We start from the raw sequence: 55,318 nt of genomic DNA, 5'->3' as shown, positions 1-55,318 counted from the left end.
GTGGTCGAGGACAAGCTCCCTGCCGCCGCCGCCAAGTGGGCGGCGCGGCTGGGCATCGGCGAAGACGACTTCGTGACCTCCGTCTACGCGGGCAACGACACGGAGGTGCTCGTCGGCCGGATGGACGGGCCCCAGTGGTGGTCCGTGGTGCGCGACCGTCTGGGCCTGGACGCGCAGGCGGTCACCGAGTTGCGAGCCGACCTGGCGGCCGACCCGGTGTACGACCGTGCGCTGCTCGACGCGGTGGCGGCGCTGCGCGCCAGGGCGGCCACCGCGTTCGTCAGCAACGCCTGGCCCGACGCCCGCCCCAACCTCGGCGCGGTGCTGCCGGCCGCGGAAGTGGCCGTGCTCTCCTGCGAGGTGGGGTACGCCAAACCGGATCCGCGCATCTACACGCACACTCTGCGCCTGCTGGGCGCCGAGGCGTCCGAGGCGCTGTTCGTCGACGACGTGGCCCAGAACGTCGAGGCGGCACGGGCCCTGGGCATGGCCGTGCACCTGCACACCGACTCCGCCGGCACGCTCGCCGCGCTCGACGCGTTCGCCTCCCGCCTGCCCCGGGCCACCGGCCCGGGGACCGACGGCACCGAGTAACGTGCGCGCATGGCCATACCGGGGGCGCAGCCGCAGCAGCCGTACTCACAGCAACCCACCTCAACCGCGATGCCCGCGTACCAGTTCAACCCGTACGCGCAGCCGCACACTCCACCCACGGGACCACCCGGGCCACCGCCGGGGACACCGCCGCACCGCTCCACACCACGCTGGCTGTGGGCGCTGGGCGGCGTCGTGATCGCGTCCGCCACCTGGGCCGCGACGCTCATGGCCACCGGCGCGCTCGACAAGGGCGACGAGGCGACGCCGGACTACCGGGGCCACCTCTTCCATCACGACATGTGCCAGGCGGCCGAACTGAAGTCGTTCATCGCACAGTACGAGCTCAGCGAGTCCGCGGCGGACGACCCCGACGGGTACTCCTCGCAGCAGAAGGGGCTCGACGTCAGCAGTTGCAGCCGCACCATGACCGAACGTGGCGAGACCTCGCGGACACCGCCGACCACGTACGTGACCACGCACGTCGAATGGCACAAGAAGGCGGACCCCGCGGGGGAGTTCGCCTCCGAGCAGCGCACCTGGCTGGACCAGAAGTCGGAGAGCTACCAGTACAAGGTGACCCCCGTGAAGGGGTTCGGCGACGAGGCGTACCTGGTCAAGGAGGAGCGCGCCAACAGCCTGGGCAGCCTGAAACTCCAGGTACGCGCCGGCTGGATGACGTACGAGATGAGCTGGAGCTGGTTCGGCGGCGGCCCTGACGACGACTTCGAGCCGCCGCCGGCGCAGACCGTGCTCGGCTGGATGAAGACGGACACGCGTGCCACCCTCGCGGCCCTGAAGAAGCCGGACTCCAAGGAGGCACCAGGCCGCGACCCGGGCGCCTGAACACACCAGAGGCCCGCCGCCGCGCCCGTGGACGCGGCGGCGGGTCCCATGGCCTCAGCGTGACGCGCCGTCCGTGAAGCCCTCGGGAGCCCGCTTGGGCCACACCGTGTAGCTCGCACCGATGACCAGGCTGATCCCCGCCACCAGCCCCATGCGGGCCTGCCACGCGTGCAGCGGCCCGGCCTGCTCCCCCTCACCGACGTACCAGACGGCCAGCTGGAGAAGGGCCGCGGCGAGGGCCGCAGCACCGACACCGCGCGCGGCCATCTTCCACTCGTGCACGGCCCGCGGCATCCCGTACCGGGGCGGCCCCACCGGGCGCGGACCCCGGCCGAGCCGGTACGCGGCATGGCCGTCGGCCCACTTCACCACGTAGTGACCGTGGGTCGCGGTGAAGCCGATGTAGACCGCGGCCAGCCCGTGCTTCCAGTCGGGCTCTGCGCCGTTCTTCAGGTCGATCGCGGTGACGACCAGCAGCACGACCTCCAGCAGCGGCTCGCACAGCAGCACCGCGGCGCTCGTCTTCTCCATCCTGGCCAGGTAGCGCAGCGCGAGGCCGGCTGCCAGCAGCACCCAGAAGCCGACTTCGCTGACGACGATCAGCGTCACGATCATGGCGGGGTCCTCCAGGCGGCTGTCACGGCGCGGACGTGCCACACCACGGTGGCCCACGCGGCGACGGCGCGGCGTCGTCGGGCGTGACGATTCCGGCTGGTGCGCGACTGCATCGAAAGATGCAGTCGCACCCGGCCGGCGCTCGGCCCGGCGGAGGAGGCCCTGGCACGGGGCGGTCACGGGACAATGGGGCCATGACCACCGCCGCTGCCACCGCGCCGACCCGCGCGCCGCGCTCCTGGCGTCCCCACCGCGACGACGTGCTCATCACGCTCTCCGGTGCCGTCGGCGGCCTGTTGCTGTGGGCGTTCGATCTGGCCAGTGACCCGATCGTGGCGCGCGGCCCCCGCTGGCTGGTGCTGGTGCCGCTCGCCGTGATGTGCCTGGCCGCGCTGGTGCGCCGTACCGCGCAGCCCTACGCGCTGCTCATCGGGCTCCTGGCGCAGGTGGCCGACCTGCTGACGGGCTCGCTGCTGGCCACCCTCGTGCTGTTCACGGACCTGCTCTACGCCGGGGTCCTCTACGGATCGGCGCGCTTCTCGCGCGCGGTGCTGCGCGGCTCGGTGGCCGTCACCGTGCTCTTCTCCGGCTCGCTGCTGCTCGCCTTCCACCGCGCGGAGATGCTGCTGCTCGTCGCCGCCTGCGCGGGTGTCCTGCTGGTGCCCACCACCTCGGGCGAGATGATCCGCAACCACCGGGACAAGGCGGCAGCCGAGCGGCAGCGGGCCGAGCAGACCGCGCTGCTCGCCGAACTGGACCGCAAGCAGGCCATCGACGCCGAACGCACGCGCATGGCACGCGAACTCCACGACGTCGTCGCCAACCACCTGTCGGCCATCGCCATCCACTCCACGGCCGCGCTCTCCCTCGCCGCCGGCGAGAGCGGCTCCGGCAGCCAGGACGCCAACCGCGAGGCGCTGGGCGTCATCCGCGAGAACAGTGTGCAGGGCCTGGCGGAGATGCGCCGCCTCATCGGGCTGCTGCGCAGCGCGACCGGGGCCGACGAGCCCACCGCGACGCCCTCGCTCGACGGTCTCGACGCCCTGCTGGAGCGGGCCCGCGCGATGGCGGGCGACGGCCGCACCTTCGTCCTCACCGACCGGCGCGCACCGGGTGATCCACCGCTGCCGACACCGGTCGAGCTGGCCGCCTACCGGGTCGTCCAGGAGGCGGTCACCAACGCGCTCAAGCACGCCGCCCCCGGCGAGGTCACCGTCGCCGTCGCACCGCACCACGGTGACGGCCCCGGCGCCGGCGCCGGCGCCGGGCTGTGTCTGCGCGTCACCAGCCCGCTGGCGGACCGGGAGGAGCCCGGCGGCCCCCCGCGTGCCCCGGGCGCCGGGGCCGGCCTGACCGGTATGCGGGAGCGCGTCGAGCTATTGAACGGCACCCTGACCGCGGGCCCTTCCACAGCGCCCGGGGGCCGGCACGTCTGGAACGTCCACGCCGTGCTGCCCGCACAGGAGGAGACGGACCGCGCACCGGGAAGCGCCCGCGGGAACCGCCGCAACGAGCGCAGGGAGACGGAAGAATGACAGAGCCCGGCACCGGGAGCGGGGCGGACAGGTCCGCACCGGCGGAGCACGACGGTAACCGGCCGCGGCAGGCGGCGGGCGACGGCGCTCCCATCCGTGTCCTCGTCGCCGAGGACCAGCAGGCCGTACGTGCCGGGATCGTCCTCATCCTCCGGCACGCCCCCGGCATCGACGTCGTCGGTGAGGCGGGCGACGGCGAGGAGGCGGTGAGGATCGCGCAGACGCTGGAGCCCGACGTCGTGCTGATGGACATCCAGATGCCCCGGCTCGACGGCGTGAGCGCCACCCGCCGCATCGTCGAGGCCGGGGCCGGGGACGTGCTGGTGCTGACCACCTTCGACCACGACAGCTACGTCTTCGGGGCGCTGCGCGCGGGCGCCGCCGGATTCCTGCTCAAGGACAGCGAGGCCGCCGCGCTCGTCGAGGCCGTCCGCACCGTCGCCCGCGGCGACGGCATGATCGCCCCCGCCGTGACCCGCAGGCTGATCGCGGAGTTCGCCGGCGGCGGTCCAGCGCGGGGAGCACGCAGCACTCCGGAGCCTCCGCCCGGTCTGAGCGGACTGACCCGCCGCGAGCGCGAGGTCCTCGGCTGCCTCGGCGAGGGCCTCTCCAACGTCGAGATCGCCGACCGCCTGACCATGGCGGAGGCCACCGTCAAGACCCACGTCAGCAGGCTGCTGGCCAAGCTGGAGCTGCGCAGCAGGACCCAGGCAGCGGTCCTCGCCCAGGAGGTGGGGATCACCGCCCCGTGAGCGTCCTGCCGACGGCGGGGCCCCGCCGTCGGCCCCTAAGAGGACATCCGGACAATTGAGCGAGTCCGATCCGCGCACAGGGGGAGGTCCGCCGTGTCGGGCGTGCTCACCGGCTTCGCCGTCATCGCCGCCGTCATCGGCACCGGCTACGTCCTGGGCCGCTTCTCCCTCCTCGGGGACGGCGGCCGCGAGGTCCTCACCAAGCTCGCCTTCCACGTCGCCAGCCCGGCGCTGATGTTCGAGACCCTCTCGCAGGCCGACCTGACGGTCCTCGCCTCCGCACCCCTCGCCATCACCGCGCTCTCCGCCATGGCCATGGCCGGCGGCTACGCCCTCGTCGGCGCGGCGCGCCGCTGGCCCGCCGCGCCGACGACGGTCGGAGCGCTGTGCTCCGGATACGTCAACGCGGGCAACCTCGGCATCCCCGTCGCCGCCTACGTGCTGGGAGACGCCTCACTGGTCGCCCCCGTGCTGCTCTTCCAACTGCTGGTGATGACACCCGTCGGACTCACCGTCCTCGACGTCACCACCTCGGGCGGCGGCGACAGCCTGCCGCGGCGCCTCACCAGCCCCCTGCGCAACCCCATCGTCATCGGCTCGCTCGCCGGGGTCACCGTCGCCGCCACCGGGTGGCGGGTACCGGAGCCGGTCATGGAGCCCTTCCACCTCATCGGCGCGATGTCCGTGCCCGCCGTGCTGCTGGCCTTCGGCATCTCGCTGTACGGCAGCGCCCTGCCGGGGCGGGACGGCGACCGCGGGCCGCTGGTGCTGTCGGTGCTGCTCAAGTCGCTCGGCCAGCCGCTCGTCGCGTGGGCCCTGGGCGCCTTCGTCTTCGGCCTGGCGGGGCGGGCGCTGTTCACCGTCGTCGTGACGGCCGCGCTGCCCTCCGCGCAGAACCTGTTCGCCTACGCGAGCCGCTACGGGGTCGCCACACGGCTGGCCCGCGAGTCCATCCTGATCTCGACCGTGCTGGCGGTACCCGTGCTCTTCACGATCGCGGCGCTGCTCGGCTGAGCGCCCCGCCCGGGCGAGACGTTTACCCCCTGCCCGCCCCGCCTGAGGACCTCGGCTCAGGCCACGTTGACGCGCTGCCCCGGAGGGGCGGCCTCCAGCCAGGCGAGGAAACCCGTCAGCGCGTCCTCGCTGAGCGCCAGCTCGACCCGCACCCGGTCCGGCCCCACCGCGCACGCCAGCACGACGGAGTCGGACAGCAGCGCCTGCTCCTCGTCGCCCAGCGGCGAACGGCGCTCCAGAACGTCGATGGCCCCGCGCACCAGATGGTGGCGGGGCCTGAGGGCGTAGGAGAAGACGCGGAACCACTCGATGCGGTCGCCGTTGTAGCGGGCGATGCCGTACGCCCAGCCTTTTCCCTTCGGCTCGGCGGCCTCCTCCTCGGATACCGCCCACCGCAGGTTGCAGTCGAACGTTCCGCCGGACCGCTGGATCAGCCGCCTGCGTACCCCGAAGGCGAAAAGCCCCGCGATCACCAGCAGAACGACCACGCCGCACAGCAGCAGAGCGAGGACCATCTTCATCGACCTCCTCGCTGTCTCCGGGACCTGCCGCGGGCAAGTCTCTCAAACGCTTCTGTATGGCTTCAGCCGCGGACGGCCCCGGGAGAGATTCCGGGACCACCCGCGGCTGAGTGTCGTCCTGCACGCGCCGCTGCGGGGCGGCGTACGTCAGCGAGCGGCGGTCACCGCTCGCAGCCGAACGTCGGCACGCCGCTCGGCGCCCTCGTCGGCCTCGGACTTGGCCTCCTCCAACGCGCGCTCCGCCCGCTCGACATCGATCTCGTCGGTCAGCTCCGCGACCTCTGCGAGCAGGGAGAGCTGATCGTCGGCGAAGGAGATGAATCCGCCGTGCACGGCGGCGACGACGGTGCCGCTGCCGCTCTCACCACTCGTGCGGATGGTGACAGGGCCGGACTCCAGCACGCCGAGCAGCGGCTGGTGGCCGGGCATGACACCGATATCACCCGAGGAGGTGCGCGCGACGACCAGGCTGGCCTCGCCGGACCAGACCTTGCGGTCGGCGGCGACCAACTCGACGTGCAGCTCAGCCACTGTGGCTCCTCAGCTTGGGATGGGGAAAGGATAAGGGGTGCGGTGCGGGGACGGGTACGCGCACCCGCCCCGCCGCGGAGCACGACCGGCGCACATGTGCGTACGACCGCGCGCGGAAGCACGCAGGAGCGCCGAAACCTCTCCCGCCCGGAGCGTGGAGGCCACCGGACGGGAGAGAGGAGCGTCAGGAGACGCCGAGCTCCTTCGCCTTGGCCTTGAGGTCGTCAAGGCCACCGCACATGAAGAACGCCTGCTCGGGGAAGTGGTCGTACTCGCCGTCGGCGATCGCGTTGAACGCCGCGATCGACTCGTCCAGCGGCACGTCCGAACCGTCCAGGCCGGTGAACTGCTTCGCCGCGTGGGTGTTCTGCGACAGGAAGCGCTCGATACGGCGGGCGCGGGACACCGTGAGCTTGTCCTCCTCGGACAGCTCGTCGATGCCGAGGATGGAGATGATGTCCTGCAGGTCCTTGTACTTCTGCAGGATCCCCTTGACGCGCTCGGCGCAGTTGTAGTGCTCCTGGGAGACGAAGCGCGGGTCCAGAATCCGGGAGGTGGAGTCCAGCGGGTCCACCGCCGGGTAGATGCCCTTCTCCGAGATCGGACGCGACAGCACGGTGGTGGCGTCCAGGTGCGCGAACGTCGTCGCCGGGGCCGGGTCCGTCAGGTCGTCAGCGGGCACGTAGATCGCCTGCATCGAGGTGATGGAGTGGCCGCGGGTCGAGGTGATGCGCTCTTGGAGCACACCCATCTCGTCCGCCAGGTTCGGCTGGTAGCCCACCGCGGAGGGCATGCGGCCCAGCAGCGTGGAGACCTCGGAACCGGCCTGGGTGAAGCGGAAGATGTTGTCGATGAAGAACAGCACGTCCTGCTTCTGCACATCGCGGAAGTACTCCGCCATGGTCAGACCGGCCAGCGCGACGCGGAGACGGGTGCCCGGCGGCTCGTCCATCTGGCCGAAGACCAGCGCGGTCTGCGGGAGAACGCCGGACTCGTCCATCTCCTCGATCAGGTCGTTGCCCTCACGGGTGCGCTCGCCGACGCCGGCGAACACGGAAACGCCCTCGTGCAGCTTGGCCACACGCATGATCATTTCCTGGATGAGGACCGTCTTGCCGACGCCCGCACCGCCGAAGAGGCCGATCTTGCCGCCCTTGACGTACGGGGTCAGCAGGTCGACAACCTTCAGGCCGGTCTCGAACATCTCGGTCTTCGACTCGAGCTGGTCGAACGCGGGCGCCTTGCGGTGGATGGACCACCGCTCGGTGACCTCGGACTCGGCCTCCGGCTCGTTCAGGATCCTGCCGAGGGTGTTGAAGACCCGGCCCTTGGTGACGTCACCGACGGGCACCGTGATGCCCGCGCCGGTGTCGGTCACCGGGGCCTGGCGGACCAGGCCGTCGGTCGGCTCCATGGAGATGGCGCGGACCATGCCCTCACCGAGGTGCTGTGCGACCTCCAGGGTCAGGGTCTTGCGCTTGCCGTCCTCGGCCGGGTCGAGAACCTCGACCGTCAGCGCCTGGTAGATGTCCGGCATGGCGTCGACGGGGAACTCCACGTCGACGACCGGGCCGATGACCCGGGCAACACGGCCCGTGGCGGCGGCCGTCTCAACAGTGGTGGTCATGGTTAGCGGTCACTCCCCGCGTTAGCGTCAGCCAGCGCGCTCGCCCCACCGACGATCTCGCTGATTTCCTGGGTGATGTCGGCCTGGCGGGCCGCGTTGGCAAGCCGCGTCAGCGACTTGATGAGTTCCTCGGCGTTGTCGGTCGCGGACTTCATCGCCCTGCGGGTGGCGGCGTGCTTGGAGGCAGCCGCCTGGAGCAGGGCGTTGTAGACCCGGGATTCGACGTACCGCGGCAGCAGCGCGTCCAGCACGTCCTCGGCCGAGGGCTCGAAGTCGTACAGCGGAAGGACACCCTTGCCGCCGGCCGCCTCCGTCGCCTGGTCGCCGTCGAGGGTGAGCGGCAGCATCCGGTCGCGCACCGGCGTCTGCGTCATCATCGAGACGAACTCGGTGTAGACGATGTGCAGCTCGTCCACGCCGCCCTCGGCGGTCTCCTGCTGCACCGCCTCGATCAGCGACGCAGCCACCGTCTTGGCGTCGGCGTAGGTCGGGTTGTCCGTGAAGCCGGTGAACGACTCCTTGACCGGACGGTCACGGAAACCGTAGTAGGCCACACCCTTGGAGCCGACGATGAAGCTGACGATCTCCTTGCCCTCGGCGGTCAGCCGCTCGTTGAGCTGCTCGGCCGCCTTGATGGCGTTGGAGTTGTAGCCGCCCGCGAGCCCGCGGTCGCTCGTGATGAGCAGGACCGCGGCCCGCTTGGGCTGCTCGGCCTCGGTCAGCAGCGGGTGCGAGGTGGCGGAGCCGCCCGCCACGGCGGTGACCGCGCGGGTGAGCTCCGTGGCGTACGGCTCGGACGCGGCCACCCTGCGCTGCGCCTTGATGATGCGCGAGGCGGCGATCATCTCCATCGCCCGGGTGATCTTCTTGGTCGCAGTGACGGACTTGATCCGCCGCTTGTAGACCCTGAGCTGGGCACCCATGCTCAGCCCTCGCCCAGCAGCTTGCCGTCCGAGGTCTCGAACTGGGTCTTGAACTTGTCGACCGCGTCGCCGAGCGTCTGGATGGTGTCGTCCGACATCTTGGCACCCTCGCGGATGCTGGTCAGCAGGCCCGACTCCTCGCGGTGCATGTAGTCCAGCAGCTCGCGCTCGAACCGGCGGATGTCCTCGACCGGCACGTCGTCCATCTTGCCGTTGGTGCCGGACCAGATGGAGACGACCTGGTCCTCGGTGGAGAACGGCGCGTACTGCGGCTGCTTGAGCAGCTCGGTCATGCGCTTACCGCGCTCCAGCGCGGACTTCGAGGCGTCGTCCAGGTCGGAACCGAAGGCGGCGAACGCCTCCAGTTCGCGGTACTGCGCCAGGTTCACCCGGAGCGACCCGGTGATCTGCCGGACCGCCTTGTGCTGCGCGGAGCCACCGACGCGGGAGACGGAGATACCGACGTTCAGTGCAGGGCGCTGGCCCGCGTTGAACAGGTCGGACTCCAAGAAGCACTGTCCGTCGGTGATGGAGATGACGTTGGTCGGAATGAACGCCGAGACGTCGTTCGCCTTGGTCTCGACGATCGGGAGACCCGTCATCGAGCCCTTGCCCATGTCGTCGGAGAGCTTCGCGCAGCGCTCCAGCAGCCGGGAGTGCAGGTAGAACACGTCACCCGGGTAGGCCTCACGGCCCGGCGGGCGGCGCAGCAGCAGGGAGACGGCGCGGTAGGCGTCGGCCTGCTTGGACAGGTCGTCGAAGACGACCAGCACGTGCTTGCCCTGGTACATCCAGTGCTGGCCGATGGCCGAGCCGGTGTAGGGGGCGATGTACTTGAAGCCGGCCGGGTCCGACGCGGGGGCCGCGACGATCGTCGTGTACTCCAGCGCACCGGCCTCCTCCAGCGCGCCGCGCACGGACGCGATGGTGGAGCCCTTCTGGCCGACGGCGACGTAGATGCAGCGGACCTGCTTGTCCGGGTCGCCGGAGCGCCAGTTGTCGCGCTGGTTGATGATCGTGTCGACGCACAGCGCGGTCTTGCCGGTCTGGCGGTCGCCGATGACCAGCTGGCGCTGGCCGCGGCCGATCGGGGTCATGGTGTCGACGGCCTTGTAGCCGGTCGCCATCGGCTCGTGCACGGACTTGCGGTCCATGACCGTGGGCGCCTGGAGCTCCAGGGCACGGCGGGCCTCGGGCTCGATCTCACCGAGACCGTCGATCGGGGCACCCAGCGGGTCGACGACACGGCCGAGGTAGCCGTCGCCGACCGGGACCGACAGGACCTCGCCGGTGCGCTGCACCGACTGGCCCTCCTCGATGCCGCTGAACTCACCGAGGACGACCGCACCGATCTCCCGCTCCTCGAGGTTGAGGGCGAGGCCGAGGGTGCCGTCCTCGAACTTCAGCAGCTCGTTCGCCATGGCCGAGGGCAGCCCCTCGACCTTCGCGATGCCATCGCTGGCAGCGCTGACCGTACCGACCTCTTCCCGCGAGGCCGCGTCCGGCGTGTACGACTGGACAAAGTTCTCCAGCGCGTCCCGGATCTCATCCGGCCGGATCGTGAGCTCCGCCATCTGGGTTCCCTGCTCTCCTTGTTGGGCCCGTAAGTTGCTGCGGGCACCGGGGGGCGTCTCCCCCGGCTCCCATGTACGGCCCAACTCGGGCCGCGTTCATGCTTGTTGAGTTGGTTGGCGCGCACGCGCCGGGTCCTGCCGCGACCTCGGGGCTCGGGTGTGCCCTTCAGCCCGCCATCCGCCGCTGCGCCCGCTCCAGCCGGTCGGCGACCGAGCCGTTGATCACCTCGTCGCCCACCTGGACCCTGATCCCGCCGAGGATCTCGGGGTCCACGTCCAGGTTGAGGTGGACCTGGCGGCCGTACAGCTTGGCCAGCGACGCGCCCAGACGCCGCTTCTGCTCGTCGCTGAGCGGCACCGCGGACGTCACCACGGCGACCGAACGGTTGCGACGCTCGGCTGCCAGCTTGGACAGGGCTTCCAGCCCCGCCTCCAGGCTACGTCCCCGCGGCTGGATCACCAGGCGGGTCACCAGCCGCTCGGTGGCCGGGCGCACCCGGCCGGCGAGCAGCGTGTTGACCAGGGCACTCTTGGCCGCCGGAGCCGCTGTCCGGCTGGTCAGGGCCGAGCGCAGGTCGGGCGAGGAGGCCGCCGTCCTGGCGAAGCGGAACAGCTCGTCCTCGACGTCGTCAAGCGAGCCGTCGCGCTCCGCCGCCACCAGATCGGCCAGGTCGGCCAGCTCCTCGACCGCGTCGACCAGGTCGCGCGGGGTGGACCACCGGGAGCGGACCATGCCGGAGATCACGTCGAGCGCCGGGCCGCTGACCTGGCCGCCCAGCACGCGGTGGGCCAGCGACGCCTTGGCCTCCCCGTCCTGCGCCGGGTCGGTGAGGACCCGGCGCAGCGAGACCTCGCGCTCCAGCAGCGCGGTGACGGCGGCGAGCTCGTCGGCGAGGGCCGCGGCGTCGGCCGATGTGGAGTCGGTCAGCGCGGTCAGGCTCTCGCGTGCGGCGGCAAGCGCCTCACGGCTCGCTCCGTTCATCGGTCACGCTCCTCGACTCGCTCGCCGGCGCTCGCTCGACTCGTCGCCGTTCCGGCGTTCATCGGGCGGCTCCGTTGGCATTCGCCTCCGTCTCGGCGGTCTCTTCGAGGCCGTCGAGGAAGCGGTCGATCACGCGGCTCTGCCGGGCGTGGTCCTCCAGGGACTCGCCGACGAGCTTGCCTGCCAGGTCGGTGGCGAGCTTGCCCACGTCCTGGCGGAGCGTGGCCGCGGCCTGCTTGCGATCGGCGTCGATCTGGGAGTGACCGGCTGCGATGATCTCCTCACGCTGCCGCTGGCCCTCGGCGCGCATCTCGGCGATGAGCGCCGCGCCCTGCTCCTGTGCCTCGGCACGCAGTCGGGCGGCCTCGTGGCGGGCCTCGGAGAGCTGGTCCTTGTACTGCTGGAGTACGTCGGCAGCCTCCTGCTGAGCCGCCTCGGCCTTCTCGATGCCGCCCTCAATGGCTTCACGACGCTCTTCCAGCACCTTGTTGATGCTCGGAAGGAGCTTCTTCCACAGGAAGAAGAAGACGATGGCGAATGCGATCAGGCCGATGACGAACTCTGGAATCGGCGGGATGAGCGGGTTCTGCGGAACCTCGGTCTCCGCCATGGGTACCAGGGCGTTCACGTCAGTGCCTTCCGTCGGAAAAAGGGTTCGTTCGCTCGGCCGTCAGGAACGGAAGATGAAGCCCATGACGATGCCGATGAGGGCCAGCGCCTCACAGAAGGCGAAGCCGAGGATCTGGTTCTGACGGATCAGACCGGCGGCCTCGGGCTGGCGGGCCAGCGCCTGGGTGCCGTTACCGAAGACGATGCCGACGCCGATGCCGGGGCCGATGGCGGCGAGACCGTAGCCGATGGAGCCGAGGTTACCGGTGACGCCTTCGGAGGCGGCGATGTTGACCATGTCGAGAGCAGCGGACATGCCGTTACTTCCTTCTCTGTACGGACCGGCGGGGGTTGGCCGCCGGACAGCTGGGGGTTGTGCGGGGAGCGGGCCGGCTCAGTGTTCCTTGACGAGCGCGCCCTGGATGTAGGAGCAGGTCAGCAGAACGAACACGTACGCCTGGATGACCTGGATGAACAGCTCGAACGCGATCATGACGATGGTCATGATGAAGGAGACGGCCGAGTAGGCGATCCCGATACCGTTGAGCATGTACCAGGTCGCGATCGTGAACAGCGCCACCAGCATGTGGCCCGAGAACATGTTCGCGAAGAGCCGGACGGAGTGCGTGAAGGGGCGCACCAGCAGGTTCGAGAAGAACTCGATGACCATGACCATCGGCAGCACCGGGCCGAGGGACTTGTCGTAGCCGGTGAAGTTCTTCCAGGCGCCGGTCCAGCCCTGCCGCTTGAAGGTGAGCCCGACCCAGACGATGTAGACGATCAGCGCGAGACCGAGCGGAATCGAGAAGATCGACGTGACGGGGAACTGGGCGAGCGGGATGACCGCCCACAGGTTCATCACCCACACGAAGAAGAAGAGCGCCACCACGAAGGGGACGTACTTCTCGCCTTCCTTCTTGCCGATCGTCTCGTAGACGACGCCTCGGCGGATGAAGTCGTATCCGGCCTCCGCGATCATCTGGAGCTTTCCGGGGACGATCTTCGGCTTGGCGAAGGCCGCCCAGAAGAACCACACGATGGCGAGCGTGCCGACGAGGGCGAGCAGGATCGGCTTGTTGAAGTCGAATCCGCCGATGCTGAACATCGGCTCGAAGACGAACGAGTGGAGCCCGGGAGCCTCGAAGCCGCAACCACTGAAAAGGTGGCAGTCGGTCTCAAAGGCGAGCATCTGGTCAGCACTCACCGCGGGCTCCTTCTGCATGGCGCATGAAAACGGCTACCTCGTTGTGTCGGCGCGGCCTGCTGCCACGGAACGGCACTGGTCTGGGTCGTACGAATCGGGGGCGGCGGCTGATCAGGGCGTCAGAGCGTCCGTTTCGTGGCGTGAGGGCCGGAACGGAGCGGAGCTCTGCCGCCGCCGTCTGCTGCGCCGCAGTTGGCAACGGACGATAGCAGTTGCTCGAACGAGCGCTTATCCCGCCCCTACGTGGCACTGGCCTTCTCGCTGCCACCTGAGGAGGGCTCGACATACAGGATCTTCGCCTTCATGTGCGCCCTGCCCTGGGCGGCCACCCACACGATGGTGGAGCCGAGCAGAGTGAACGCGAAGGTCTCGGTGTCGAAAAGAGTCGTATCCCGGAAGACCACCAGCACCACGAACAGCAGGAGAATCTGGGTCGTATAGAGCAGGAGGCCCATCGCCTGAAAGAGGTGCGGGAGAGAGCGCGCCGTCCGCTGGAGGACGTAAAGGCCGAGCCCCATGAAGAGGATCACGACGAGTGCTCCGGCTGCGCCGCCGATCGCTCCCTTGCCTCCTGCGAACACGCCGCTGATCGCTGCGGCCACGACACCGGCTACGGCGGTCGGGACGGCGCAGTGCAGCAGCATGCGTGCGTCGTTCGACTGCATGTGGTGTGCTCCGGGGGAACTCGGGGAAATGTGAGTCGTCGGGTGACGAGAGTAGCCCGGCCCGGAGGGCGGACCGACCTCCCGCAGAAGCGCCCGCACCAGCGCGGCACTTCGGTTGTCACCGGGTTTCGTGAACGGTATCACAAACTATTTGATGAGGTCTTTACCTACTTCGTGTGCTGCCGGTCACACAGAGGCATGAGTCTGTGCGCACCGGGCTGACGCCGAACGCTATGTCTGGTATTGACGCATTCCGCCGCGGCGCGGCAGCCAACAGGGCGGGTCAGTCCCGGGTGTTGATCTTCTTCGGGCGGGTGAACTGCCGACGCTCCCCCAGCGCCGTCGCCCCCTCAAGCCCCGCCAACGCGGGCGCCCGCTCCCCCTCCTCGGCGTCCTCGCCGGCCGGCTCGGGGTCCTCTCCGGGACCAGGCGGCGTCGGGTCCACCCCGGCGGCGCCCTGCGCCTGGGTCGAGCGCCGGTAGCGGGGCGGCAGCATGCGCTGTGACCAGGCCGGCACGCGCGGGGTGTAGCGCGGCAACAGCAGCACGATCAGCCCCACGGCGCTGAGCAGCACGATGGCCAGCACGATGGCCAGGCTGGAGGAGCGCACGGAGAAGGCCACGGCGCCGAAGGCGATCAACGCGGCCCAGAAGTACATGATCAGCACCGCGCGGCTGTGCGAGTGCCCGATCTCCAGCAGCCGGTGGTGCAGGTGGCCACGGTCCGCCGCGAACGGGGAGCGCCCGTTCCAGGTGCGCCGCACGATGGCCAGCACCAGGTCGGCCACGGGGATGGCGATGATGCTGAGCGGCAGCAGCAGCGGCATGTAGAGGGGCACCATCGTGTGCACCGCGCTCTTGACCGAACCGGTGTGCTCGACCATCAGGTCAGGATCCACCTGGCCGGTGATCGAGACGGCGCCCGCGGCCAGCACGAGGCCGATCAGCATGGAGCCCGAGTCGCCCATGAAGATCCGCGACGGGTGCATGTTGTGCGGCAGGAAGCCCAGGCACATGCCCATCAGGACCGCGGCGAACAGCGTCGCCGGAGCCGCCGCCTCGATGCCGTAGCCGTACCAGATGCGGTACGCGTACATGAAGAACGCCAGCGCGGCGATGCAGACCATGCCGGAGGCCAGGCCGTCGAGGCCGTCGACGAAGTTGACCGCGTTGATGGTGATCACGACCAGGGCCACCGTCAGCAGCGTGCCCTGGAGCGGTGTGAGGGCCACGTTGCCGACGCCCGGGACCGGGAGCCACAGGATCGTCAGCCCCTGGAGCACCATCACGCCGGCGGCGATCATCTGCCCGCCGAGCTTCACCAGCGCGTCGACGCCCCACTTGTCGTCCAGGACGCCGATCAGCCAGATCAGCCCGGCCCCTGACAACAGGGCCCTGGGCTCGTCGGACAGGGTGAACAGCTCACCGATGTTGGTGAGTTGCGAGGCCACCAGCAATCCCGCGCACAAGCCGCCGAACATGGCGATGCCGCCGAGCCGCGGTGTGGGCTCGCGGTGCACGTCCCGCGCCCGCACAGGGGGCATCGCGCCCGCCGCGATGGCGAACTTGCGCACCGGGCCGGTCAGCAGGTAGGTGACCGCGGCTGTGACGCACAGCGTCAGCAGATACTCACGCACGGACTCCCCAGAGGTCTCGCGGGTTGCTCGGGCCCACACCATAGGCCAACGTCAACGAGCCGAACTGCTCGGACCACAGCCTATGACACATGGTGACGGCCTCGTACCCTCCGCGGCCGCCACCGGTACCACGGCAGGTTCAAGGCCGTCACCGGTACAGCGGGCCGCCGGGGCCGCGGCCGGCCGCGCCCGCCGCCGCCGGCACCCCCGTCAACGCGGTGACCACCGGGTCCAGCGCCTGGCTGATCTCCTCGCCGACGCTGCGGAAGTACGGGATCGGCGCCCCGTACGGATCGTGGATCTCGTCCGCCTCCGGGCTGGGCGCCAGCAGCCAGCCGCGCAGCGCCGCGGCCGCCTGGACCAGCGCGTGCGCCCGCTCGACCACTTCCTCACGGCTGCGCGCGGCGGGCAGCGTCGCGGGGTCTATGGCCCGCACCAGGCGGGTGAACTCCTTGAGCGTGAAGGTGCGCAGTCCCGCCGAGTGGCCCATGGAGACGACCTGGGCCCGGTGGTCGCGGGTGGCGGTCAGTACCAGGTCGGCGCGGACCACGTGTTCGTCCAGCAGCTCGCGTCCCGTGAAGCCCTCGGCGTCCGCCCCGTACTCCAGCAGGACCGCGAGGGCGTTCTCCTCCATGGGCGCGCCCTCGTGCCCCCAGGTGCCCGCGCTCTCGACCACGAGGCCGCCGGTGCGGCTGGCGCCGAGCCGTTCGGCCAGGGCATGCCGGGTGAGCCGCTCGGTGATCGGCGAGCGGCACACGTTGCCAGTGGAGACGTGGAGGATGCGGAACGCGCCGGCGGCGCCGTTTATGCCGCCGGACTCGGCCGCACCACGCCCGGGTGGGGCGGTCACTACCCGGCCACCTCCAGGTCGGGAACCACCTTGCGCAGCTCGTCGGCGTCGAGGGCACCGGCGCGCAGCAGGAGCGGCACAGGACCTGAGACGTCGACGATGGAGGAGGGCACGTTGTCCTGGGTGGGCCCGCCGTCGAGGTAGACGGCGACCGACTCACCGAGCATCTCCTGTGCCTCGTCACAGGTGGCGGGCGCCGCGCGCCCCGTCAGGTTCGCCGAGGAGACGGCCATCGGGCCGAACTCGGTCAGCAGCTCGATGGCGACAGGGTGCAGCGGCATCCGCACCGCGACGGTGCCGTGGGTCTCCCCCAGGTCCCAGGTCAGCGACGGCTGGTGCTTGGCCACCAGGGTCAGCGCGCCGGGCCAGTAGGCGTCCACCAGTTCCCACGCCTGCTCGGAGAAGTCCGTGACCAGGCCGTGCAGCGTGTTCGGGGAGCCCACCAGCACCGGCGAGGGCATGCCCCGGCCGCGGCCCTTGGCCTCCAGCAGATCGCCGACGGCGTCGGCGCTGAAGGCGTCGGCGCCGATCCCGTAGACGGTGTCCGTCGGCAGCACGACGAGTTCCCCGCGCTTGACGGCCGAGGCCGCCTCGCGCAGTCCAGTCGCGCGATCGGTCGCGTCGGAGCAGTCGTAACGCCGTGCCATCACGGCACCTCCCTGCGTGCTGTGGCAAAACGGGGCCGGTTGTTGAGGTCGGGGTGGTCCGCGGCGTCCGCCCAGCCGCGGTCCTCGGTGAAGATCCAGGGCACCTGGCCGCCCTGGGTGTCGGCGTGCTCGATGACCACCACGCCGCCGGGGCGCAGCAGCCGGTGCGCGGCGCGCTCCAGCCCGCGGATGACGTCCAGGCCGTCCTCACCCGAGAACAACGCCAGCTGCGGGTCGTGGTCGCGGGCCTCGGGCGCCACGTACTCCCACTCGGTGAGCGGGATGTAGGGCGGATTGGAGATGACCAGGTCGACCTGGCCGTCCAGCTCGCGCAGCGCGGCGCGCGCGTCGCCGTGGTGGAGCGACACCCGGGAGCCCTCGACGTTCCTGCGGGCCCACTCCAGGGCTGACTCGTCGAGCTCGACGGCGTGCACCCGCGAGCGGGGCACCTCCTGGGCGAGCGCCAGCGCGATCGCCCCTGACCCGGTGCACAGGTCCACGATCAGCGGCTCGGCGACGTCCATGGCGCGCACGGCGTCTATCGCCCAGCCGACCACGGACTCCGTCTCGGGGCGCGGCACGAAGACGCCGGCGCCCACGTGCAGCTCCAGGTAGCGGAAGAACGCACGCCCCGTGATGTGCTGGAGCGGTTCGCGGGCCTCCCTGCGGGCGACGGCCTCCCAGTAGCGCGCGTCGAAGTCGGCGTCGGCGACGCGGTGCAGCTCACCGCGTCCCACGCCGTGCACGAACGCCGCGAGCTCCTCGGCGTCGAAACGGGGCGAGTCCACGCCCGCGTCGGCCAGCCGCTGGGTGGCCTGCGCCACCTCGGCGAGCAGCACGTTCACTCCGTTCCCCTCCCCGGGGCCAGCACGGTTGTCGGCGTCTTCCGCGTCACGGCGTACCCCTGCGCGTCACTGTGCCGCGGCCAGTTTGGCCGCGGAGTCGGCGTCCACACAGGCCTGCACGACCGCGTCGAGCTCACCGTCCAGCACCTGGTCGAGGTTGTAGGCCTTGAAGCCGACGCGGTGGTCGGAGATGCGGTTCTCCGGGAAGTTGTAGGTGCGCACCCGCTCGGAGCGGTCCACGGTACGGACCTGGCTGCGGCGGGCGTCGGACGCCTCCTTCTCGGCCTCCTCCTGCGCCGCGGCCAGCAGCCTGGCGCGCAGGATGCGCAGGGCCTGCTCCTTGTTCTGGAGCTGGCTCTTCTCGTTCTGGCAGGAGACGACGATGCCGGTGGGCTCGTGCGTGATGCGGACGGCCGAGTCGGTGGTGTTGACCGACTGCCCGCCGGGCCCGGACGAGCGGTAGACGTCGATCCGCAGGTCGTTCGGGTTGATCTCCACGTCGACCTCCTCGGCCTCCGGCAGGACGAGGACGCCGGCGGCGGAGGTGTGGATACGGCCCTGCGACTCGGTGGCGGGCACCCGCTGCACGCGGTGCACCCCGCCCTCGTACTTCAGCCGCGCCCAGACGCCCTGGCCCGGCTCGGAGGCGCCCTTGGTCTTCACGGCGACCCGCACGTCCTTGTAGCCGCCCAGGTCGGACTCGGTGGAGTCGATCAGCTCGGCCTTCCAGCCGTGCCGCTCGGCGTAGCGCAGATACATCCGCAGCAGGTCGCCGGCGAACAGCGCGGACTCGTCGCCGCCCTCACCGGCCTTGATCTCCAGGATGACGTCCTTGTCGTCGCTGGGGTCGCGCGGAACGAGCAGCAGCCGCAGCCGCTCGGCGAGCTCCTCGCGGCGGCGCTCCAACTCCTTGACCTCGGCGGCGAACTCCGCGTCCTCAAAAGCCAGTTCCCGCGCCGTGCCGATGTCGTCCCCGGTCCGCTTCCACTCGCCGTAGGCGGTGACGATCGGGGTGAGCTCGGCGTAGCGCTTGTTCAGCCGGCGGGCACCCGCCTGGTCGGCGTGGATCGCCGGGTCGGCGAGCCGCCGTTCCAGATCGGCGTGCTCGCCGACGAGTTCCTCGACCGCCTCGAACATCGTGGTCATCCCTTTACTGACGGCTTACTGGCGGACCGCTTACGCAAGGACGCTTACGGAAGACGTGAGGCGCCCGGGCGGGCCGCGCGCCTCAGCCGGGCAGGCGGCGTGCTCCGGGCGCCGAGCACCAAAAGAGCGCCGGGCCGGGCTGCCCGGCACGGGGCAGCCGCGGACCGGCGCTGCGGTGTCGCTACTTCTTGGCGGTGCCGGCGTTCTTGCCGAAGCGCGCCTCGAAACGGGCCACGCGGCCACCGGTGTCGAGGATCTTCTGCTTGCCGGTGTAGAACGGGTGGCAGGCCGAGCAGATGTCGGCGCGGACGACGCCTTCCGACATGGTGCTGCGCGTGGTGAACGAGTTGCCGCAGGTGCAGCTCACCTGGGTCTCGCGGTACTCGGGGTGGATGTCGCGCTTCAAGGTCACTCCTAGGTTCGGGAGGGCGCCGGGTCGGGAGACGGGTTGTTTCCCGTGAACCGGGGCCGACGATCCAGTTTGCCACTGGTTGCCGCACCCCCCAAAACCGGGGGGCCGAGCCCGATATTCCCCGGGTCCCCGGGCCTTGTCGGCAGCGCCCGGGGGCCCGGGTGGTTCCGTCGCGAGACGGGCCCCCTCAGCGCCCGGTCTGCTCCTCGGCCGCCGCCCTGGTGGCCTTCTTGCCGCCGACCACACCGCCTATGTCGGTCCTGTCGCCCGCCGAGCCCTTGGTCGCCGACTTCGGCACCGGGGTGTCGTGCCGGAGCGCCCGCCACACCTTGTCGGTCTTGGAGTCGATCTGGACCACCCGGTTGGGGTCGGCCGGGTCGTACCGGACCGGCAGCGTCGTCATCTGGATGTCGTCGGACTTGATGCCCTTGAGCATCTTGGCCATGCCGGTCAGATCGCCGACCGAGTCCAGCTCCGAGTCCGTGGTGATCGCCGAGGTCGCGGTGTCGGCCAGGTCGTAGAGCTTCTTCGGGCTGCTGAAGACCCCGATGCTGTTGACCTGGTCGATGAGGGCCTTCACGAACGCCTGCTGGAGCTGGATGCGCCCCAGGTCGCTGCCGTCGCCGACACCGTGCCGGGTACGCACCAGGCCGAGCGACTGCTCGCCGGTGAGCTGGTGGGTGCCGGCTTGCAGGTTGAGGCGGCTGTTCTTGTCGTGGATCGGCTTGGAGGTGGTCATCTCCACCCCGCCGAGGGTGTTGATGAGCTTCTTGAAGCCCGCGAAGTCCACCTCGAGGTAGTGGTCCATCCGTACACCGGAGAGGGACTCGACCGTCTTGACGGCGCACGCGGGGCCGCCGACCTCGTAGGCGCTGTTGAACATGGCCCGCTGGGCCGGAACGTTCTTGTGGCCCTCCGACGCGTCGCCCTTGCACGCCGGGCGCTGCACCAGCGTGTCCCGGGGTATCGAGACGACCGACGCCTTGTCGTGCTTCTCGTTGATGTGCAGCACCATCGCCGTGTCCGAGCGGGCGCCGCCCTGGTCCTGGCCGTACTTCGCGTTGTCACCCGCGCGCGTGTCCGAGCCGAGGACCAGTATGTCCATCGAGCCGTTGGGCACGTCCTCGGGCCGGTCCGTCCCCAGGGCCGCGTTGATGTCGACGCCTGAGATGTTGCCGTCCAGCTTGAAATAGACGAACCCGAGACTGGTACCGCCGAGCACGACCGCACCCGCCACGGTCCAGGCGGCGGCTCGCATGGCGCGCCGACGCCCGCTGCGCGGCCTGCGGCGACGGCCCGTGGCACGTATGCCCCGGGAGCGGCCTCCTGCCGCCGTGTCGCCCTCGTAGCTGTCGCCCGCCATTGTCACTTCCCTCAGTCCTGCTCGTGGCGTGTCCTGTGTGGACGCTTTGTCCTGTGTGGACGCTGGGTCTCGCCGGAAGGGTTGCACAACGCGTCACCACACGCGTCGGCCGCGCGCGGCGGGACAGCGGCGCGCGAACGGGCCCACATCTCGCCCTTGGTCCCGTTTTACCTGCGACGACGTACCCACGCCCGGCGAGCCGACACGGCCGCGCCGCGGAGCGGGCCTGTGGGCAAGCTCTCAGCGCCGCTGGGGCCCCGCTCCGAGCAGCCAAAACAGACGGCGAGGGCCGCTCCACCGTACGTGGTGGAACGGCCCTCGCCGTGATCCGTCCGGGCGACGCCTCCGCACGGGCACCCGCGCGCGAGCGGCCTGTCGGCCTCAGTCCTGGCCGTTGGGCGTCGGGGTCGTCTTCTGGATCTGGAGCAGGAACTCCGCGTTGGACTTCGTCTGCTTCATCTTGTCCAGCAGCAGCTCGATGGCCTGCTGCTGGTCCAGCGCGTGCAGCACGCGACGCAGCTTCCAGACGATCTGGAGCTCGTCGTTCGCCATGAGGATCTCCTCCTTGCGGGTGCTGGACTGGTCCACGTCCACCGCGGGGAAGATCCGCTTCTCGGCGAGCTTCCGGTCGAGCTTGAGCTCCAGGTTGCCGGTGCCCTTGAACTCCTCGAAGATGACCTCCTCCATGCGGGAGCCGGTCTCCACCAGCGCCGCCGCGAGGATCGTCAGGGAGCCGCCGTCCTCGATGTTGCGCGCCGCGCCGAAGAACTTCTTCGGCGGGTACAGCGCCGTGGAGTCCACACCGCCGGACAGGATGCGGCCCGAGGCCGGCGCCGCCAGGTTGTAGGCGCGGGCGAGGCGGGTGATGTTGTCCAGCAGGATCACCACGTCGTGGCCCAGCTCCACCAGCCGCTTGGCCCGCTCGATGGCGAGCTCGGCGATGGTGGTGTGGTCCTCGGCCGGGCGGTCGAAGGTCGAGGAGATGACCTCGCCCTTGACCGACCGCTGCATGTCGGTGACCTCTTCGGGACGCTCGTCCACCAGGACGACCATCAGGTGGCACTCGGGGTTGTTCCGCGTGATCGAGTTCGCGATCGACTGGAGCACCGTGGTCTTGCCCGCCTTCGGCGGGGCCACGATCAAACCGCGCTGGCCCTTGCCGACGGGCGAGACCAGGTCGATGATCCGCGGGGTGAGCTGGTTCGGCTCCGTCTCCAGACGCAGCCGCTCCTGCGGGTAGAGCGGGGTCAGCTTGTTGAACTCCGAGCGGCCCTTGCCGTCCTCCGGCGACATCCCGTTGACCGAGTCGAGACGGACCAGCGCGTTGAACTTCTCGCGCCGCTCCCCCTCGCGCGGCTGCCGCACCGCACCGGTGACGTGGTCGCCCTTGCGCAGGCCGTTCTTGCGGACCTGGGCGAGCGAGACGTACACGTCGTTCGGGCCCGGCAGGTAGCCGGAGGTGCGCACGAACGCGTAGTTGTCGAGGATGTCGAGGATGCCGGCGACCGGGATCAGGACGTCGTCCTCGGCGATCTGCGGCTCGAATTCCTCACGGCCGCCGCGGCGGCCCCTGCGGTCCCGGTAACGGCCCCGGCGCCCGCGGCGGCCACCGCCGCCGTCGTCGTCGAAGGCCTCGTCCCGGCGGCCGCCGCCGCCACCCGACTGGTTCTGCTGGCTGCCGCCGTCGTTCTTCCCGCGGTTGCGGTCGCGGTCGCGGTCACGCTGGCGGTCCCGCTTGGAGGGACGGTCCTGCTGCTGCTTGCCGTCGCCGGAGGGGCCGCCCTTGCCGCCGTCCTTGTCGGACCGCTCGGCCCTGGTGTCCTTGCCGTCCTGCTTGCCGCTGTCACCGCCGGACTTGGCGTCGCCGCGGCCCTCGGCGGCGTCGGCGGAGTCGGCCTTGCCGCGGCGCGCCCGGCCGCCCTCCTGGGCCGCCTTGGCGTCGCCCTCGGTCTGCCCGGGGATGTCGATCTGCTGCTGCTCGGTCTCGGCATCGCCCGTACGGGTCCGCGAGGTTGCGCGGCGCTTCGGCTTCTGCTCGGCGGCGGGCTCGCCGCCCTCGGGGGACTTGGCGTCCTTGGCCGCCTGGTCCCCGGCGTCCTGGTCCCCGGCGGGCTTGGCGCCCTTGCCGTCCTTGCTGTCGGCGGGCTTGGCGCCCTTGCCGTCCTTGTCGGAGGCGCCTTGCGAACTGCCGCCCGCCTGGCGCTCCTTGATGACCTCGATCAGCTGGCTCTTGCGCATCCGGGCGGTGCCCCTGATGCCGAGGCTGGAGGCGACCTGCTGGAGCTCCGCCAGCACCATGCCCTCGAGCCCCGTGCCGGAGCGCCGACGCCTGGGTGCGGCACCGGAGGCCGCAGGCGCGGCGGAAGCGTCCGTAGCGGCGGGCGCCGCGGCACCGTCGGCTGCGGTATCGGCGTTCACGCCCATCAGATCGGTGGTGTCGCTCACGAAGGGTCCTTCCCTGGAGCGGACGTCGGCCAGTCTGGCTCGGCGACCGGTTGTGCTGTCCGGCTGTGGTCCTGTGCTGGGGGACTTCGCCGGGGCGGTGGTCCCGCCTCGATGTACGGCGGGGAGATCAGTACGTGGGTTCGGCGTGAAGCCTCGACACGGATGTCCTTCACGTCGGCTCCGGAGCGTGTTCGCCCCTGCCCGACAGTGGTCCGAGCAATACGGGGGGCTCCTGGAAGAAGAGGTGGCCCCTGCTGGGGCTGCCAGGGGAACACGCAAGCACCGCACTCCTCGAACCATCGCACTTTTCTGTGCGAGGTCCACGAGACTGCGAGTGCAGACTTGAGGTTAACACTACCGGATCCAACAAACATTCCCCCTCTCGAAGATCCGCAACCCGGTGTCACCGGGGCCGGTCGCCCGATCCCCCCGGCGCCTGTCCCGCACCCGGGGTGACGGAGCCGCCACCCACGGCGCCGCCGCTCGCGCTGCCGCCGTCGGAGCCGCCAGGACCGCCCGCGGGGCCCGCCGAGAGGGGCAGCACGCTGGCCCCCGCGGCGTCGAGGGCCAGCCGGTTGGCCGTCCAGCCCTCGCCCGCCAGCCGGGAGACCTTGTCGGCCTCGCCCTCGTCGGCGGCCAGCGCGAGCACCGTGGGACCCGCGCCCGAGATGACGGCGGGGACGCCCTCGGTCCGCAGCCGGCCCACCAGGTCGGCGCTCTCAGTCATGGCCGGGGCGCGGTACTCCTGGTGCAGCCGGTCCTCGGTGGCGGCCAGCAGCAGCTCGGGGCGGCGCGTCATCGCCTCGACGAGCAGCGCGGCACGCCCCGCGTTGAAGGCCGCGTCCACGTGCGGCACGGTGCGTGGGAGCAGCCCGCGCGCGGTCTGCGTGAGCAGGGGTTTCGCGGGGACGAAGACCACCGGGACGAGGGATGCCGCGGGCTCCATCCTCACCGCCCGCGCCGCACCGCCGTCGGTCCACGCCAGCGTGAAACCGCCGAGCAGACAGGCGGCCACGTTGTCGGGGTGGCCCTCGATCTCGGTGGCCAGCTCCAGCAGCGCGGTGTCGTCCAGACGGGCCTCACCGCCGGTGGTCACGGCGCGGGCCGCCATCACGCCCGCGCAGATCGCCGCGGAGGAGGAGCCGAGGCCGCGGCCGTGCGGAATGCGGTTGGCACACACGATCTCCAGGCCGCGCGGCTGCCCGCCCAGCAGGTCGAAGGCGGTGCGCAGCGAGCGGACGAGCAGGTGGTTCTCGTCGCGGGGCAGCGTCTCGGCGCCCTCTCCGGCGATATCGATGTGCACGCCGGAGTCGGCGACACGGACGACCACGTCGTCGTAGAGCCCCAGGGCGAGGCCCAGGGTGTCGAAGCCGGGGCCGAGGTTGGCACTGGTGGCGGGGACGCGCACCCGGACGGCGGCGGCGCGGAACGCGGGACCGGCCATCTTCCGATGACACTCCTTGGTTCGGTTGTGCGGAGCACCCCGGACCGTGGCTGTGCCGGATGACCGTGGCTGTGCCGGAGTGGCCACCGCACCGCACAGGTCCCGCTGCGGGGACGTTACGGGGGTCGGGGTGAAACTCAGCCTATCGAAGGTGGGTTCACTGACGACATAGGGCGCACGGGAGGCGCACGATGCGTGTCGCGAGCCTCTCCGTGCTTCCGCACGGTACGTCCGTGCGGAGCGTGCCGGACGGGGCCACGCCCCGTCCGGCGGAGTCCACCACGGGAGCCCGCGTCCGTTCGGGCGGGCCCGTGTCCCTTCGGAGCGGGCCCGCGTCGCTTCGGAGCGGGCCCGCGTCGCTTCGGAGCGGGCCCGTGTCGCTTCGGGGTCGGACCGGCCTCCCGGCGCGGGCGGGGCAGCGGGCTGCGGCCGAGCCCGCCGGCGGCTTGAGGGGGTACGTCTCTGCCGCCTCTCAGGCGGCAGCGCTTCCCCGGGCCCTGCCGCCCGCGTATGTCCCCAGACCCCCCGTCGGCCGCCCCGGCCGGGGCCGGGCTTGCGGACGGGCCCCGGCGCGGCTCAGGCCAGGCCGAGGCGCTCGGCCGCCGCGTCGGCGTCGACGGGGACGACGATGGGCTGCGGCGCACCGGCCACCGCCCAGTCCGGATCCTTGAGGCCGTTGCCGGTGACGGTGCAGACGATGCGCTGCCCCGACTCGACCTTGCCCTCCTCGGTCGCCTGGATCAGCCCGGCGACCGACGCGGCCGAGGCAGGCTCCACGAACACGCCCTCCTGCGCGGCCAACAGACGGTAGGCGCGCAGGATCTGACGGTCGGTCACCATGTCGATGAAGCCGGCCGACTCGTCGCGCGCCTGCTCGGCCAGCGTCCAGGAGGCCGGATTGCCGATCCGGATGGCGGTCGCGATGGTGCTCGGCTCCGTGACAGCCTCGCCGCGCACGATCGGCGCCGCGCCGGACGCCTGGTAGCCCCACATGCGCGGCGCACGGGTGGCGGGCCCGCTCTCGTGGTACTCGCGGTACCCCTTCCAGTAGGCCGTGATGTTGCCCGCGTTGCCCACCGGCAGTACGTGGATGTCGGGCGCGTCGCCGAGCATGTCGACGATCTCGAACGCCGCGGTCTTCTGCCCCTCGATCCGGACCGGGTTGACCGAATTGACCAGCGAGACCGGGTACTTGTCCGACAGGCCGCGTGCCAGCTCCAGGCAGTCGTCGAAGTTGCCGTCCACCTGGAGGATCTTCGCGCCGTGCACCAGCGCCTGCCCCATCTTGCCCAGCGCGATCTTGCCCTGCGGCACCAGGACGGCGCAGACCATGCCGGCCCGTACCGCGTACGCGGCGGCCGACGCGGAGGTGTTGCCCGTGGAGGCGCAGATGACGGCCTGGGAGCCCTCCTCCTTGGCGCGGGTGATCGCCATCGTCATCCCGCGGTCCTTGAAGGAGCCGGTGGGGTTGGCGCCCTCCACCTTCAGGTGCACGTCGCAGCCGGTCAGATCGGACAGCACCCGGGCGGGCACCAATGGCGTGCCTCCCTCGCGGAGCGTGACGGGAGTGGTGTCGGGAGCGACCGGGAGACGGTCCCGGTACTCCTCGATGATGCCGCGCCACTGCGGACGCCCCGCGCCACGGGCGGCGGCCGCGGACGCCTCTTCGGGGATCTGAGACATCTCAGGCTCCATGACGGTCACTGTTCCTTGGCTCCCTTACTGACCCTTGTCCGGCGCTGCCCACCGCGCCGGGCTGTTCGCGCTGCCCACCCGACCCGGCGCGCGGGAGCGTCGCCCCCACGCGCGGATACGGCCGTGCCGCGCATGCTCACTCACCCTCGACCCGCATGATGCTGGCCACCCCGCGCACCGTGTCGAGACCCCGCAGCGCCTCGACGGTGGCGCTGAGCGCCGCGTCCGGGGCCCGGTGGGTGACGACGACGAGCCAGGCCCCGTCGTGCGGCCCTTCCTTCCCCTTCTGGCGCACGGTGTCGATGGAGACCCCGTGCTCGGCGAAGACGGTTGCGACCTGCGCGAGGACGCCGGGTTTGTCGGCGACGTCCAGGCTGATGTGGTAACGGGTGACCACCTCGCCCATGGGGGAAACCGGCAGCTGCGCGTACGCCGACTCGCCGGGCCCCCTGCCGCCGCTGAGCTTGTTGCGGCAGGCGGCCACCAGGTCGCCGAGCACGGCCGACGCGGTGGGCGAGCCGCCCGCGCCGGGGCCGTAGAACATCAGCTGCCCGGCCGCCTCCGACTCGACGAAGACCGCGTTGTACGCCTCACGCACCGAGGCCAGCGGATGGCTGAGCGGGATCATCGCGGGGTGCACCCGCGCCGTCACCGAGCGGCCGTCCGCCGCGCGCTCGCAGATGGCCAGCAGCTTGACGGTGCAGCCCATGCGCTTCGCGGAGGCGATGTCGGCGGCCGTCACATCGGCCAGGCCCTCGCGGTGCACGTCGTCCAGGCGCACCCGGGTGTGGAAGGCGATGCCGGCGAGGATGGCGGCCTTCGCGGCGGCGTCGAAGCCCTCCACGTCGGCGGTGGGGTCGGCCTCCGCGTAGCCGAGCGCGGTCGCCTCGTCCAGCGCCTCGCTGTAGCCGGCGCCGGTGGACTCCATCCGGTCGAGGATGAAGTTGGTGGTGCCGTTGACGATGCCCAGGACGCGGCCCACCTCGTCACCGGCCAGCGACTCGCGCAGCGGCCGCACCAGCGGGATGGCGGCGGCCACGGCCGCCTCGTAGTAGAGGTCGACGCCGTGCTTCTCGGCCGACTCGTGGAGCGTCGCACCGTCCTCGGCCAGCAGCGCCTTGTTCGCCGTCACGACGCTGGCGCCGTGCTCGAACGCCGAGGTGATCAAGGAGCGCGCCGGCTCGATGCCGCCGATGACCTCGACCGCGACGTCGACGTCCTCGCGGGCCGCCAGCGCCGCCGCGTCGGTGGTGACCAGGTCGGGGTCGATGCCCGCACGGACGCGGTCGGGGCGGCGGACGGCGACCCCCGCCAGTTCGAGGGGGGCGCCGATCCGCTGGGCGAGGTCGTCCGCGTGCGTCGTCATGATGCGTGCCACCTCTGAGCCGACGACCCCACAGCCCAGCAGCGCCACCTTCAGCGGACGCGTACGCATCATTCGACCTCTTTTTCCGTCTGTCTTCCGTCTGGTTTCCGTCTGACGTCCGTCTGTCCCGAGCACAGCTGTCGGTGCTCAAGTCTCACTTACCGGACCGGAGATTCCACGCCGGGTCCAGTATGTGGGACGTATATCTCGCTAGCCGACATCGAGCCGCAGGAGATCCTCCTCCGTCTCGCGCCGCACGATCTCCCGCGCCTGCCCGTCCCGCACGGCGACCACCGGCGGACGCAGCGCGTGGTTGTAGTTGCTGGCCATCGACCTGCAGTACGCACCCGTGGCCGGCACGGCCAGCAGGTCACCCGGCGCCAGGTCGGCCGGCAAGAACGCGTCCCGCACCACGATGTCACCGCTCTCGCAGTGCTTGCCGACCACCCGGCTGAGCATCGGCTCCGCCTCGGACGAACGGGAGACCAGCGCCACCGTGTACTCGGCGTCGTAGAGCGCCGTGCGGATGTTGTCCGACATGCCGCCGTCCACGCTCACATACGTGCGCAGCCCCTCCAGCTCCTTGAGCGTGCCGACCTCGTACAGCGTGAACGCCGTCGGCCCCACGATCGCCCGCCCGGGCTCCACCGACAGCCGCGGCACCGCCAGCCCCGCCGCCTCGCACTCGCGGGTCACGATGTCCCCGAGCGCCTTGGCGATCTCGTGCGGCTCACGCGGATCGTCCTCGGGCGTGTACGCGATCCCCAGACCGCCGCCCAGGTCGATCTCCGGCAGCTCCACCCCGTGCTCGTCCCGCACCTCGGTCAACAGGCCCACCACGCGACGGGCCGACACCTCGAAGCCCGCCATGTCGAAGATCTGCGAGCCGATGTGCGAGTGGATACCGGTCAGCTCCAGGCTCTCCAGCCCCAGCACCCGGCGCACGGCCTCCGCCGCCTGCCCCCCGGCAAGCGCCAGACCGAACTTCTGGTCCTCGTGCGCGGTCGCGATGAACTCGTGCGTGTGCGCCTCGACACCCACCGTGACCCGGATCTGCACCGGCTGGCGCCGCCCCAGCCCCCTGGCGACGTGCGCGACCCGGGCGATCTCCTGGAAGGAGTCCAGCACGATCCGGCCCACCCCCGCCTCGACGGCCCGGGCGATCTCCTCGGTCGACTTGTTGTTGCCGTGCAGCGCGATGCGCTCGGGCGGCATCCCGGCAGCCAGCGCGGTCGCCAGCTCGCCCCCCGAACACACGTCGAGGTTCAGCCCCTCCTCGTGCAGCCAGCGCACGACCGCGCGCGAGAGAAAGGCCTTGCCCGCGTAGAAGACGTCGGCGTCCCGCCCGAAGGCGTCCCGCCACGCACGGCAGCGGGCCCGGAAGTCCGCCTCGTCCAGCACGTACGCGGGCGTGCCGAACTCCTCAGCGAGCGCGCGGACGTCCAGCCCGCCCACCGCGACGGCGCCCCCGCCGGCACGTTCGACGGTCTGCGCCCACACGCGCGGGTCCAGCGCGTTGAGGTCGGCGGGCGGCGCGGTGAAATGCCCCTCGGGGAGGACGTCGCCGTGGCGGGGTCCTGCGGGGTGTGCGGAACGGCTCATGATCTGGAGTCCCTGTGTCCCTTGTACGTCTCAGATGTGTGCGGGTGCGGTGACGCCGAGCTGGGACAGGCCGCCGGCCAGCACCGCTCCGGTGGCCTCGGCGAGGGCCAGCCGGCCGCGGTGGGCGGCCCCGGGTTTCTCCTCACCGCGCGGCAGCGGCTCCGCCGTCTCCTGGAACACCGCGAAGGCACCCGCCACCGCGTCGAGGTGGCGCGCGAGCCGGCCCGGCGCCGTGACCCGCGCCCGATCCGCCAGCAGCGCCAGCAACCCGGCGCCCGCGGGCGCCAGCGGTTCCGCGTCCTCGGCGACCGGCTCCACACCGAGCCGCCTCCCGTTCCGCAGCAGCGAGCAGCTGCGCGCGTGGGCGTACTGCACCCGGAACAGCGAACTCGCACGCTCCGTACGGACAGCGAGCGCCGCCGGACTCTCCCCGGTGCACTCCGCCCACCGGGAGATGTCCCGCGCGGGCACGTCCGTCGGCACGACACCGGGCTCCGCCACGGGATCCGGCGCCCCGACCGGCCGCCCCGCGACCAGGCCGCGGACCAGCGCGGCGCGGGCCCGCGGGGTCAGGGTGACGTTGACGAACCCGTCACCGACGACGCGGGCGTCGGCGACGTCATGCCCGTGGGCCGCCCCTTCCCGAGACATCTCTCCGCACGTTTCACCCCGACTCGTCGCGGGCTCGACCAGACGCGCACACACCAGTTCCGCGATCTCGCGCGGAGAGCGCCCTGTGAGCGCGGCGGCCCGGAAGGCGACCCCGGTCGCGTAGTCCCCGCCTCCCCGCCGCGGCGGCGACTCGACGACGACGGGCACATCCCGCACGTCACCGAGATCGTCGAAGAGCGCACGGCACAGCACGTGCCGGATGATGCGCGAGAGCTGGGCGGGTGTCACAGAGCAAGCGTATGGGAGGCGGGGCGGGTACGCGCGAGCCGGTTTCGCCTGCTGGAACGCCACCGGAGCCGCGCGTGGCACCGCCGGCCACACACAGCTGCCCACCGCTCACCATGCGCGCAGCCCACAGAGCGGACGCCCTTCGGCGTCACGCCGCCTCGGGGCCAGGGCCACGGTTCAGGACCGGACTAGGGCTCAACGGCCTCGGTCACGGCCCCCCGACCGCCACCCTCGCCCTCCGCGGCGGGATCCGGCCTCCCGTGCATCAGCCGACGCACCATCCGCACCAGCTCGGCAGGCTCGAACGGCTTCGACAGAAAGACGTCCACGCCTCTCTCCCCACCCACCACGCCCTCACCCTCCAACTCGGTGCACGCACTCACGAGCGCGAGCGGCAGGTGCCGCGTCCGCGGATCGGCCCGCAGTCGCTCCGCCGTCCGCACACCGTCCAGACGCGGCATCACCGCATCGAGCGTCACCACGTCGGGCTGGACCCGGTGCACCACATCCAGGCACTCGGCGCCGTCGGCGGCGGTCACCACCTCGAAGCCCTCCAGCTCGAGATTGACCCTGATCAACTGCCGGATGACGCTGCTGTCGTCGACAACCAGCACCCGGCCGGACATACCTGGCACACCCAGAAGCCTAGGCGGACCCCACCCTTCGCGTCCGGCTTTTGCCCATTTCCACCGCCCCTCCCGCACCCCTCTCCCACCGATTTCCACCCCACCACCGGTGACCTGGTACTGTTCTACCTGTCGCCGCCCAAACGGCACGCCCCCGTAGCTCAGGGGATAGAGCAACGGCCTCCGGAGCCGTGTGCGCAGGTTCGAATCCTGCCGGGGGTACTTTGATTCAAGTACCGAAACGCCCCGCCACCAGCCAAGATGCTGAGTGCGGGGCGTTTGTCGTTTGGTGATCAGATGCGGCTGAGCGTTGCCGAAAGCAGCTCCATGACGGTGATCACGTTGTAATGGCGTCATGATCTTGGTCGCTGTCGCGGCAGGTCAGGGCCGCTTTTCGAGGACCCCGGCGCAGCGGTTTCGAGCACGACGAAAGCCCCGGATCTCTCCGGGGCTTCAGTCAGACACTCACTCGCTGCTCACTCGTAGTCCGTCGCTTCCTCCTCTCCCAGACCCTTCATGATCCGTTCGTTCATCTCGGCCTCCTGGCCGTCGATGCACTTGGCGTAGATCTTGAGCAGTACCTCCACCGAGTGGCCGGCCCGCCTGGCGACTTCCGGTGCCGGTACCCCGGAGTTGAGCCACTGGGACACGCAGGCATGCCGCAGGTCGTACGGCTTGGCCGCCAGCACCGAGGAGACCTGTTCCGCCAGCAGGCCGAACTCCCGGGCCCGGGTCCACACCCGGTAATAGGACGACGAGGCCACCACGTTGCCCCGTTCGCTGTGGAAGATCCGGCCGTCGTCAGCAGCGCCGAACTCGTCCAGGTGCTCCCGCAGCATCCGCACCAGCGGAGGCGGGATCGGGACGATACGCACCTCACCCGCGCTCCGCTGCTTAAGGCCGCGCCGGTCGTGCGCCTCGCCGCTATCGGTCCAGGACTTCCCGGCCGACGGTCGCGTCTCCTCCACCGTGATGCGGCCCCATCCCTTGGCAGGAAGGTGGCAGTCAGAGCGGCGGAGACCGAGCGCTTCTCCAGGCCGGGTCGCCGCGTAGTACATGCAGCCGAAGAAGGCCCGCAGTCGACGCCCGGACGCCCGCTTCCACCCGCCGACGTAAGTAGCAGCCGTGAGCAGCTCCCGCGCCTGCCGCGGGTTGACCACGACACGGCTGTCGACCTCCTGCACAGGTTGCTGCCCACGCTTCCGCCGTACCTTGTCGAGCGGATTGGCGCTCAGCAGCTCCAGCTCCACGGCGTACTCCAGCGCGTTGTACGTGACCGCCCTACGACGCCGATACGTCTGGTTGGCCGCAGGGTTGCCGTCGAGCTTCCGGCCGAGCGCATCCACCAAGGTGTGCACTTGCTCGATGTCCGCCAGTTCCGCGACGGGCAGCGAGGCCCGCTCCAGCCAGCGAACAGCCGCCGTGATCTCGTTCGGTTGCTCACACTCGCGCCGATGGGTCGGCAGTACGTACGAGCGCAACGCCCGGCGGAGGCAGCGCACTTCGGGCTGTCCGCGCATCGCTTTCGTCAGGGCCGGAACGGCGACCGCCAGGGCGTCCGTCATGCTTTCCCGCTGCTTCGCTGAAGCAGTCGACCAGCGGCGGTCGACATACTTGATCGCCAACTCCAACAGGCTCAGTGCGGCCCTGCCTCCCCGCAGGGCGTCCGGCAACCCGGTCACCGTGTCGAAGGGCTCGCCCTTGTCGACCGCCCGGAGCAGCTTGGCCCGGAAGCGGTCGGCGAGTGCCTTCGTCTTGTGCGACTCACTGAATGCCTGCCCGTCGACAGACCAGCGGACGAGATAGGTCGGCTTCTTGGTCATCCGGTTCGTGGTGAGTTTCCAGACGGATACCTTGTACGACTTCATGTCGCCCCCTCCGCCCGGTCGTCCAGCCATTCCTCCAGCGCGTCCCTGCGTACCCGTAGCTCGCCGTTGGGGAGGCGGATACACCGTGGAGCGGTACGCAGCTCCCGCCAGCGGTAGAAGGTGCGCGGAGAGACGCCGCCCAACTCGTCCAGGACGTCCCGAACGGTGAGTAGCTCTGTGCGGTTAAGCACCATGCCGGTCACCGCCTTCCCGGACCGAGGTCGCGAGGAGAGCCGCCTCCGGGCTGTAGCCGCGCCCCGCGTACCGCCACTGGCCGACGAGGACCACGTCCCGCTCGTCCAGGTCCAGTGCTGACCGCTGTTCGCGCGCACGATGCTCCGCTCGGGCCGAGCGCAGCGCGCCGAGAGTGGTCGAGTATTGGCGGGACTTGGTCGAGAAGTGTCCCCGGTAACCGAGCATGTGTGCCCAGCGCCGCAGCCTCAGCTCTTCGAAGGAGGGCAGCGCGCCGAGCCACCAGCAAGTACCGATCATGCGGAGGACGTGATCCCGCACGGGCAGCGTGGCCAGGTCCTTGCCGTGGTGAATACGCCCGTCGACAGCCCCGGCCGACTCGGCGCCCTTGGTGGCGTACTTGGCGATGTAGCCAGCGACTGCCGACGAGGTCAGCGAGTCCGCCGACTCGGCCGCCGGAACGGCACGAACGTCCAGCTGCCGACCGAACCGCAGCACGCGCGAACCGACCACGTCAGCGCCGTGCGCGACCACCCGTACTCGGCCGACGGCCTCCCGCACCGCGTCCGACAGGAGGGCCACCGTCGCCCAGTGGGGAGGCGCCTCCCCTGGTCCGTCGGGACCGTCGAGTCGGACGACGGCATGGAAGTGGACGAGGCCCCGCCGCTGGTACTCCGCCACCTTGGCGTATGAGAGACGCACAGAGTCCGCCAGCGCCGTACGAGACAGCCCGGCACGCCGAGCCACCACACGGCGAAGCTCCAGCGTGAAGCGGTGCCACAGCTCACCGGATTGCGCCTGCCAGAGCACGGCGCCGGCATAGTCGTAGCAGCGCGGACACAGCGGCTCACCGAGCTGCGGATCGTCCGCCGAGTGCCGAATGTGACACCCGATCGGAGCGCCATGCGGACACCGCTCCCCCGCCTTCCGCGGACGGCAGGCCAGCACCCGGCCGCCCCGCTCCCGTCGTGAGTGCACCGGGCCGAAGCTCGGAGCGGTGAGGGTGGCGAACAGCCGGGGGTGCCCGCTCACCGTCTCCGCAACGGCCTTGCCGCCGACGAGTCCGGCCCGGATGAGCTGGTAAGTGTCCGCGCGGTAGAGCTGAGCGCAGGTCGGGCAGACCGTTGCCCGGCGGTTGCCGCACGCGACCAGAAGCCGACCACCGAGGGCTTCCGAGGTGTACGCGTGCAGCGCCACCCCGGTGGTTGTGTCCACGTACCCGGCGGAGCCGACGAGGTGGACAGGGTTGGTGCAGCCGCCAAGGCGGAGAATGTTGCGCCGCCAGCCGTCGAAGTCCGACCGCCCAGCGCGCTCGACAAGCGCCGAGACTGCTTCACGGACCTCAGTCATCGGCCACCTCCGAACGCCTGCCGCATCACTGCGGCGATGGCTTCCGGCGGAGTCTTCGCGGAGAAGCGCAGACTCGGGTTCGTCAGCCAGAGCGAGGCAGCGTGGCCCGGGCAGACGCGCCGTTCAGCGCCCTCACGGTCGGCCAACATCACCTGTTCGCGTCCCTGGCACGAGCGGTAGTCGTCCTCTTTCAGGTCGCACCAGGGACGGCGCGACGGTTTGCGCGATCGATGCGCAGTGGACAAAGTGAGACTGCTCCTTTCACTGCTGACGTGGCGGATGGAGTGGGTTCCTGGCGGGGTCGGGTTTGGCGACTTCGCGCCCCGTCGGGAACCGTTATTCGTGGAGATCATTCGGGCGACGCCTCCTTTCAGCTCAGTTGGCTGAGGAGTCCGCCGAGGCCGTCCAGGACCTCCTGGACGACAGGTCCGGCGCCGGTCTCTGCCAGGAGAAAACCGAAGGTCGAACAGATCAGCACCTCGGCCCACCGGAAGTACCGGATGCGCAGCAGGAACCAGATCAGGAGGCCGAGCAGCACCACGACGGATACGGAAACGATCACGGTGATCCACCCCCTCTCTCACTCGGTCTCTTCGCCGTCGAGTCGTTCGAGCCGCACGCTGGGAACGTCGTCCGCCGAGGTCCCGCCCCCCGCTGTGACCAGTTCCGGTACGTAGGGCGTGAGGTGTGCGTACTCGGCAGCCACGCGCTCTGCCTCCGCTTCCGAGACCAGGTGGGAACGGGCACGGTCCCAGCCATCGGCCGAGGCAAGGACTGCCGTACCGGCCTGTTCGGGCGTGATCGCCTGCGCGGCATGCAGCGCATCGGGGTTGAGATCACCGAGCGCCATTTCCGCCGTACCGGGGTCGGCCACCCGATGGCAGACTCGGCCGGCAAGCTGAGCGCGGAGAGCCGTTACGCCCGGTCCGAGGTCCGAGCCGACCCGTTGCCCGGCGACGACGAGAAACACACCGAGTGCCGCGCCGAGTTGAGCGAGTCGGATGAGAGCCGTACTCGTCGCTTGTGCTTCTTCCTTCTCGTTGCGGCTGGCGATCAGGAATAGCTCCGCCAACTCGTCCACGATCACGACGATCGGTACGGGACGTTCGTCCTCCGGGAGCCCCCAGACGTTGCGGACCCTGGCCGCACGGCAGACGTTCATCCGGTCCAAGGTCAGGTCGACCAGAGCCCCGAGAAGCTCGACTGCTTGCGTGCGATTGGTCGCCAGCGCGGACAACCGAGGCGCGTAGAGGGAGAGTTCCATCCCACCCTTGCAGTCGATACCGACCAGGGCCACCGGTTGCCGAGCGAGGCCCGCGACGAGCGCATTGATCAGCGTGGACTTACCGGAACGGGTAGCTCCCACGATCAGCCAGTGCGGCACTTTCCGCAGGTCGATGACCCACTGAGCACCGGTCTCCACCGCCCCGACGGTGACGCGCAGCAGCCGATCCGCCCCGCGCTGATTCGGTACCTGTGGCGCCTTGAGCGGATCGCTGACCGCAGCCACCACTCGAACGAGACCGGGCTTCCAGGTCGTCACGCGGACCGCGTGCACCTCCCAGTTGTGGGCCATAGCCGGAGCCGCCTTGACGAAGTCCTCCGGCACCTGCCCCGGCAGCAGCCGGACGAGGAACCAGAAGCCGCCCCGACTCGGCCGTACGAGCCCCCGTTGAGGAACCCGAGGTTGGGGCGGAGGCGCTCCGTTGCCGACGAGCCCGGAGACGACCGTCAACGCCGCCTTACGACTCACGGCCAGTCCGCAGCCTGCCATTAACGGCCGCCAGGTACGCGCCACTCGTATGCACACGACCGGAAACCCGAGGCACACCCACCAGGCCACCGGATAGTGGCGGCGCAGGGCCGGGCCTGCCAGAAGCAGACCCGACACCAGCGACACGGCCGCCACGAGAACCCAGCCCGACGAGGCGGACCCCGCCGAATTCGCGGAGGCCATCACAGTCACTGTCCGGCCCCCTTCCCGGGCGCCGTCGCCGACGAGCCGGAGCCGGACGAGGCCGCCGGAGCCGTGAGGGGCTTGATCTCGGTGGCGCGGAACGAGACGCCGTGTCGCCCCTCGTTCTCCCACGGCGTGGCCACCAGGTCGCGGACCTGAACGGGCACCCCGTTCTGCACACCCGACGGCTCCCCCGGCACGTTCACCGTGACGACGTCGGCCGACCTCCCGGACATCAGGCAGAGGCCCACCTGATAGACGGTCTGGCCGGTGTCCCGGTCGACGCGAATCTGCCCGGTCTCGCGGTTGGCGATGCGCGGCGTAGGGGCAACGGCGCAGATGATCCCCGTGAACTTCGCCGTATCGATCGGTAGAGCTACCACTGTCTGAACTCCTTGTCTCTCGCACCCGGAGGCCCTTCCTCCAGGTTGCTTAACAACCCGTAGTACGGGTTGCGCGAGTCCAGAGTGGCCACCCGTAGTACGGGTTGTCAACCGTGTTGGGATGAGAGACGCTGTCCCCGTTCGGAGACGATTCGTCTCCGGATCAAGACAGCAGAGGCTTGACCAGCGATTCGGGGAGTCAGATGTCATCGCAGAGGGCCAGCGATCAGCAGAAGCAGCCCAAGTACCGGCAGATCGCTGACTACTTGCGGGCCGGCATCATGGACGGCACTTACCCATCGGGCCAGCCACTGCCGTCAGAGGAGACGTTGGCGAAGCAGTTCAGCGTCACGCGCCCGACAGTGCGGCAGGGCATCGCCGAGCTACGAGCTTCCGGCTTGGTCGAAGTCATGGCTGGCCGCGGCGGCTTCGTCCGCTCCCCCCATAGCCGCCCGAGCCTGACGCGCCCACGCGGCGTACGCCGGGAGCCCGACGGTCGATACGTCGAGGCAGACGGCATGCGTTGGACCAACGCCGAGGAGCCCACGGCCACCCGAACAGACGCCCCGGTCGCCCTAGCGGACCTTCTCCGCGTGCCACCGGGAGAACCGCTGTTCACGTATGACGTACTCCAGACCGCGGAGGGGAGTCCGCTCCGCCAGCTCCACCGGACGTACGTGCCGTTCTCCGTACTGGTCGGCACCAAGTTCGAGGAGGAGCCCCCGCCTCCCGCGCCGGACCTGTACCGAGCCTTGACCGCCTTGGGTCATGAACTTCACTTCACCGAGTACGTCCGCACTCGCATGCCAATGCCGGACCAAGCTGAGTCCCTGCGCCTGCCGGATGGCGTCCCGCTCCTCCAGCTCCTCCGGGTCACACGCAACTCTGAGGGTCAACCGCTCGCTCTGGAAGAGCTGCATCTACCGGGCGACGACTTGGAGTTGACGTATCTTCTCTGACCGGATGTGGTTCAGACTTTCTCTACGTCTTCAAGGCGCCTCGCTCCGCTCGGCGCGCGCGGCCCGGCGGTGCCGCGCCGCCGCTCCTGTCTCCGCCCCGCTCCGGCACACCCCCGCCGCGACGCGCGGCAGCAGCGAGCCGGCACTTGAGGTCAGAGAGGGCTACGTCGTGGCTGGGGCGGTCGGCTCCACGGCTTTAGGCAGCCACTTTGGCGCGAGCCTCGAAGATCAGGGGGCCGATCGGGCACTACGCGGGCAGGCAGAGGCTGCCCGATCCGCTGGCGAGCGTAAGGCCCCCTGATCTCTCGCGCCAAAGCAGCTCCAGCCCAAAGCCGCTCCACCGACCTCGTACCACTGGCAGAATCATCAACCCCGCCCGGCCAGGTTTGCGAGAGCGAGAGAACTTCACCCAGATGAACACGGCAGAATTTTCCGAAATGATTGATTACTACCTGAGTCAACTAGCCTCACGAAATGAGCATCATCGATTTGAACGACTCTGTACAGAAATTGCACGACGCCGCATTGCCACCAATTTCCTGGTGGCTACTGGCCCGGTGAGTGCAGGCGGCGACGGAGGAAGGGATGCAGAAAGCTTCGAGAGTAGTCTTCCGTACGAAGTCTCCACGTGGTTTTCTCTCCGGGCTACCACCGCAACTGTGGCCTTAGCTTGCAGTCTAGAAAAAGAGTACGTCAAAAAGATAAAAAGCGATGCGACAAGGATCGCCGCATCTTCGGATCGGAGGTTCGACCGGATCGTATTCTTCTCCAGTCAACCCATCCCATCCGGCAAGAGAATAGCTCTCAGTAAGGAACTATCCCTCGACGGATGCACGCTAGCCATCTGGGATCGCACTGCAATCTCTCGCGCCCTATCGGAGCCGGACCTGCATTGGGCGGCTCAACATTACCTGGATGTCCCGGCAGAGTTGGTGGAAAGTGTGCAGCCGACAGAAGATCCGGACGGTGATGCGATGGAAAATATATACTACGTGCCAGGACAGGCACTCGTGGATGTAATCCAAACTGCACTGGCGATACCGAAAAGCGAAAGCAGCTCCATTCCCATCGAGTTAATCGAGAAACAGCGCCGATACGCGGCCTTGCATCTCGCGCTAGACGGACTTCCTCTCACTAGACAGCACGCTTATGAATTGAGCCGAAAAAGCGACGAAGCGGCAAATGAATTGCGCAACGCAGGAAGCTCCGGCGCAGAGGCGCTTAGGGTAATGAGGCTTCTCGACTAGCAATTCTGGAAAATGGTGCCCACCACCGCAAACGAGCCGAACAACTCCGAATCGGATCCAGTGCAGCAACGAAGTACAGCAGCAACAGCCGCCCCTGACCGGCAGTCCATCTGACGGGCATCACGGAAACCTCTATGACCCCCGCTGACTGATATTTTTGGAGATTGCAAACTGAACATGCACCCTCCGGTCAGCCCCGCACCACAGCGCACCAGAACGCACGATGGCCCCCGGTCAACAGCAGTTACCTGCCCTACTCTCGCGCGCCAAAGCCGCTCCACCGACCGCGTGATCACGTGCACCTAGACAGTTATTCTTCGATCGGCGGCGCATACCGATCAGTACCGATAGTTTTCGCGAACTCCCGCTCGAAAGAAAAGGAATTTTGGCTGGAGATTACGAACCGGGACGCCATGAAGACTTGGGCAGAGTTCTCACTCTGAACCATTTCCTCAACTAGTGCTACCGGCGAAATTTTACAGTCGAAGCGAGAGATATTCACATTATGCCATGCCCCCTCGTCGGGATAGCAATACATGATCACATCTGGGGCGAGTGGATATACTACGTAAGCGTCTTTGCTGAGATTCCCAGGCTTGACCCACATTCGGTTGTCGGACGTCCTGAAGGCCAACGGGTTATCGGACGTTACGAAGCGTGCCGAAGTTTCATTTAAGGCAAAAACCCAAGCACACCTGCTCATGCGGTCGGCAAACCGGGAGATCAGATCGTCACTCCAGAGTACTTCAGCATGGAGAGACCTGATCTCCTCATCGGAGCTAACTTCATATCCGTGTAGCGCAGAGAAGGCCACCAAAATAGAGCGAGCGTCAGCCGTCCGCAAAGATTGAAGGGCCAGGAAAAGGCTGACTATTTCTCGGTTCACATCTGGCACAGGTAGCGAATCGCCCGGATTCCCGTGTCGAATCCATTCGAGCCATTGCCCCGTGATTGCGGATACTTGCCCTTCAAGGTCCGCAAACTGCCTCTCCAGCTCGACCGGGTCGTAGCCATGCTCAGCCAACTCGGGCAGTAAGTAGAAATTCGTCTCAGCGGCTATAGCTTTCGGCTGCGTTCGGAACACCCTATCACTGGTCTTATCCCAGACCCACAAGCGTTCCACTGAGTCAACGAATCGACGCAGATAGAATTGCGGAACATAATGGTGAAGCTTCGGGTCGCCCACACCGCTCCCCTCGCCGTCAACGCAAGTCAGCGTGATGGTACGAGCCGTATCCACGACCAGCAACGGGGTATTACCGGCCGATGCGGTTGCCGAAGGCGGGGACGGCCGGGCGAGTCCCAGCCGCGTCGGGTCCCTCCAGAGTCGCGTGCGCCCCGCCCGTAGGTCGCAACGAGAGGCCCAACCCAGCCTGTCCGCCAGCGCTGCACCACATCCGCACCAGATGCGCACCAGAACGACCGGCGAAACGCGGTCAACAGTGGTCATCACGCAGCGCCCAGCGCCTGCTCTCGAAGCACCATCCGCCCAGCTCAGCGCTCCAACTCCTCCTCAGCCACCCGTGGTTCCCAAGCTCATAGCTCAGCCGAAAAGAAGGTGGCCCGTCTTTCGGCTCGGGCTGCGGCGCTGGGCGCCGGTCCCGGCCGACGACGAGCCACCTGCACTGCTTGGCACGCTTGTTCACCGAACCGAGTTAAGCCGCTGAACTGTCAGCAGCCCCTCCCAGCCCAGGCCGGCCATCTTCCCGCCACGCCATCTCAGCCATCAGCCCACTCGTCAGCATGTCGGCCAGCAGCCGTGCCGCGTCCGGCCTTACCGCACCGAGATTGACGACGCCGTCCCCGAAGACGTTCACGTCTGCCTTGAGCCCCGGTAGGTCCACCTCCAGACCGACCGCGCGCAGCATCTCCGCGAGGCCATCAGCGCCACGCTTACCCTCCGCCCAACCGCGTACGTAAGCCACACCTGGGGTGAGGCAATCCGCAGGTCGCGCGCATACGCCCATGGGGTCCGTCACGTCGTCCACCTCATCCGCTCTGCTCAGTCGTTCCGCTGCTGACGGCTGTTCGTGCCCGTGCCCGGCACGTCGTACGTGCTCTCCAGTGCCCGCCGCAGCAGCTCCGTCAGTCGCTCCGCCGTCTCCGGCGCGATGCGGCCGAGTTCGATCAGCCCGTGTCCGAAGGCATTCAGGTCGGCACGCAGGTACGGGAAGTCGCGTTCCATCCCGGCAGCGATCAGTACGTCGCGAAGGCCCGAGACCGCGTCGCGCGCTGCGTACCATTCCTCGCTGTCGATGGGGGACCAGCTCGCGCTGTCACCGCCCTGCTCGTGCTCAGCCGGCATGAGTGGCCTCCCCGTCCGTGGAGGCAGCAGACTGTTCGCGACCGTAGCGGTCGGCCCGAGCCACCACGGACGACGCGGCCACAAACATCGCCGCCAGTGCCGTAATCCGTGCAGGAGACGCCTCCGGGCGTCGTATGGGAGCCCGAAGCCAGATGTGGCGGTCTCCCGTCAGCGGCATCGGTCCGGGGACGACCACCACGGAGCCCTCTCCCAGGTAGCGGTACTCCGGCGCTTCGCCCGACGACTCCTGCCGCACCATGCGGCTGAACGGGTCACAGGCCCAAGTGGGGACGAAGAAGCCGACCTTTTCGGATGCACGGTCCGCCATGACGGGCCCAAGCGGCATTCCGTGACGCTGGAGCTGGTCGAACGTCTCCAGTCCGATCCGCTGTCCGACAACCACGACGTCGAAGAAGCGCCCGGCGGGTAGCGCGCAGGGGCGCCTGGGGTCAACCGCCCAGTACTCCCTGCACACTTCCGGGTCATCGGACGCGTGGGAGATCCACTGAAGTCCCCTTCTTGTCATCATCTGCACGGCGAGTCACCTCAGTTGGTCCAAGCTCAGCCTGTTGGCCTCGCTGGAACCACCTTGGGCTCTACCCCGCTGAGCTGGGCAGATGACGAGAGGTGACGAGGGGTGACGTGCTCCCAGCATCCGCGTCACCCCGGAGCACCTGGCGACGCACCCAACCATCTGGGCATTACGAGCAGACAACAGCCGCCCACATTCCGTAAGTTCGGAGAGGCGCACAGGCCGACCTACGCGAACGGCCGTCTGGGGAGGTGATCAGCACGGAAGCGAACCGATCCTGCGGCGACCTTCTCCGCGAGGCTCGCAAGGCCCGCGGATGGGGCCAGCTCCGGCTGGTCAGCGAACTGCGGCAATGCGCGAAGCGCCATGGGAAAGCACTCCCGTCCGATGCCAGCGTGAAACGCCGCATCGCGACGTGGGAAAACGGGCACAGCGTGCCTGACGAGTTCTACGGGGCGCTGCTCTGCGAAGCGCTGGGCATTGCTCCCGCCGAGTTGGGGCTGAGCAACGCAGGCCAGGATTCCCGGTTGATGGAGACACGCTACCCGCCGAGCCCGGAGGACGCGTTTCAGACCGTCAGCCAGTTGTGGCGTGCAGACTTGCACGGATACGAGCCACTGTTGCTCTCCGAGGCATCAGAGCACGCGTGGAGCGAGGCGTCCTTGCGATGGCTGGTCGCACCCGAGCCGTCATTCCCCTCTACAGTCCGTGCGACTGGCACCCGGGTGGGCCTGGCCGACGTAGCGATGATCAAGACCACCAGCGACATGTTCGCCGCTATGGACGACCGGTTCGGGGGCGAACACGCGCGACAGGCCGTCGTCCAGTACCTCAGCCAGGACGTGTCGCCGCTGCTCACGGGTCAGTACACGGAAGCCGTCGGCCGAGCCCTGTTCTCCACCGTCGCGGAGTCCACGCTGCTGGCAGGTTGGATGTCGTACGACGCGTGCCATCACGGCCTGGCTCAGCGGTACTTCCTCCAGGCGCTCCGCCTCGCCCAGGACGGCGACGACCGCCGGCTGGCGGGGAGCATTCTCTCCGCGATGAGCCACCAGGCCACGTTCCTCGGCAACTACACCGAGGCCGCGACGCTCGCCCGTGCCGCACGTATGGGAATCGCGGGAGTGGCGACACCGACGCTGACGGCCCAGTTCCATGCGATGGAAGCACGCGCGCTGGCTCGTACTGGTGACGCCCGCTCGTGTGAGCTTGCCCTGAGCGAGGCCACCAGAGCGCTGGAAACCCGCAACAGCGGCGACGAGCCGGAGTGGATCACCTATTTCGACGAGGCCGAGCTGGCAGCCGAGGCCGCCCACTGCTTCCGCGACGTGAACAGCGCACGCCGAGCAGTAGCCCATGCCGAGAACGCCATGAGCGGCAGCCCCGTAAGGAGCGACTTCTTCGCGACGATGGTCCTTGCCGATGCGCATCTTCGGGCCGGAGATCCCGAGGAGGCATGCCGCGTAGCCCTTGATGCGCTTGACCTCGGCGAACAGCTCAAGTCAGCGCGATGTGTCAGCTATCTCGCCGAGTTTCGACAGCACCTTACGGAACCACGTGAGACCGCTGTCGTACGGAGCTTCCGTGAGCAGGCAGCGGAACACCGGCTGTGGCTGGCGGCCGGAAAGCTGGCTGAGCCGTAGAGGGCTGCTACCTCTTGCAGCTCCGGCAAGAGGTGAGCCCCATTTCTTGGGCCCGCGCTTCGGGCATCGTCTCCTGACCCCCGTATGTCTTCTGCTTGCCGTTGAGGTGCGGACAGGCCGAATCAGTGTGGTAGCTCTTCCGGTACTCGCCGATGCGAACGTGGACGTCTGCCATAAGTGATCACCTCTCGTCAGAACGGCTTCCAATCGGCGCGGCTCGCACCCGACCGGAGAGTCTTCATACGCCGCGCGAATTCCTCCGCCGACTCCTTGCTACTCGTCACCTGGTGTCCGAGCCACAGCGTCATCATCAGCTCGCGCACGTCGGCCAGTACCGGGTAGCCCGGCCAGTTCATGAGGTCGAAGCCGTAGTGGTGCACGAAGGACTCGTACTCAGCCCGCGTGTGCCAGCCGAAGCGCTCGTAGTAGAGCGAAGTGAGGACCAGATCCCACTCCCGGGGAGCCAGCGCGAAGCCGTCGAGGTCGATGAGGACCGCGCGTCCGCTCCGGTCGCGGAGGCAGTTTCCGACGTTGGCGTCTCCGTGGATCATGCCGAAAGGTAGTACGAAGTCCAGACGGTCGTACGCCTTGGTCAGCTCTCCGGCCCGCTCCTCAAAGAACGTACGGTCTGCGTCCGCGACGCTGTCGAGCGTACGCAGCGAGTCCCAGACCTTGGCGAACGGATCGAAGTACGGCAGCCCGAGCGACTTCGGCTCCTCCAGCCAGTGCAGCCGCTTCAGCAGGTCGGCCAGCTCGTCCAGGCGGGCGTACTCGACTTCGTCCTGGAGGTTCTCCCAGTAGGTGACGACCCGGCCGCGGATCAGGACCGGCTGTTCCACGTCACTCAGCACCCGGGTGGCGGGGAAATCTTCCGTCTCCAGCCACCGTGCGACGCCCACGGCCCGTTGCATCTCTTCCAGGGCCTCGGTGTCTCGCGCGATCCGGACGACCACGGGAGCGGTCGACAGCCGGTACACGGCGTTGGACCCGAGCCGCAGCAGCTCCGCTCCCCCGGAGTCGAGGCCGGCCGAGCTGCACGCCTCCCGGAGAACCACGCCCCCACTCTCCTCGGTGAACTCCGTTACCCGCGCACTCGACTCGCCACCGTCCGACCCATCCGAGACCATGGCTACGACGCTACCGGCCCCGTCGCGAACCCGGCAGGCCGTTCACGTAGCAATGGCGTAATGATCTTGGTCATCCGGCGCGAACTACACCTCTCCCCCGCAGGTCAGCGTTCGCCCGCCGCCCGGCGCTTCCGTGGCCTCCGGAGCCGTGTGCGCAGGTTCGAATCCTGCCGGGGGTACTTCGACTGAAGTGCTGAAACGCCCTGTGACCAGGTTGGATGCTGGTTGCGGGGCGTTTGTCGTGTGGGCGGGCGGATGCTGTGGGACGTCGCCGCTGGGATGCGCAGCGCGCGCGATCGTGATCAGCTCGGACTCCCGTTTCGTCGGCGTCGCCGGGCTTGTATCGACGTCCCGTCCGTGGCGGTCGTGGTCGACCTCATGCGCGCTTTCGCGATCGCCTTCCGGGCTCTTGCCCAGGGGGTGGGAGAGACTGCTCTAGCTGAGTCGCTGGACGAAGCCCTGGCTCTCACGGCAGCACATCCCGGTCGCGTGGCGCCCGAAGACCGGCCGACCGCACCCGGCTTCGACATGGTCAACGGCCGATGAAGAGCTGACGGAGGGTGTGCGTCAGCGCGTCCATGCTGATGACGTCTTTCTCTCCCGTTCGCCAGTCCGCGGCGCCCGTCTTGAGCAGGAGCGCGTAGATGCTCTGTACGGGGCGCTCTGCCGGGTCAGCAGGCGGCTCACAGCGAATTGGGGCTGTGTGACGGTTCGAGGTTCGTGTGTCGATCCGCGAATCCAGTCGACGACGTCGGGGAGGCCGAGGTTGAACCGTGTCTCGGTTGTGCCGCCGTACAGCTCACCGAAAACTCCGCACCCGTACCAGCGAGTGAGTTGTCCTGCGCACCCGCGGTTTTCGCGTCCTTGCCGGCGAGGGCGAAGGTCGCGGCCGGCGGAATCAGTTGTGCGCCGTACGGCAGGAAACGCGTATCGAAGACGAACTGCTGGCGCAGAAATGTGGCGGCGGGATCGAAGCCACCGACGACATCGGGCGCGTATCGGCGGTAGTCCTCCAGGCCCAGCGCGAGCATGTCCTTGAGCTTGCAGCCGCGAGCATGTCCTTGAGCTTGCAGCCGATACGCGGCAGGCGGTCGCCCTCGTCCGTACCGGCCGGCTCTGCCTCTCGACGCCGCCGCTCGGCGGTGGCGAGGAGCGTGACCGCCTGGAGGAAGTCGTGTTGGAGACCTCTCGCAGGAGGCGTACCCGGGTGCTTCCCAGGCGGAGCGGCACTCATGCCAGTAACGCCCCGCACCGCACCTGCTCACTGGTGACCGCGCGCCCTCGAACGGCCTGCACTTGAAGCAGACTTTTCCGCCGTATCGAGCAGCCGAGCAGCATGACGGTCCCGATCGGGTTGAGGGAGACCGAGGTCAGCAGACTCGCGAGATGGCGTCAGGGCCAGGGTCAGACCCAGCCGCGCTGGAACTCGGCAGCTGGATGTTCCCCGCCTCGACCGACCCAAAAGATCCCGCAAGGACCGCTTGTCGATGCAGAAGGTCTCGGTCGCCACATGTCCTCCTCGTGCAGCACAACACGTCCGTCGGCGCTCGGCCGCAGGCTCCCAGTGCGCTCGGGCTCCCCGATGCCTGTCCCCGCCCGACCCACCGGTTCCCACCCGACCCACCGGCCCGTACTCGCCCTCCCCCGCTGTCCGAGCTTCGGTTCTCCAGCCTCCTTCTCGGTGATTTTGGTGACGCCCGGGAAGGCCAGCGGCACCGGTCCCTGCCGTGCGCGCAGACGCGCGCCGCACGGAGGTGCCGGCTCACCTTCTCGGAGTACGTTCCGGGGCCCGGCAGCACAGCGGCGGGTTGGACGCTCAGGCACCCGGCGTGGGGTGGAGCAGAAGCGTCCCGGCGCTCGGGGTGTGCGGCTGCGGTCGGACGGAGGCGCAAAGGGCGAGAACAGGGCAGGGAACATCTCTTCGGCGGAGGGCGCGAGTTGGCGCACGTGTCCCGGCACGGTGGGGCGAGGACGGTCCGGCTGACGGGGCACACGTCAGCGGCCGCTCAGCGTGGTGTCGGTGAGGCGGGTGTCGGGAAGCGCTCGACGGCACGGAAAGAGCCGGGTGCGAGGTGCCGAAACGGGGCCGGAGTATGCGTCATAGTCGTGGAAAGACCCCTGATCACACGCATGGAAGCTCGGTTTCAGCCGGCCGGGACGGTCGGGCGGGGGTCGTCCTCAGCCACCGAGGCATGGGAGCGCTGACTGATGTACCCCGCCCTTGCTGTCTGGCCCATCACCGTCACTCTGGTCACCGCGCTGGTGGCCTTCATCGTCATGACCGTCCTTTCCCTGGCAGGCACCCAGCCCGCCGACCGGCCCGCGATCCTCCAAGCTCTCGCCGATGTCCTCCGCGCCTTCCGGGGCCGGGAGAGAGGGCGGGTGCGGGGACAGGATCGGGGCCGGGGTCGGAGTGGGCCTCGCTGAACCGCTCACCGTCAGAGCGGTCAGGGCGCGGGTTCCTCCTCGGCGTCGGCCACCGCCTGGAGCTGCTGGACGTATCCCGGCGTCCAGCCGGTGACATCGGCGACGGTGGTGTGGACGCCGGTGGGGTCGTCAGGGTCTCGGAGGAGGGCGACGGCCTCCGCCTGGAGGTCGAGGCCCGCCGCGTTGAAGGCCTCCTCCGCCTCGTGGTAGCGCTTCGCGGCCAGTTCCAGCTTTGCGGTGTCCATGGAGGAATGGTCGCTTACGGGACGCCGGGGGGCCAACGTACCCGCGTCGCCGCGCGGGGCGACTTCGACGCGTGTTTCCACGCACCTTCGGGCTCTCTCCTCGACCCGCCAACCCGTGGCACGGGAGGCGACCTCCGCAAGCAGCGGGCCTCGTCGGCGGCGTTCAGTCCGCGGGCCCCCCACCGCGACCGCCATGACCGTCATGACCGCCACCGTCACGCCCCTCATTGCCATGACCCTCACCGTCATGGCGGTGCCACCGGCCCGCCCCTCGCGCACGGTGCCCCTCGTGCCCGGCTCCGTGCCCGTGGCTGTGTTCATGCCCATGTCCCCGACCGTGCTCGCGATGCGCCCGTACGACCGCCACCGGGCACTCGGCGTGGTGGAGGACGGCCTGGCTGACGGAGCCGAGGAGCAGCCCGGTGAAACCGCCGCGGCCGCGGGCGCCCACGACGAGGAGTTGGGCGTCCTCGCTCGCCGAGAGCAGCGCTTGCCGGGTGTACTCCTGTACGAGGCGCGGCGTCACCGCGACGTCGGGGTACCGCTCCTGCCAGTCTGCGAGGGCCGTGGACAGGACGCGTTCCTCCTCCGCGCGGAAGAGGTCGACGTCGTAGTAGGTGGGCACCTGAATGCCCGGGCCCGCTGCGATGGGGCCGCTCCAGTTGTTCCAGTTGTGCATCGCGACGAGTTCCGCGCCGCGCAGCGATGCCTCCTCGAAAGCCCAGCCGACAGCGGGGTCGCCCACGTCGGAACCGTCCACTCCGAGCAGAACCGGGCCTGTGGGGTGTTTCCTGCCTCGCGTGACGAGAACGGGGCACTCCGCGTGCGCGGCCAGGTAGACGGCGACGGAGCCGACGAGCAGTCCGGTGAAGCCGCCGAGGCCCCGGGTCCCGACCACGACGAGTGCGGCGCCACGGGACTCGGTGGTCAGGACGGAGAGCGGGTCGCCGCTGACGACCGCGTGCGTGACCTCCAGGGCGGGCCGGGAACTCTTGGCCCTGGCGGCGGCCTGTTCGGCGGTCTTGTGGGCGAGGTTGCGCAAGCCGCCCTCCGGCGGGCCCATCACGGAAGGCCCGAGGGGGACCTTCATCGTGGGCCAGACGAACGCGTGGACGACGTGCAGCGAACCGCCGCGGAGTTCGGCTTCCCGCGCCGCGACGTCCACGGCTTCCAGGCTCGACGCTGAGCCGTCGACGCCCACCACAACGGTCCCGGTCACGGCCGCACTCCCTTCCGGGACCGCACGCCGCGGCGCTCCGCCTGCGCACGTCCCGTCTCCAGGGATACCGCCCGCCGTGCCGTACGGCAGCAGGAGTTGACCCGAACGGGCGGCCGGAGAGACCGGGCGACCCCGGACAGACATCTGGGAGGGGGAGGGCGGGCCCCTCCGTGTCGACTCGTTGTGCCGGCCACCCTGCTCCAGGGGCAGACGGGCCGCCGCTGCGAGCGGTGGCGACGGTGGTCAGGCGTGGATGCCGCGGTTCCCGAACGCGGGGTTCAGTACTCCGACGACGTCGAGGGTGTTGCCCACGACGTTCACCGGGATGGTGAGCGGCACGGAGACGTCGTTGCCGGTGACCGCGCCGGGTGAACCGGTCGCGCTCCCGGCGGCTCCGGCGTCGGCGAAGGCGGGCGCCGAGGCGGCTCCGACGGCCGCTCCCGCGGCGGCGAGGGTCCAGGCGGCCTTCTTCGTGGTCTTCATGTGTGCTCCTGGCCATGGTCGTTGGCGGCACCGGCCCGGTGCCGTGGCCTGGTGAACGCGTGGATTCGGGAGCGGGCACGGCCTCGTCGGCGCTTCCGCCGATCGGCCGACGGACCACCCGCGCGGGTGGAGTTGTCACCCGGAACGATGAACCGACGTTTGGCGCGCGTCACTCGTCGTCCGGGTGAACGTGCGCAACCAACACCGTGCGGCTCAGTTGTCCAGTGCGCTCCGCGTCGAGCTCCACTTCAGGAGGACTATCAATGATCAAGAACGCGCTGGCCACGGCCGCCGCCGCGACCGCCATCGTCGGCGTGGCGGCCCCGCAGGCCTCGGCCATCGGCAACGACCACGGCACCACGACGGTGAACGGCAACGGCGCGGCCCAGATGTACGGCAACTCCGCGACCTATGGGAACTGGAGCCCTCAGTTCGCCCTGATCCAGGGTTCGTTGAACAAGCCCTGCATCGGTCTGCCGCTGAAGGGCAACGCCGGCTCGCTGGTGGGCCTGGTCAACGTTGCCGTCCAGGACGTCAACGTGCTGTCCAACCCGCAGAACCAGCAGTGTGTCGAGAACTCCACCCAGGCCAAGGGTGACGAGCCGCTCTCGCACGTTCTCAACGACCTTCCCATCATCTCCGGGAACGGGGAGGGCAACCGCTGAGGCGGTTCTCCGCCGCGATCTGAGGCGGCTTCCCACCGCGACCTGAGCGGAACGCGGGCAACAGGGCCCGGGGCGTACACGCCCCGGGCCCTACGCCCATGTGCGGGTGGTTCCGACGGCGGAACGCACAAGCGTTTCGCCACCCCTTGCGAGTGACGGATACGACGCGGACATTAGGCCATCCGAGGGAGAGACCGGGGAATTCGGCATAACTCGTGTCGTACGGATCGCGGCCTCGTTACGAAGGACGACAGCGGAGTTGCGGGCGATCAGCCAGCACTCGTGGACATACGAAATCCGTGGTCCAGGGAAACCCGCTTGAGAAAGGACTCCCACGTGAAGTACACGAAGGTCGCGACCGTTGCCGCCGGCACCCTGATGGCCCTGGGCACCGCCGCCGCTCCGGCTCTCGCCGACTCGGGCGCCCAGGGTGGCGCCGCGAACTCCCCGGGTGTCATCTCGGGCAACGTGATCCAGGTTCCGGTGCACGTGCCGGTCCAGGTCTGTGGCAACACGATCGACGTCATCGGTCTGCTCAACCCGGCGTTCGGCAACACCTGCGTCAGCGACTGACGCCCCCCGCCCTCGTGTGCGGGAACCAGTTCGGACCGGCTCCGGTGCGTTGGGCGTCGAGCCTGCGTACCGGAGCCGTCCGGTTTCCCACGGTGCGGACCAGGGGGACGTGAAGTTCAGCGTGTCCGCCCCGTCCGCACCTTCAGCAACAGACTGAGAGCAGGAAGAGACCATGCGAAAGGTCTTGAGGAAGAGTCTCCTGACCGCGGCCGCCACCACAGGAGTGCTCGCCAGTGCGGCCGGGTACGCACAAGCCGACGCGGGAGCCGGTGGTGGCGCCGCCGGCTCCCCCGGCGTGCTGTCGGGCAACGCCGTGCAGGCTCCGGTGCACGTGCCGGCCAACGTCTGCGGCAACACCGTCGACGTCGTCGGTGTGCTGAACCCGGCGTTCGGCAACTCGTGCGTCAACGAGCCCTCCGGCCACCACGCGCCTCCGCAGCACCACGAGCCCGAGGAAGAGCCGAAGAACCCCCCGCAGCGGACGGAGGAGGAGCCGCCCAAGCAGGAAGAGAGCACGCCCGAGCGCACTCCTGAGAAGCCCGCCGAACCGGTGGAGGAGCCGCGCGCACCGGAGGCCGAGAAGCCCGCCGTACAGGCCGACGCTCCGGTCGAGAAGGCCGCCCCGCAGGCGGCGCCTCAGCAGGAGGAGAAAGCCCCCGAGATGCTGGCCGAGACCGGCGCGGAAGGCCCCTGGGGCGCCGCGGTCCTCGGCCTCGGCGCGCTGTTGGGCGGCACGGTGCTCTACCGCCGCGCAGCACGGAACCGGGTCTGATACCTCGCGGTAAGGCGTCTTTGAGGAAAAGGCGTGCCTTACGGAAAGGCGTCTCTTCTCGGGAGACATCCCTCTCGGAGAGAGGTCCCCTCGCGGGAAGACGCCGACCCCTGAATCGCGGAACGGCCCCCGGGCTGTTCCGCGATTCTGTGATTCCAGGGTCTCCCGCAGGACCGTAGAACCCGTCCGCGAATCCGGGTCGCCCGCCGTGTTCACGCGTTCTCACATCCGTGGGTTCATCAGTTCGCGAGTTCGCATGTCCAGGGGCGGTCCGCTCTTCGGGGGTCACGTCCGCGCGTCCCTCGTTTCCGGCGGACGAGTTTCCGGCCGACGAGTGGGTCGTTAGCAGGGCGCCCTGGAACCTCCGACATCTTCCGGGAGAAGAAGCACCCCATGAAGTACATGAAGACAGCCGCCGCCCTCGCCGGTTCCGTGATGGCTCTGGGCGCCGGTACACCCGCCTTCGCCGCCCAGCCCGCCGCGGGGCCGAACTTCAGCCTGAACGGCTCCCTCGACCAGGCTCTCGCCAGCGGTGAGCTGCTCGCGCAGCCCCCGGTGGGTGTCGCGGGCCCGCAGGTGGACGCCCTCAAGGACGCCGTGGGCAACACCCTGCGGGACGGCGAGCTGACCAGCGACCAGAATCTGCTGGGCGGACTGCCGCTGACGAAGTGAGCCCGATCGGCCGACCCGGGTTTTCCCCGGTCACGGAATATTCACCATTCAGGTGAAAAAGAACAACTCAGAGGACGGTCGACAGTTGAACCCGGCGTCCCAGACTTCCGCACTCTTCGAAGAGGAACGGTAAAACCTATGATGAAGAAGGCTCTGTCCACCGCCACGGTGGCCGTCTCGCTCGTCGGCATGTCCGCGCTGGCCGCCCCGCAGGCGTTCGCCACCGGCAACGACACCGGCACCACCACGGTGAACGGGAACGGCGCCGACCAGAGCATGGGCAACGCCGCCACCCACGGCAACGGCAGCCCGCAGTTCCAGGCGGTCCAGGGCACCCTGAACAAGCCCTGCGTCGGCCTGCCGGCCGACGTCAACGTCGGCTCCGTCGTCGGCCTGGTCAACGTGGCCGTCCAGGACATCAACGTTCTGCACAACCCGCAGAACCAGCAGTGCTCGGACAACTCGTCGCAGGCCAAGGGCGACGACTCCCTGTCGCACATCCTGGACGACATCTCGGCCCTGTCCGCGAACGGCGAGAACAACAACTGAGCCGGCGGGCCACGCGCCCGTTGCACACCACACGGAAGAAGCCACCGGCACCCTGCCGGTGGCTTCTTCCGTGTCGGCACGGCCGGGGTCAGCCGGGCAACGCCTCGGTCAGGGTGCTGGTCACCGGCCCGACGAGCGGCAGTTCCCCGAGGGAGGCCCCGCGCGCGAGGGGTCCGGTGACGGCCGCGGTGCTCACTGGCTTGAAGTCGGCGACCTGGGTGCCCACGGAGTTGTCCAGCGGGTCCGTTCCGGTGTTGGCCAGCGGGTTGATCTGGAGGTCGTTGACCGTCTCCAGCGTCCTGCCCACCGCCACGCCTGTGCCCCGTGTCGTCTCCCTGACGGGAGCCGACAGTCCCTTGCTGACAGCAGCGGCCGCGGTGCCGCCGCCGCTTCGTGGCGCCTCGCTCCCCTCCGCGGCCATCGCGGTCGGCCCGCCCGTGCCGAGAGCTACGCCGAGGGCCGTGGTCAGCAGTCCAGTCCGCATCAGGACACGGGTACGGCGAGCGGGCGCCTTGTGGCGGGCGTGTGCAGAGTTGAGCATGTGTCACCACCGAGTAGGAGTCGCACGGAGCACGGACACAGCGTCCAAAGACGCGTTGTGACCGTGTAAACGCACACGGTAGTCGAGCCATGATGCGGAGTTCCACCTGCGTCCCGGCCGCGAGTGGCGCCCACGAGGGCCGGAACGACGGACGTCAACGCGGTGGCGACGCACGCGTGAACGAGCGTGCCCCCTGAGGCGTGTTCGCGTCTTCACAGTGGTCATTCAGGGTGATTCCGGGACGATGAACAGCCTCCTGCGCCGCTAGGGTGCCGGTCCATGACTTCCCCCCAGGCCGCCCAGGGCGGCACCCGGCAGCGCGACTTCGGAACCCTCACCGTCCTCGGCTGGGCGGGCGAGTACGGGGACGGTCGGGACATGGCGTTTCTGCTCGTCTACTCGCTCGGCGACGGCGCCGGGGGCCGGGAGGCGACGGTCGCCGCGATGCGCAGACTCGCGGAGGAGGCGGGGCTGCCGGTGGGGACCGAGGCGGTGGACGCGGCCGCGGCGGGACGGCGGTTCCCGGTGACGCTGATCGTCGAGGGCGGCCAGGCGGCGCTGACCATGCCGAAGCTGACAGCCCAGTATCCGGCCCCGCCGGAGTGGGTCGCCGCCGCACGGGAGCGGGGGCGCGTCTACTTCATGCTGGCGACGACGCCGTGGCCGCAAGCCCCCTCGGGCGCCGCGGTGGGCGAGCAGGCACTGAGGGAGTACGTGAGCGAGGAAATGATGTCCTCCGCCGCACACTGCCTGCTGCCCGTACGGACCCTCGCGGGCTGACCACACGGGGCCCGCCCGGTGGCCCGCGGAGTGGGCCGCGACAGGGCCCGCCCGGTGAGCCGCAGAGTTGGGCAGCAGAGCCCACAGGGTGAGCCGCGACGCAGCCACAGGGTGAGCCGCAAAAGGATCCACCTGGTGCGCCGCGTGGAGGCACCGGGCGGCCGGCCCGGCCCCCGCCTGACGGTTCGGCGGGGGGCGGCCGGGCCGCGGTTACGCCCGAGGCTCCATCTGCGGGTCGACGGGGGCGCCGGTGAGCCGGTTGGCCAGCGTGGAGAGCGTATAGACACCGATACCGAGGACGACTTCGAGGGCCTGCTCGAGGGTGTGGCCGTACCCGAGGAAGGTGTCGAGCACCTCGCGGTCGACATCCCCCGCACGGTCGAGCACGCCGTGCGTGAAGACACGAACGGCTTCCAGGCGTTCGTCGGGGAGACGCCGCCCGTCGCGCAGTGCCTCCACCAGCTCTTCTCCGGCACCCAGGGCGGACAGCTTGCGGGTGTGCATCTGCACGCATACCCGGCAGTCGTTGCGGGTCGCGACGGCCAGGATGACGGTCTCGCGGGCGAGCGGGTCGAGGGTGGTGTCCTCGAACGCTGCACTCATCCTCGTGAAGCTCTCCAGGGTGCGCGGGGAGGCGGCCAGGCGCGCCACCGCGGAGGGAAGAAAGCCGAGCCGTCGGCTCGTGGCCTCCATGAGGGGGCGGGAGGCGGCCGGGGCGGTCTGCGGTGTGAGGTCGGTGAACTCGTTGAGCTCGGTGCGCATGGCGGACGTCGCTTCAGGCACGCGGAAATGCCCCCTTAGGGTGGTCAACGTGGTTGTCGAAGAGAAGGTAAACCAGGTTGTCGGTTCTGTCGAGGGAGAACCCTCTCAGCGGTGGGGGTTCGAGCTGCCGTTGCTGCTGTTCGCCGGATTCCGCACCCTCATCGACCAGTTGCACACGGAGCTCGCCGACCACGGCTACCCCGACCTTCGCCCTGCGCACGGCTTCGCGATGCAGGCCATCGGGCCGGACGGGGTGACCGCGAGCGAGCTGGGACGGCGGCTGGGGGTCTCCAAGCAGGCGGCGGGCAAGACCGTCGACCGGCTCGCGGCCCTCGGCTACGCGGAGCGGGTCGCGGACCCTCAGGACGCGCGGCGCAAGCTCGTCCGGCTCACTCCGCGCGGGCTGGACGCGCTGACGCTCTCGGCTGCCGTCTTCCAGGAGCTGCGCGGTCAGTGGGCCGACCGCCTGGGCACCGGGCGGCTGGCCGAGCTGGAGGACGCGCTGAAGAGCGTCGTCGGCCCGGCGGGGTTCCGGCTGGATGCCGCCGGATGGTTCGGCGGCTGACGCACGGCCTCGGGCGCCTCAGCCGCCCGAGGCGGGGCCGCCCTTCGGCTCGTCGCTGCCGGGTTCATCGTCGACGACCTCGGCGTCCACCACGTCCTCCTCGCGCGCGCCGTCCTGCCCTTCGCCCGGCTGCGTGGCGTCCGTCCGGCCGCCGGCGGAGCCGGGGACGTCCTCCTGGCGCTCCTTGGCGCGGGCGTACATCGCCGTGCCGACCCTCTGGGCGGCAGCGGTGGTGCGCTCGACCGCCTGACGCAGCACCGTGGTGTGTTGCGCCGCCTGTGCGGGGTTCTCGGGCGTCTCGGCCAGCCGCGCCCTCAGATCGTCGAGGGCGCCCGCGACCTCGGAGCGGGTCTCGGCGGGGACCGCGCCGTCGTCCGTGTCTGCCAGCAGGCGCTCGGTCTGATGGACCAGTTGCTCGGCCTGGTTGCGGGTCTCGGCGGCCTCGCGGCGCTTGTGGTCCTCCTCCGCGTACTGCTCGGCCTCGCGCATCATGCGCTCGATGTCGTCCTTCGGCAGGCTGGACCCGCCGGTGA

58 protein-coding genes, 2 tRNA genes and 1 pseudogene (1 of these 61 cut by a window edge) are annotated in these 55,318 nt (G+C 69.6%); 18 read left to right on the top strand and 43 right to left on the bottom strand.

Annotated features, from left to right (window positions below; genetic code table 11):
• Positions 1–594 carry the 3' portion of an HAD-IA family hydrolase gene (locus DQ392_RS03915; RefSeq protein WP_245981167.1) on the top strand. Its footprint begins 54 nt before the window's first position, so only the last 594 of its 648 coding nucleotides appear in the window; its start codon lies beyond the left edge, outside the window; it ends in the stop codon at positions 592–594.
• 9 nt (positions 595–603) lie between these two features.
• A complete protein-coding gene (locus tag DQ392_RS03910; protein ID WP_245981166.1) occupies positions 604–1,440 on the top strand; it encodes a hypothetical protein in 837 nt (278 codons plus the stop codon).
• A gap of 54 nt (positions 1,441–1,494) precedes the next feature.
• Here DQ392_RS03910 and DQ392_RS03905 read toward each other — a convergent pair whose 3' ends face one another.
• On the bottom strand, positions 1,495–2,055 hold the full coding sequence (locus DQ392_RS03905; RefSeq protein ID WP_114014047.1) for a hypothetical protein: 561 nt from the start codon (positions 2,053–2,055) through the stop codon (positions 1,495–1,497).
• 194 nt (positions 2,056–2,249) lie between these two features.
• Between DQ392_RS03905 and DQ392_RS03900 the strand changes: the two genes are divergently transcribed.
• The 3 genes from DQ392_RS03900 (at position 2,250) to DQ392_RS03890 (ending at position 5,356) form a co-directional block, all read left to right on the top strand.
• Positions 2,250–3,590, top strand: coding sequence for a histidine kinase (locus DQ392_RS03900; RefSeq protein WP_114014046.1), 1,341 nt, complete (start codon positions 2,250–2,252; stop codon positions 3,588–3,590).
• The gene (locus DQ392_RS03895; protein WP_114014045.1) at positions 3,587–4,342 is read left to right on the top strand and encodes a response regulator; all 756 of its coding nucleotides are present in this window, start codon (positions 3,587–3,589) and stop codon (positions 4,340–4,342) included. Before DQ392_RS03900 ends, DQ392_RS03895 begins: the two co-directional genes overlap by 4 nt.
• A 93-nt stretch (positions 4,343–4,435) precedes the next feature.
• Positions 4,436–5,356 carry an AEC family transporter gene (locus DQ392_RS03890; RefSeq protein WP_114014044.1) on the top strand — a complete coding sequence of 307 codons (921 nt, stop codon included), beginning with the start codon at positions 4,436–4,438 and terminating at the stop codon, positions 5,354–5,356.
• A 56-nt stretch (positions 5,357–5,412) separates the two neighbouring features.
• On the opposite strand, the gene DQ392_RS03885 is transcribed toward DQ392_RS03890, so the two are convergent.
• From DQ392_RS03885 to DQ392_RS03770, 24 genes are all read right to left on the bottom strand, one after another.
• A complete protein-coding gene (locus tag DQ392_RS03885; protein WP_114014151.1) occupies positions 5,413–5,871 on the bottom strand; it encodes a DUF2550 domain-containing protein in 459 nt (152 codons plus the stop codon).
• A 153-nt stretch (positions 5,872–6,024) separates the two neighbouring features.
• Entirely contained in the window at positions 6,025–6,408 is a 384-nt protein-coding gene (locus tag DQ392_RS03880; protein ID WP_114014043.1) for a F0F1 ATP synthase subunit epsilon, read from the bottom strand.
• 184 nt (positions 6,409–6,592) lie between these two features.
• Complete coding sequence (atpD, locus tag DQ392_RS03875; protein ID WP_114014042.1) at positions 6,593–8,035, bottom strand: F0F1 ATP synthase subunit beta; 1,443 nt, start codon at positions 8,033–8,035, stop codon at positions 6,593–6,595.
• 2 nt (positions 8,036–8,037) lie between these two features.
• The gene (locus DQ392_RS03870; RefSeq protein WP_114014041.1) at positions 8,038–8,958 is read right to left on the bottom strand and encodes a F0F1 ATP synthase subunit gamma; all 921 of its coding nucleotides are present in this window, start codon (positions 8,956–8,958) and stop codon (positions 8,038–8,040) included.
• A 2-nt stretch (positions 8,959–8,960) separates the two neighbouring features.
• Positions 8,961–10,532, bottom strand: coding sequence for a F0F1 ATP synthase subunit alpha (atpA, locus tag DQ392_RS03865; RefSeq protein ID WP_114014040.1), 1,572 nt, complete (start codon positions 10,530–10,532; stop codon positions 8,961–8,963).
• A gap of 166 nt (positions 10,533–10,698) precedes the next feature.
• On the bottom strand, positions 10,699–11,514 hold the full coding sequence (locus DQ392_RS03860; protein ID WP_114014039.1) for a F0F1 ATP synthase subunit delta: 816 nt from the start codon (positions 11,512–11,514) through the stop codon (positions 10,699–10,701).
• A 58-nt stretch (positions 11,515–11,572) separates the two neighbouring features.
• Positions 11,573–12,124: a F0F1 ATP synthase subunit B gene (locus DQ392_RS03855; protein ID WP_114014150.1), complete on the bottom strand. Its 552-nt coding sequence runs from the start codon at positions 12,122–12,124 to the stop codon at positions 11,573–11,575.
• Between the two features lie 60 nt (positions 12,125–12,184).
• Positions 12,185–12,439 (bottom strand): ATP synthase F0 subunit C, encoded by a 255-nt coding sequence (gene atpE, locus DQ392_RS03850; RefSeq protein WP_114014038.1) that lies wholly within the window; start codon positions 12,437–12,439, stop codon positions 12,185–12,187.
• A 78-nt stretch (positions 12,440–12,517) separates the two neighbouring features.
• A complete protein-coding gene (gene atpB, locus DQ392_RS03845) occupies positions 12,518–13,345 on the bottom strand; it encodes a F0F1 ATP synthase subunit A (protein WP_114014037.1) in 828 nt (275 codons plus the stop codon).
• Positions 13,346–13,566: 221 nt separating this feature from the next.
• On the bottom strand, positions 13,567–13,992 hold the full coding sequence (locus DQ392_RS03840) for a Cg1360 family ATP-synthase-associated protein (protein ID WP_114014036.1): 426 nt from the start codon (positions 13,990–13,992) through the stop codon (positions 13,567–13,569).
• Between the two features lie 283 nt (positions 13,993–14,275).
• The gene (locus DQ392_RS03835) at positions 14,276–15,628 is read right to left on the bottom strand and encodes an MraY family glycosyltransferase (RefSeq protein ID WP_114014035.1); all 1,353 of its coding nucleotides are present in this window, start codon (positions 15,626–15,628) and stop codon (positions 14,276–14,278) included.
• Between the two features lie 148 nt (positions 15,629–15,776).
• Positions 15,777–16,478, bottom strand: a complete 702-nt coding sequence (locus DQ392_RS03830; protein ID WP_181856264.1) for an arsenate reductase/protein-tyrosine-phosphatase family protein — start codon at positions 16,476–16,478, stop codon at positions 15,777–15,779.
• Positions 16,478–17,125, bottom strand: a complete 648-nt coding sequence (locus DQ392_RS03825; protein ID WP_114014034.1) for an L-threonylcarbamoyladenylate synthase — start codon at positions 17,123–17,125, stop codon at positions 16,478–16,480. Before DQ392_RS03825 ends, DQ392_RS03830 begins: the two co-directional genes overlap by 1 nt.
• Positions 17,125–17,970: a peptide chain release factor N(5)-glutamine methyltransferase gene (prmC, locus tag DQ392_RS03820; protein WP_114014033.1), complete on the bottom strand. Its 846-nt coding sequence runs from the start codon at positions 17,968–17,970 to the stop codon at positions 17,125–17,127. The genes DQ392_RS03825 and prmC overlap by 1 nt, the downstream gene beginning before the upstream one ends.
• A gap of 66 nt (positions 17,971–18,036) precedes the next feature.
• Complete coding sequence (gene prfA / locus DQ392_RS03815; RefSeq protein WP_114014032.1) at positions 18,037–19,107, bottom strand: peptide chain release factor 1; 1,071 nt, start codon at positions 19,105–19,107, stop codon at positions 18,037–18,039.
• 190 nt (positions 19,108–19,297) lie between these two features.
• Entirely contained in the window at positions 19,298–19,522 is a 225-nt protein-coding gene (gene rpmE, locus DQ392_RS03810; protein WP_114014148.1) for a 50S ribosomal protein L31, read from the bottom strand.
• A 193-nt stretch (positions 19,523–19,715) separates the two neighbouring features.
• Positions 19,716–20,891, bottom strand: coding sequence for an LCP family protein (locus tag DQ392_RS03805; protein ID WP_114014031.1), 1,176 nt, complete (start codon positions 20,889–20,891; stop codon positions 19,716–19,718).
• Positions 20,892–21,272: 381 nt separating this feature from the next.
• On the bottom strand, positions 21,273–23,336 hold the full coding sequence (rho, locus tag DQ392_RS03800) for a transcription termination factor Rho (RefSeq protein ID WP_114014030.1): 2,064 nt from the start codon (positions 23,334–23,336) through the stop codon (positions 21,273–21,275).
• A gap of 403 nt (positions 23,337–23,739) precedes the next feature.
• Entirely contained in the window at positions 23,740–24,780 is a 1,041-nt protein-coding gene (thrB, locus tag DQ392_RS03795) for a homoserine kinase (RefSeq protein ID WP_245981165.1), read from the bottom strand.
• 576 nt (positions 24,781–25,356) lie between these two features.
• The gene (thrC, locus tag DQ392_RS03790) at positions 25,357–26,463 is read right to left on the bottom strand and encodes a threonine synthase (RefSeq protein WP_114014147.1); all 1,107 of its coding nucleotides are present in this window, start codon (positions 26,461–26,463) and stop codon (positions 25,357–25,359) included.
• Positions 26,464–26,611: 148 nt separating this feature from the next.
• Complete coding sequence (locus tag DQ392_RS03785; RefSeq protein WP_114014146.1) at positions 26,612–27,910, bottom strand: homoserine dehydrogenase; 1,299 nt, start codon at positions 27,908–27,910, stop codon at positions 26,612–26,614.
• Between the two features lie 141 nt (positions 27,911–28,051).
• Positions 28,052–29,443, bottom strand: a complete 1,392-nt coding sequence (lysA, locus tag DQ392_RS03780; protein ID WP_114014029.1) for a diaminopimelate decarboxylase — start codon at positions 29,441–29,443, stop codon at positions 28,052–28,054.
• A 30-nt stretch (positions 29,444–29,473) separates the two neighbouring features.
• Positions 29,474–30,343, bottom strand: coding sequence for a DALR anticodon-binding domain-containing protein (locus tag DQ392_RS03775; RefSeq protein WP_114014028.1), 870 nt, complete (start codon positions 30,341–30,343; stop codon positions 29,474–29,476).
• Between the two features lie 188 nt (positions 30,344–30,531).
• On the bottom strand, positions 30,532–30,969 hold the full coding sequence (locus DQ392_RS03770; RefSeq protein ID WP_114014027.1) for a response regulator: 438 nt from the start codon (positions 30,967–30,969) through the stop codon (positions 30,532–30,534).
• 150 nt (positions 30,970–31,119) lie between these two features.
• On the opposite strand from DQ392_RS03770, the gene DQ392_RS03765 reads away from it, so the two are divergent.
• Positions 31,120–31,191: transfer RNA gene (locus DQ392_RS03765), tRNA-Arg, on the top strand.
• A 254-nt stretch (positions 31,192–31,445) separates the two neighbouring features.
• Here DQ392_RS03765 and DQ392_RS03760 read toward each other — a convergent pair.
• From DQ392_RS03760 to DQ392_RS03730, 6 genes are all read right to left on the bottom strand, one after another.
• Complete coding sequence (locus tag DQ392_RS03760; protein ID WP_114014026.1) at positions 31,446–32,837, bottom strand: tyrosine-type recombinase/integrase; 1,392 nt, start codon at positions 32,835–32,837, stop codon at positions 31,446–31,448.
• Positions 32,834–33,031, bottom strand: coding sequence for a helix-turn-helix transcriptional regulator (locus tag DQ392_RS03755; protein WP_114014145.1), 198 nt, complete (start codon positions 33,029–33,031; stop codon positions 32,834–32,836). Before DQ392_RS03755 ends, DQ392_RS03760 begins: the two co-directional genes overlap by 4 nt.
• Positions 33,021–34,379, bottom strand: a complete 1,359-nt coding sequence (locus tag DQ392_RS03750; RefSeq protein WP_114014025.1) for a replication initiator — start codon at positions 34,377–34,379, stop codon at positions 33,021–33,023. The genes DQ392_RS03755 and DQ392_RS03750 overlap by 11 nt, the downstream gene beginning before the upstream one ends.
• A 370-nt stretch (positions 34,380–34,749) precedes the next feature.
• The gene (locus tag DQ392_RS03740) at positions 34,750–34,941 is read right to left on the bottom strand and encodes a hypothetical protein (RefSeq protein ID WP_114014023.1); all 192 of its coding nucleotides are present in this window, start codon (positions 34,939–34,941) and stop codon (positions 34,750–34,752) included.
• 18 nt (positions 34,942–34,959) lie between these two features.
• Positions 34,960–36,336: an FtsK/SpoIIIE domain-containing protein gene (locus tag DQ392_RS03735; RefSeq protein WP_425470474.1), complete on the bottom strand. Its 1,377-nt coding sequence runs from the start codon at positions 36,334–36,336 to the stop codon at positions 34,960–34,962.
• 5 nt (positions 36,337–36,341) lie between these two features.
• Entirely contained in the window at positions 36,342–36,719 is a 378-nt protein-coding gene (locus DQ392_RS03730) for an SCO3933 family regulatory protein (protein ID WP_114014021.1), read from the bottom strand.
• Positions 36,720–36,898: 179 nt separating this feature from the next.
• Between DQ392_RS03730 and DQ392_RS03725 the strand changes: the two genes are divergently transcribed.
• Together DQ392_RS03725 and DQ392_RS33980 are read left to right on the top strand one after the other, a co-directional pair.
• Complete coding sequence (locus DQ392_RS03725) at positions 36,899–37,678, top strand: GntR family transcriptional regulator (RefSeq protein WP_245981164.1); 780 nt, start codon at positions 36,899–36,901, stop codon at positions 37,676–37,678.
• A 413-nt stretch (positions 37,679–38,091) separates the two neighbouring features.
• Positions 38,092–38,925, top strand: coding sequence for a hypothetical protein (locus tag DQ392_RS33980; protein WP_181856263.1), 834 nt, complete (start codon positions 38,092–38,094; stop codon positions 38,923–38,925).
• Positions 38,926–39,235: 310 nt separating this feature from the next.
• Here the strand turns inward: DQ392_RS33980 and DQ392_RS03720 are convergent, their stop codons facing one another.
• The 3 genes from DQ392_RS03720 to DQ392_RS03705 form a co-directional block, all read right to left on the bottom strand.
• Entirely contained in the window at positions 39,236–40,111 is an 876-nt protein-coding gene (locus tag DQ392_RS03720) for a DUF4238 domain-containing protein (protein WP_181856262.1), read from the bottom strand.
• Between the two features lie 816 nt (positions 40,112–40,927).
• Positions 40,928–41,230: a hypothetical protein gene (locus DQ392_RS03710; protein ID WP_114014018.1), complete on the bottom strand. Its 303-nt coding sequence runs from the start codon at positions 41,228–41,230 to the stop codon at positions 40,928–40,930.
• Entirely contained in the window at positions 41,220–41,759 is a 540-nt protein-coding gene (locus tag DQ392_RS03705; RefSeq protein ID WP_245981176.1) for a bifunctional DNA primase/polymerase, read from the bottom strand. The genes DQ392_RS03710 and DQ392_RS03705 overlap by 11 nt, the downstream gene beginning before the upstream one ends.
• Before the next feature lie 254 nt (positions 41,760–42,013).
• Here DQ392_RS03705 and DQ392_RS03700 point away from each other — a divergent pair, with 254 nt between their 5' ends.
• Entirely contained in the window at positions 42,014–43,405 is a 1,392-nt protein-coding gene (locus DQ392_RS03700) for a helix-turn-helix domain-containing protein (protein ID WP_114014016.1), read from the top strand.
• 191 nt (positions 43,406–43,596) lie between these two features.
• On the opposite strand, the gene DQ392_RS03695 is transcribed toward DQ392_RS03700, so the two are convergent.
• Positions 43,597–44,532 (bottom strand): phosphotransferase family protein, encoded by a 936-nt coding sequence (locus DQ392_RS03695; RefSeq protein WP_114014015.1) that lies wholly within the window; start codon positions 44,530–44,532, stop codon positions 43,597–43,599.
• 117 nt (positions 44,533–44,649) lie between these two features.
• On the opposite strand from DQ392_RS03695, the gene DQ392_RS34290 reads away from it, so the two are divergent.
• A tRNA-Ser gene (locus DQ392_RS34290) sits at positions 44,650–44,711 on the top strand.
• A gap of 76 nt (positions 44,712–44,787) precedes the next feature.
• On the top strand, positions 44,788–45,078 hold the full coding sequence (locus DQ392_RS36375) for a 2-phosphosulfolactate phosphatase (protein WP_484421971.1): 291 nt from the start codon (positions 44,788–44,790) through the stop codon (positions 45,076–45,078).
• 137 nt (positions 45,079–45,215) lie between these two features.
• Here the strand turns inward: DQ392_RS36375 and DQ392_RS35010 are convergent, their stop codons facing one another.
• The 5 genes and pseudogenes from DQ392_RS35010 to DQ392_RS03670 form a co-directional block, all read right to left on the bottom strand.
• A complete protein-coding gene (locus DQ392_RS35010) occupies positions 45,216–45,563 on the bottom strand; it encodes a hypothetical protein (protein ID WP_245981163.1) in 348 nt (115 codons plus the stop codon).
• 1,113 nt (positions 45,564–46,676) lie between these two features.
• Positions 46,677–46,811 carry a hypothetical protein gene (locus DQ392_RS35760; protein ID WP_281272951.1) on the bottom strand — a complete coding sequence of 45 codons (135 nt, stop codon included), beginning with the start codon at positions 46,809–46,811 and terminating at the stop codon, positions 46,677–46,679.
• A 168-nt stretch (positions 46,812–46,979) separates the two neighbouring features.
• Positions 46,980–47,204 carry a hypothetical protein gene (locus tag DQ392_RS03680; RefSeq protein ID WP_114014013.1) on the bottom strand — a complete coding sequence of 75 codons (225 nt, stop codon included), beginning with the start codon at positions 47,202–47,204 and terminating at the stop codon, positions 46,980–46,982.
• Positions 47,205–47,553: 349 nt separating this feature from the next.
• Positions 47,554–48,423, bottom strand: a pseudogene (locus DQ392_RS03675) (universal stress protein); the annotation flags it as partial.
• 243 nt (positions 48,424–48,666) lie between these two features.
• The gene (locus tag DQ392_RS03670) at positions 48,667–48,906 is read right to left on the bottom strand and encodes a chaplin (protein ID WP_114014011.1); all 240 of its coding nucleotides are present in this window, start codon (positions 48,904–48,906) and stop codon (positions 48,667–48,669) included.
• 263 nt (positions 48,907–49,169) lie between these two features.
• Between DQ392_RS03670 and DQ392_RS03665 the strand changes: the two genes are divergently transcribed.
• The 5 genes from DQ392_RS03665 (at position 49,170) to DQ392_RS03645 (ending at position 52,137) form a co-directional block, all read left to right on the top strand.
• Complete coding sequence (locus DQ392_RS03665; protein WP_114014010.1) at positions 49,170–49,571, top strand: rodlin; 402 nt, start codon at positions 49,170–49,172, stop codon at positions 49,569–49,571.
• 336 nt (positions 49,572–49,907) lie between these two features.
• A complete protein-coding gene (locus DQ392_RS03660; protein WP_027735637.1) occupies positions 49,908–50,144 on the top strand; it encodes a chaplin in 237 nt (78 codons plus the stop codon).
• A gap of 172 nt (positions 50,145–50,316) precedes the next feature.
• Entirely contained in the window at positions 50,317–50,916 is a 600-nt protein-coding gene (locus DQ392_RS03655; protein ID WP_114014009.1) for a chaplin, read from the top strand.
• A 393-nt stretch (positions 50,917–51,309) separates the two neighbouring features.
• Positions 51,310–51,588: a hypothetical protein gene (locus DQ392_RS03650; RefSeq protein ID WP_114014008.1), complete on the top strand. Its 279-nt coding sequence runs from the start codon at positions 51,310–51,312 to the stop codon at positions 51,586–51,588.
• A 138-nt stretch (positions 51,589–51,726) separates the two neighbouring features.
• Positions 51,727–52,137 carry a rodlin gene (locus DQ392_RS03645; protein ID WP_114014007.1) on the top strand — a complete coding sequence of 137 codons (411 nt, stop codon included), beginning with the start codon at positions 51,727–51,729 and terminating at the stop codon, positions 52,135–52,137.
• An 88-nt stretch (positions 52,138–52,225) separates the two neighbouring features.
• On the opposite strand, the gene DQ392_RS03640 is transcribed toward DQ392_RS03645, so the two are convergent.
• Positions 52,226–52,621 carry a hypothetical protein gene (locus tag DQ392_RS03640; protein WP_245981162.1) on the bottom strand — a complete coding sequence of 132 codons (396 nt, stop codon included), beginning with the start codon at positions 52,619–52,621 and terminating at the stop codon, positions 52,226–52,228.
• A 336-nt stretch (positions 52,622–52,957) separates the two neighbouring features.
• Here DQ392_RS03640 and DQ392_RS03635 point away from each other — a divergent pair, with 336 nt between their 5' ends.
• Entirely contained in the window at positions 52,958–53,458 is a 501-nt protein-coding gene (locus tag DQ392_RS03635) for a DUF5949 family protein (protein WP_114014005.1), read from the top strand.
• Between the two features lie 210 nt (positions 53,459–53,668).
• On the opposite strand, the gene DQ392_RS03630 is transcribed toward DQ392_RS03635, so the two are convergent.
• Entirely contained in the window at positions 53,669–54,151 is a 483-nt protein-coding gene (locus DQ392_RS03630) for a carboxymuconolactone decarboxylase family protein (RefSeq protein WP_114014143.1), read from the bottom strand.
• A 118-nt stretch (positions 54,152–54,269) separates the two neighbouring features.
• Between DQ392_RS03630 and DQ392_RS03625 the strand changes: the two genes are divergently transcribed.
• Complete coding sequence (locus DQ392_RS03625) at positions 54,270–54,785, top strand: MarR family winged helix-turn-helix transcriptional regulator (protein ID WP_245981161.1); 516 nt, start codon at positions 54,270–54,272, stop codon at positions 54,783–54,785.
• 18 nt (positions 54,786–54,803) lie between these two features.
• Here the strand turns inward: DQ392_RS03625 and DQ392_RS03620 are convergent.
• A partial coding sequence (locus DQ392_RS03620; RefSeq protein WP_147266487.1) for an Hsp70 family protein occupies positions 54,804–55,318 on the bottom strand: 515 nt, incomplete at its 5' end.

The organism is Streptomyces reniochalinae (assembly GCF_003323735.1).
In the GTDB taxonomy this organism is placed as follows: Bacteria; Actinomycetota; Actinomycetes; order Streptomycetales; family Streptomycetaceae; genus Streptomyces; species Streptomyces reniochalinae.
Note: the sequence above shows the minus strand (reverse complement) of the source record. Positions and strands in the feature narration are given on the sequence as shown.

Bases quoted from the DNA above. Each gene is read 5' to 3' on its own strand.
- DQ392_RS03910 (WP_245981166.1), top strand. From the start codon at position 604: ATGGCCATACCGGGGGCGCAGCCGCAGCAGCCGTACTCACAGCAACCC.
- DQ392_RS03905 (WP_114014047.1), bottom strand. From the start codon at position 2,055: ATGATCGTGACGCTGATCGTCGTCAGCGAAGTCGGCTTCTGGGTGCTG.
- DQ392_RS03900 (WP_114014046.1), top strand. From the start codon at position 2,250: ATGACCACCGCCGCTGCCACCGCGCCGACCCGCGCGCCGCGCTCCTGG.
- DQ392_RS03895 (WP_114014045.1), top strand. From the start codon at position 3,587: ATGACAGAGCCCGGCACCGGGAGCGGGGCGGACAGGTCCGCACCGGCG.
- DQ392_RS03885 (WP_114014151.1), bottom strand. From the start codon at position 5,871: ATGGTCCTCGCTCTGCTGCTGTGCGGCGTGGTCGTTCTGCTGGTGATC.
- atpD (WP_114014042.1), bottom strand. From the start codon at position 8,035: ATGACCACCACTGTTGAGACGGCCGCCGCCACGGGCCGTGTTGCCCGG.
- DQ392_RS03870 (WP_114014041.1), bottom strand. From the start codon at position 8,958: ATGGGTGCCCAGCTCAGGGTCTACAAGCGGCGGATCAAGTCCGTCACT.
- atpA (WP_114014040.1), bottom strand. From the start codon at position 10,532: ATGGCGGAGCTCACGATCCGGCCGGATGAGATCCGGGACGCGCTGGAG.
- DQ392_RS03860 (WP_114014039.1), bottom strand. From the start codon at position 11,514: ATGAACGGAGCGAGCCGTGAGGCGCTTGCCGCCGCACGCGAGAGCCTG.
- DQ392_RS03855 (WP_114014150.1), bottom strand. From the start codon at position 12,124: ATGGCGGAGACCGAGGTTCCGCAGAACCCGCTCATCCCGCCGATTCCA.
- atpE (WP_114014038.1), bottom strand. From the start codon at position 12,439: ATGTCCGCTGCTCTCGACATGGTCAACATCGCCGCCTCCGAAGGCGTC.
- atpB (WP_114014037.1), bottom strand. From the start codon at position 13,345: ATGCAGAAGGAGCCCGCGGTGAGTGCTGACCAGATGCTCGCCTTTGAG.
- DQ392_RS03840 (WP_114014036.1), bottom strand. From the start codon at position 13,992: ATGCAGTCGAACGACGCACGCATGCTGCTGCACTGCGCCGTCCCGACC.
- DQ392_RS03825 (WP_114014034.1), bottom strand. From the start codon at position 17,125: ATGGCACGGCGTTACGACTGCTCCGACGCGACCGATCGCGCGACTGGA.
- prfA (WP_114014032.1), bottom strand. From the start codon at position 19,107: ATGTTCGAGGCGGTCGAGGAACTCGTCGGCGAGCACGCCGATCTGGAA.
- DQ392_RS03805 (WP_114014031.1), bottom strand. From the start codon at position 20,891: ATGGCGGGCGACAGCTACGAGGGCGACACGGCGGCAGGAGGCCGCTCC.
- thrB (WP_245981165.1), bottom strand. From the start codon at position 24,780: ATGGCCGGTCCCGCGTTCCGCGCCGCCGCCGTCCGGGTGCGCGTCCCC.
- thrC (WP_114014147.1), bottom strand. From the start codon at position 26,463: ATGTCTCAGATCCCCGAAGAGGCGTCCGCGGCCGCCGCCCGTGGCGCG.
- DQ392_RS03785 (WP_114014146.1), bottom strand. From the start codon at position 27,910: ATGCGTACGCGTCCGCTGAAGGTGGCGCTGCTGGGCTGTGGGGTCGTC.
- lysA (WP_114014029.1), bottom strand. From the start codon at position 29,443: ATGAGCCGTTCCGCACACCCCGCAGGACCCCGCCACGGCGACGTCCTC.
- DQ392_RS03770 (WP_114014027.1), bottom strand. From the start codon at position 30,969: ATGTCCGGCCGGGTGCTGGTTGTCGACGACAGCAGCGTCATCCGGCAG.
- DQ392_RS03760 (WP_114014026.1), bottom strand. From the start codon at position 32,837: ATGAAGTCGTACAAGGTATCCGTCTGGAAACTCACCACGAACCGGATG.
- DQ392_RS03755 (WP_114014145.1), bottom strand. From the start codon at position 33,031: ATGGTGCTTAACCGCACAGAGCTACTCACCGTTCGGGACGTCCTGGAC.
- DQ392_RS03750 (WP_114014025.1), bottom strand. From the start codon at position 34,379: ATGACTGAGGTCCGTGAAGCAGTCTCGGCGCTTGTCGAGCGCGCTGGG.
- DQ392_RS03735 (WP_425470474.1), bottom strand. From the start codon at position 36,336: ATGGCCTCCGCGAATTCGGCGGGGTCCGCCTCGTCGGGCTGGGTTCTC.
- DQ392_RS33980 (WP_181856263.1), top strand. From the start codon at position 38,092: ATGAACACGGCAGAATTTTCCGAAATGATTGATTACTACCTGAGTCAA.
- DQ392_RS03710 (WP_114014018.1), bottom strand. From the start codon at position 41,230: ATGCCGGCTGAGCACGAGCAGGGCGGTGACAGCGCGAGCTGGTCCCCC.
- DQ392_RS03705 (WP_245981176.1), bottom strand. From the start codon at position 41,759: ATGATGACAAGAAGGGGACTTCAGTGGATCTCCCACGCGTCCGATGAC.
- DQ392_RS03695 (WP_114014015.1), bottom strand. From the start codon at position 44,532: ATGGTCTCGGATGGGTCGGACGGTGGCGAGTCGAGTGCGCGGGTAACG.
- DQ392_RS36375 (WP_484421971.1), top strand. From the start codon at position 44,788: ATGCTGTGGGACGTCGCCGCTGGGATGCGCAGCGCGCGCGATCGTGAT.
- DQ392_RS35010 (WP_245981163.1), bottom strand. From the start codon at position 45,563: ATGCTCGCGCTGGGCCTGGAGGACTACCGCCGATACGCGCCCGATGTC.
- DQ392_RS35760 (WP_281272951.1), bottom strand. From the start codon at position 46,811: ATGACGATGAAGGCCACCAGCGCGGTGACCAGAGTGACGGTGATGGGC.
- DQ392_RS03680 (WP_114014013.1), bottom strand. From the start codon at position 47,204: ATGGACACCGCAAAGCTGGAACTGGCCGCGAAGCGCTACCACGAGGCG.
- DQ392_RS03670 (WP_114014011.1), bottom strand. From the start codon at position 48,906: ATGAAGACCACGAAGAAGGCCGCCTGGACCCTCGCCGCCGCGGGAGCG.
- DQ392_RS03665 (WP_114014010.1), top strand. From the start codon at position 49,170: ATGATCAAGAACGCGCTGGCCACGGCCGCCGCCGCGACCGCCATCGTC.
- DQ392_RS03655 (WP_114014009.1), top strand. From the start codon at position 50,317: ATGCGAAAGGTCTTGAGGAAGAGTCTCCTGACCGCGGCCGCCACCACA.
- DQ392_RS03650 (WP_114014008.1), top strand. From the start codon at position 51,310: ATGAAGTACATGAAGACAGCCGCCGCCCTCGCCGGTTCCGTGATGGCT.
- DQ392_RS03645 (WP_114014007.1), top strand. From the start codon at position 51,727: ATGATGAAGAAGGCTCTGTCCACCGCCACGGTGGCCGTCTCGCTCGTC.
- DQ392_RS03640 (WP_245981162.1), bottom strand. From the start codon at position 52,621: ATGCGGACTGGACTGCTGACCACGGCCCTCGGCGTAGCTCTCGGCACG.
- DQ392_RS03635 (WP_114014005.1), top strand. From the start codon at position 52,958: ATGACTTCCCCCCAGGCCGCCCAGGGCGGCACCCGGCAGCGCGACTTC.
- DQ392_RS03630 (WP_114014143.1), bottom strand. From the start codon at position 54,151: ATGGAGGCCACGAGCCGACGGCTCGGCTTTCTTCCCTCCGCGGTGGCG.